Origin of the sequence: Chitinophaga sp. (assembly GCF_039596155.1) — a bacterium.
In the GTDB taxonomy this organism is placed as follows: Bacteria; Bacteroidota; Bacteroidia; order Chitinophagales; family Chitinophagaceae; genus Chitinophaga.
Genome location: NZ_JBCNKF010000046.1, coordinates 1 through 49,732, shown reverse-complemented (window position 1 = coordinate 49,732; position 49,732 = coordinate 1). Strand labels below are relative to the sequence as shown.

The 49,732-nt window shown below is 43.7% G+C and carries 33 protein-coding genes and 1 tRNA gene; 24 read left to right on the top strand and 10 right to left on the bottom strand.

All coding sequences use genetic code 11. The features are described from left to right. The first annotated feature begins 213 nt into the window (after nucleotides 1-213). From ABDW33_RS29450 to ABDW33_RS29405, 10 genes are all read left to right on the top strand, one after another. Nucleotides 214-399: a hypothetical protein gene (locus ABDW33_RS29450; RefSeq protein ID WP_343693681.1), complete on the top strand. Its 186-nt coding sequence runs from the start codon at nucleotides 214-216 to the stop codon at nucleotides 397-399. A 66-nt stretch (nucleotides 400-465) separates the two neighbouring features. Beyond that, on the top strand, nucleotides 466-1,029 hold the full coding sequence (locus ABDW33_RS29445; RefSeq protein ID WP_343693680.1) for a YeeE/YedE thiosulfate transporter family protein: 564 nt from the start codon (nucleotides 466-468) through the stop codon (nucleotides 1,027-1,029). Nucleotides 1,030-1,047: 18 nt separating this feature from the next. Next, a complete protein-coding gene (locus ABDW33_RS29440; RefSeq protein ID WP_343693679.1) occupies nucleotides 1,048-1,554 on the top strand; it encodes a DUF6691 family protein in 507 nt (168 codons plus the stop codon). 140 nt (nucleotides 1,555-1,694) lie between these two features. Beyond that, a complete protein-coding gene (locus tag ABDW33_RS29435; RefSeq protein ID WP_343693678.1) occupies nucleotides 1,695-2,420 on the top strand; it encodes a sulfite exporter TauE/SafE family protein in 726 nt (241 codons plus the stop codon). Nucleotides 2,421-2,679: 259 nt separating this feature from the next. Beyond that, nucleotides 2,680-3,066 (top strand): hypothetical protein, encoded by a 387-nt coding sequence (locus ABDW33_RS29430; RefSeq protein ID WP_343693677.1) that lies wholly within the window; start codon nucleotides 2,680-2,682, stop codon nucleotides 3,064-3,066. A gap of 92 nt (nucleotides 3,067-3,158) precedes the next feature. Next, nucleotides 3,159-7,523: a CusA/CzcA family heavy metal efflux RND transporter gene (locus ABDW33_RS29425; RefSeq protein ID WP_343693676.1), complete on the top strand. Its 4,365-nt coding sequence runs from the start codon at nucleotides 3,159-3,161 to the stop codon at nucleotides 7,521-7,523. 12 nt (nucleotides 7,524-7,535) lie between these two features. Beyond that, the gene (locus tag ABDW33_RS29420) at nucleotides 7,536-8,663 is read left to right on the top strand and encodes an efflux RND transporter periplasmic adaptor subunit (protein WP_343693675.1); all 1,128 of its coding nucleotides are present in this window, start codon (nucleotides 7,536-7,538) and stop codon (nucleotides 8,661-8,663) included. A gap of 291 nt (nucleotides 8,664-8,954) precedes the next feature. Beyond that, nucleotides 8,955-9,299 carry a hypothetical protein gene (locus ABDW33_RS29415; protein ID WP_343693674.1) on the top strand — a complete coding sequence of 115 codons (345 nt, stop codon included), beginning with the start codon at nucleotides 8,955-8,957 and terminating at the stop codon, nucleotides 9,297-9,299. A 322-nt stretch (nucleotides 9,300-9,621) separates the two neighbouring features. Next, nucleotides 9,622-12,681: a TonB-dependent receptor gene (locus tag ABDW33_RS29410; RefSeq protein ID WP_343693673.1), complete on the top strand. Its 3,060-nt coding sequence runs from the start codon at nucleotides 9,622-9,624 to the stop codon at nucleotides 12,679-12,681. Nucleotides 12,682-12,698: 17 nt separating this feature from the next. Beyond that, on the top strand, nucleotides 12,699-14,303 hold the full coding sequence (locus ABDW33_RS29405; RefSeq protein WP_343693672.1) for a RagB/SusD family nutrient uptake outer membrane protein: 1,605 nt from the start codon (nucleotides 12,699-12,701) through the stop codon (nucleotides 14,301-14,303). A 203-nt stretch (nucleotides 14,304-14,506) separates the two neighbouring features. On the opposite strand, the gene ABDW33_RS29400 is transcribed toward ABDW33_RS29405, so the two are convergent. The 5 genes from ABDW33_RS29400 to ABDW33_RS29380 all read right to left on the bottom strand — a co-directional run bounded on the left by ABDW33_RS29400 (nucleotide 14,507) and on the right by ABDW33_RS29380 (nucleotide 23,453). After that, a complete protein-coding gene (locus ABDW33_RS29400) occupies nucleotides 14,507-15,376 on the bottom strand; it encodes a helix-turn-helix domain-containing protein (RefSeq protein WP_343693671.1) in 870 nt (289 codons plus the stop codon). A 217-nt stretch (nucleotides 15,377-15,593) separates the two neighbouring features. Then, complete coding sequence (locus ABDW33_RS29395) at nucleotides 15,594-17,012, bottom strand: TlpA disulfide reductase family protein (protein WP_343693670.1); 1,419 nt, start codon at nucleotides 17,010-17,012, stop codon at nucleotides 15,594-15,596. 113 nt (nucleotides 17,013-17,125) lie between these two features. Beyond that, nucleotides 17,126-18,547, bottom strand: a complete 1,422-nt coding sequence (locus ABDW33_RS29390) for a RagB/SusD family nutrient uptake outer membrane protein (RefSeq protein WP_343693669.1) — start codon at nucleotides 18,545-18,547, stop codon at nucleotides 17,126-17,128. 10 nt (nucleotides 18,548-18,557) lie between these two features. Beyond that, nucleotides 18,558-22,121 carry a SusC/RagA family TonB-linked outer membrane protein gene (locus ABDW33_RS29385; protein ID WP_343693668.1) on the bottom strand — a complete coding sequence of 1,188 codons (3,564 nt, stop codon included), beginning with the start codon at nucleotides 22,119-22,121 and terminating at the stop codon, nucleotides 18,558-18,560. A 159-nt stretch (nucleotides 22,122-22,280) separates the two neighbouring features. Further along, nucleotides 22,281-23,453, bottom strand: a complete 1,173-nt coding sequence (locus ABDW33_RS29380; RefSeq protein WP_343693667.1) for a FecR family protein — start codon at nucleotides 23,451-23,453, stop codon at nucleotides 22,281-22,283. Between the two features lie 116 nt (nucleotides 23,454-23,569). Between ABDW33_RS29380 and ABDW33_RS29375 the strand changes: the two genes are divergently transcribed. After that, the gene (locus tag ABDW33_RS29375) at nucleotides 23,570-24,196 is read left to right on the top strand and encodes an RNA polymerase sigma-70 factor (RefSeq protein WP_343693666.1); all 627 of its coding nucleotides are present in this window, start codon (nucleotides 23,570-23,572) and stop codon (nucleotides 24,194-24,196) included. Nucleotides 24,197-24,335: 139 nt separating this feature from the next. Here the strand turns inward: ABDW33_RS29375 and ABDW33_RS29370 are convergent, their stop codons facing one another. Then, entirely contained in the window at nucleotides 24,336-24,902 is a 567-nt protein-coding gene (locus tag ABDW33_RS29370) for a hypothetical protein (protein ID WP_343693665.1), read from the bottom strand. A 1,204-nt stretch (nucleotides 24,903-26,106) separates the two neighbouring features. Between ABDW33_RS29370 and ABDW33_RS29365 the strand changes: the two genes are divergently transcribed. The 5 genes from ABDW33_RS29365 (at nucleotide 26,107) to ABDW33_RS29345 (ending at nucleotide 31,221) form a co-directional block, all read left to right on the top strand. Continuing rightward, nucleotides 26,107-26,646: a hypothetical protein gene (locus ABDW33_RS29365; protein ID WP_343693664.1), complete on the top strand. Its 540-nt coding sequence runs from the start codon at nucleotides 26,107-26,109 to the stop codon at nucleotides 26,644-26,646. A gap of 76 nt (nucleotides 26,647-26,722) precedes the next feature. Beyond that, complete coding sequence (locus ABDW33_RS29360; RefSeq protein WP_343693663.1) at nucleotides 26,723-26,947, top strand: hypothetical protein; 225 nt, start codon at nucleotides 26,723-26,725, stop codon at nucleotides 26,945-26,947. Nucleotides 26,948-27,293: 346 nt separating this feature from the next. Then, nucleotides 27,294-27,791: a CPCC family cysteine-rich protein gene (locus tag ABDW33_RS29355; RefSeq protein ID WP_343693662.1), complete on the top strand. Its 498-nt coding sequence runs from the start codon at nucleotides 27,294-27,296 to the stop codon at nucleotides 27,789-27,791. Nucleotides 27,792-27,846: 55 nt separating this feature from the next. Next, nucleotides 27,847-29,811, top strand: a complete 1,965-nt coding sequence (locus tag ABDW33_RS29350) for a beta-N-acetylglucosaminidase domain-containing protein (protein WP_343693661.1) — start codon at nucleotides 27,847-27,849, stop codon at nucleotides 29,809-29,811. Between the two features lie 264 nt (nucleotides 29,812-30,075). Further along, complete coding sequence (locus ABDW33_RS29345) at nucleotides 30,076-31,221, top strand: amidohydrolase (protein ID WP_343693660.1); 1,146 nt, start codon at nucleotides 30,076-30,078, stop codon at nucleotides 31,219-31,221. An 83-nt stretch (nucleotides 31,222-31,304) separates the two neighbouring features. Here ABDW33_RS29345 and ABDW33_RS29340 read toward each other — a convergent pair whose 3' ends face one another. Next, nucleotides 31,305-32,084 carry an alpha/beta hydrolase gene (locus ABDW33_RS29340; protein WP_343693659.1) on the bottom strand — a complete coding sequence of 260 codons (780 nt, stop codon included), beginning with the start codon at nucleotides 32,082-32,084 and terminating at the stop codon, nucleotides 31,305-31,307. A 109-nt stretch (nucleotides 32,085-32,193) separates the two neighbouring features. On the opposite strand from ABDW33_RS29340, the gene ABDW33_RS29335 reads away from it, so the two are divergent. Continuing rightward, nucleotides 32,194-32,266: transfer RNA gene (locus ABDW33_RS29335), tRNA-Lys, on the top strand. A gap of 273 nt (nucleotides 32,267-32,539) precedes the next feature. On the opposite strand, the gene ABDW33_RS29330 is transcribed toward ABDW33_RS29335, so the two are convergent. Then, entirely contained in the window at nucleotides 32,540-32,917 is a 378-nt protein-coding gene (locus tag ABDW33_RS29330) for a hypothetical protein (protein ID WP_343693658.1), read from the bottom strand. Between the two features lie 129 nt (nucleotides 32,918-33,046). After that, nucleotides 33,047-33,193, bottom strand: coding sequence for a hypothetical protein (locus ABDW33_RS29325; protein WP_343693657.1), 147 nt, complete (start codon nucleotides 33,191-33,193; stop codon nucleotides 33,047-33,049). A 239-nt stretch (nucleotides 33,194-33,432) separates the two neighbouring features. Here ABDW33_RS29325 and ABDW33_RS29320 point away from each other — a divergent pair, with 239 nt between their 5' ends. The 7 genes from ABDW33_RS29320 to ABDW33_RS29290 all read left to right on the top strand — a co-directional run bounded on the left by ABDW33_RS29320 (nucleotide 33,433) and on the right by ABDW33_RS29290 (nucleotide 45,163). Continuing rightward, a complete protein-coding gene (locus ABDW33_RS29320) occupies nucleotides 33,433-33,600 on the top strand; it encodes a helix-turn-helix transcriptional regulator (RefSeq protein WP_343693656.1) in 168 nt (55 codons plus the stop codon). 848 nt (nucleotides 33,601-34,448) lie between these two features. Further along, nucleotides 34,449-36,140 (top strand): S8/S53 family peptidase, encoded by a 1,692-nt coding sequence (locus ABDW33_RS29315; protein ID WP_343693655.1) that lies wholly within the window; start codon nucleotides 34,449-34,451, stop codon nucleotides 36,138-36,140. A gap of 14 nt (nucleotides 36,141-36,154) precedes the next feature. After that, the gene (locus ABDW33_RS29310; protein WP_343693654.1) at nucleotides 36,155-37,795 is read left to right on the top strand and encodes a caspase family protein; all 1,641 of its coding nucleotides are present in this window, start codon (nucleotides 36,155-36,157) and stop codon (nucleotides 37,793-37,795) included. Nucleotides 37,796-37,802: 7 nt separating this feature from the next. After that, nucleotides 37,803-38,786, top strand: coding sequence for a MoxR family ATPase (locus ABDW33_RS29305; protein WP_343693653.1), 984 nt, complete (start codon nucleotides 37,803-37,805; stop codon nucleotides 38,784-38,786). A gap of 8 nt (nucleotides 38,787-38,794) precedes the next feature. Continuing rightward, the gene (locus tag ABDW33_RS29300) at nucleotides 38,795-40,036 is read left to right on the top strand and encodes a hypothetical protein (protein WP_343693652.1); all 1,242 of its coding nucleotides are present in this window, start codon (nucleotides 38,795-38,797) and stop codon (nucleotides 40,034-40,036) included. Beyond that, nucleotides 40,023-42,476 (top strand): hypothetical protein, encoded by a 2,454-nt coding sequence (locus ABDW33_RS29295; protein ID WP_343693651.1) that lies wholly within the window; start codon nucleotides 40,023-40,025, stop codon nucleotides 42,474-42,476. The genes ABDW33_RS29300 and ABDW33_RS29295 overlap by 14 nt, the downstream gene beginning before the upstream one ends. Before the next feature lie 11 nt (nucleotides 42,477-42,487). Beyond that, entirely contained in the window at nucleotides 42,488-45,163 is a 2,676-nt protein-coding gene (locus tag ABDW33_RS29290; RefSeq protein WP_343693650.1) for a pYEATS domain-containing protein, read from the top strand. A 47-nt stretch (nucleotides 45,164-45,210) separates the two neighbouring features. Here the strand turns inward: ABDW33_RS29290 and ABDW33_RS29285 are convergent, their stop codons facing one another. After that, nucleotides 45,211-48,591 (bottom strand): caspase family protein, encoded by a 3,381-nt coding sequence (locus ABDW33_RS29285; RefSeq protein ID WP_343693649.1) that lies wholly within the window; start codon nucleotides 48,589-48,591, stop codon nucleotides 45,211-45,213. Nucleotides 48,592-49,732: the final 1,141 nt, after the last annotated feature.

Genomic DNA, 49,732 nt, shown 5'->3' with positions numbered 1-49,732 from the left:
CCTATCCCTGACGGACTGCTACCTGAATGCTCGAAAATTAAATTAAGGAACCGCCGTATACCGAACGGTACGTACGGTGGTGTGAGAGGACAGTGAGGGAACTAATCCCTCACTTCCTACTCGATTGCCGGTATTACCAATCTGCATCCTTGTGTGACTTGTGTCATACATAGGCTGTAAAAGCAATGGTAATCTGCCCTTAACAAATATGGCATGCCTTCTTACGACCATATCAAAATCGGCATAGATTATACTGGCAAAAAGGTCCTGGATGGAATGAGGGTATCGGCATTGTATATCTATAAGGATAAGAAAGGGAATGATTTTAATAACCTGAAGTATGATTTTAATAAAGTCAACGTATCCCACTTCGCGCTGGTACTTAATTACTCCTTCTGACACTGTGATATAAGTCACCGTACAGCCATTCACCTGCAGATATATTTGTAAACAAATTCAGGAATAATGATTCAGGTATTGCAACATCCCTGGCCATGGTATGTGGCGGGACCGATTATTGGACTTATTGTACCGGCCCTTTTATTATTGGGCAATAAGCACTTTGGCATTTCAGCGAACCTCCGGCACGCCTGCGCGGCATGCTTCCCGGCGGGAATTCAATTTTTCCAGTACGACTGGAAGAAAGAAATATGGAACTTTTTCTTTGTGGCAGGCATTATTGCAGGGGCCTTCATAGCGGGCACATTACTGGTAAATCCCGACCCGGTCCTGGTAAATCCTTCGTTGGTAAAAGAACTGGCCGGGTATGGTATGACGGATCACGCTGCTTTAGTTCCCCACGAACTGTTTTCACTGACCAGCCTCTTCACACTTCGCGGCGCCATCATGCTGATAGGAGGAGGATTCCTGGTAGGATTCGGTACCAGGTATGCGGGCGGCTGTACCTCCGGTCATTCCATCATGGGGTTAAGTGACCTGCAATGGCCATCACTGGTAGCCACCGTAATGTTTATGGCCGGCGGTTTCCTGATGGCGAACCTTATTCTGCCCTATATTCTTCATTTATAATTCCTCTAATTTTTTGTCATGGACACACTGGAGAAAAAGATAACTAATACTGATTTTGAAGTACGTTCCCTGGATACGATTTGTGTGAATGAATCCACCCGTTCACATCCCTGGTGGTACAATTTTAAATACCTGGCGGTGGGCGTCATCTTTGGAATTGTATTTGTCAAGGCCGAAATCGTCAGCTGGTTCAGGATACAGGAAATGTTCCGCCTGCAAAGCTTTCATATGTTTGGCGTGATTGGTTCTGCTGTCCTGACCGGTATGCTCTCGGTATGGTTGATAAAGCGATTCAACATTAAAACAATTCATGGTGAAAAGGTCGAATTTCATCCCAAGAAGTTTAACAAAGGACAGGTAATAGGCGGTTTTATTTTTGGATTAGGATGGGCACTCACCGGCGCATGTCCGGGACCATTATTTGCACAAATCGGTCTCGGATCCCTGGTGGTTTTAGTGGTGATCGCCAGTGCAGTAGCAGGAACCTGGACCTACGGTTACTTCAGGGATCAACTGCCACACTAAAGGTGGCATATCAGGACAGATATTGTGTGCCTGTGCCTATAGCTGCTGGCTTTTGTTCAGCGGGTACAACATTTTGTATCGGACACTGTTTAATATTACCTTAACGTAGAACCGATTGCAGTTATAAAGCACAGGCACACATGGACAACTATCTGGCATTTATCCTACTCGCGTTACTTTCTGAGGTAATTGGAACAATCTCTGGATTTGGGTCTTCCATTCTTTTTGTTCCTATAGCATCGCTTTTTTTTGATTTTAAATCAGTACTTGGAATTACCGCTGTATTTCATGTATTCAGCAACTTGTCTAAAATATACCTATTCCGGCAAGGTATAGATAAGAACGTGGCTGTTAAATTGGGCATACCTGCCATCGTATTTGTTATCCTTGGTGCCTGGCTTACTACTTACATCCCGGCAAAACCACTTGAGTTGCTGATGAGTTGCGCATTAATAGGACTATCTGTTTATTTGCTGGTCAATTTTAATCACTCCATCCGTCAAAGTAATAGTAATTTATTTTCCGGCGGTGCAGCATCGGGGTTCCTGGCAGGTATTGCAGGTACCGGCGGCGCCATAAGAGGGATTACCCTGGCCGCGTTCCACCTTCCTAAAATGGTATTTATTGCGACATCGGCCCTTATTGACCTCGGGGTTGACAGCAGCCGGGCGTTCATCTATATTCACAATGGCTATTTTAGCCGTAAATATATTGTACTCATACCCTTTCTTATTGTTATCAGTATCGTAGGAAGCTATCTGGGAAAGATTATTTTAAGATATACATCGGAAATCGTATTCAGGTATCTGGTTCTATTAGTCGTAATGACCGTTTCAATTTACCAGATTTTTAAATTATTCAGGTAGGTTTGATAATGGATGTTGTTCCTTCCGTTCTCATTATTTTTAGAAGCTAGCGGGAAAATTTTCCCGCTGCCTGATACAACAGTTAATTTTTTCGCTCCCTCACAACCTTTAATCTCTTCCTGCTGTTATAATTACTAAATGTATGTTGTTGATTATAAGTGGTGTATGTCCATGTATTCCATCCTGTTGGTGCTGATTTCGCACTGTGGTTGCATAAATTGTGAAATTTAAAATTCAAACTATTACTACTTTTATACCCGTGAAAAGGCTAATTTCTATAGGATTACTCACCGTAATTTTACTTTCATCGACTGAAGGTATCCAGCTATTGAAGCTGCCCTATATTTTTAAGCATTTTGCACAACATCACCGTCAGGATAGCCATCTTTCTTTCCTGGGGTTTCTGGCCATGCATTATCTTCATGGAAGTCCGCATGATAGTGATTACGAGGAAGACATGAAGCTGCCATTCAAGCGTACGGACAACTGTCAGCTGAGTCAATCTGCTGCCTATGCACTGCCCGATCAGCATATTATATTAACTATTCCGCAGGGGCTTCCCAGGCGCGTATATACATTTTATCATACTCCATTCATCCCGGCAGGCTATCTTTCCTGCATCTGGCAGCCGCCCAAATCCTGTTAAGTTATTTATTTAAACGTGTTACAGCAGGCCTATCACCTGCTCAGGCCTTCTATGCCCGGCATAGACATTAATTTCATAAAAACGTTTTATTTATGCTTAACAGAATCATCTCATTTTCTGTTAGAAATAAGCTCATTGTTGGTCTTTTCCTGATCGCCCTTATTGCATATGGCTCTTTCGAGCTAACCCGGTTACCGATCGATGCCGTACCGGATATTACGAACAACCAGGTGCAGGTAATTACTATTGCCCCTTCCTTTGGGGCCACTGATATCGAACGCCTCGTCACTTACCCGATTGAGCAGGCAAATGCGAATATACCGGGTATGAAAGAGATCCGCAGCTTCTCGCGTTTCGGACTCTCCCTCGTTACCATCGTATTTGATGATGCCACGGATATTTATTGGGCACGCCAACAGGTAAGTGAGCGGCTGCAGAAGGTACAAACTGAAATACCGACGGGTGTAGGTGTACCTGAATTAGGCCCCGTAAGCACCGGGTTAGGCGAAATCTATCAATATGTGGTCAGGCCGCTGCCAGGTTACGAAAATAAATACGATGCCACACAATTACGGACCATCCAGGACTGGATCGTGCGCAGACAGCTGCTGGGAGTAAAGGGTGTCGCAGAGGTGAGCAGCTTTGGCGGAAAACTTAAACAATATAGCATTGAAGTCAACCCTAACCGCTTACAGGCACATGGCCTGACTATCACAGATGTTTTCAATGCTGTTGAACGGAATAATAATAATACAGGGGGGGCCTACATAGAGAAAGGACCTGCCGTGGTTTATATAAGAACACAAGGGCTATTCAGTAATGAAGATGATATCAGGAATACCATTATCAAGCCGCTGGCAGATGGACAACCTTTATTTATCCGGGATGTGGCGGACGTGAAAACCGGCTTTGCTACACGATACGGTGCCATGTGTTACAACGACCAGGGAGAGGTAGCCGGTGCGGTCGTGATGATGCTGAAGGGCGCCAATAGCAGCGTCGTGATCAAAAACGTGAAGGAACGAGTTGCGCAGATCCAGAAAACACTCCCCCAGGGTGTAGTGATCGAATCTTTCCTGGACCGGACTAAAATGGTCAACAATGCCATCGGTACTGTTGAACATAACCTGCTCGAAGGCGCACTGATCGTCATCTTTGTGCTGGTCATTTTTCTGGGCAACTTACGCGCTGGCCTGTTAGTCGCATCGGTTATTCCACTGGCCATGTTGTTCGCCGTGATCATGATGAACCTGTTTGGTGTGAGTGGTAACCTCATGAGCCTGGGTGCACTTGACTTCGGGTTGATTGTAGACGGTGCCGTGATCATTGTAGAAGCCGTGATGCACAAACTGAGTCATAGCAAACACTTCACAAACATCAATAAACTGAACCAGCCGCAAATGGACCTGGAAGTAAACGAATCTGCCAGTAGAATGATGAATAGTGCTGTCTTTGGACAAATCATCATACTGGTTGTTTATCTCCCCATTTTTACGTTGGAGGGTATCGAGGGTAAGATGTTTAAACCGATGGCACAGACGGTCGCATTTGCCCTGTTAGGCGCATTTTTACTCTCGCTGACCTATATACCCATGATGAGTGCTGTCTTCCTCAGTAAAAAAGTGAAGCATACGTCCAATCTCGCCGATCGTTTGATGGAGAGGATAGGGGGGGCCTATTACCGTACTTTAAAGCGGGCGCTGGAGATCCCGAAGATTATTATAGCAGCGGTGCTGGTCATGTTTGCGATCGCGCTGTATGTGTTAACAACCCTGGGCGGAGAATTCATCCCAGCCCTGGAAGAAGGCGACTTTGCCGTTGATACCCGCGTACTCACCGGTAGCAGCCTGAATACGACGATCGCCAATACCCAGCAGGCTGCGCATATTCTTAAGACCAGCTTCCCTGAAGTGGAAAAGGTGGTCACCAAGATAGGAAGTGGAGAAGTACCAACAGACCCTATGCCGATGGATGCAAGTGATATGATGGTGATCCTGAAACCTAAATCTGAATGGACATCCGCCACAAACTTCAATGACCTGGCGCAGAAAATGGGCAATGCCCTGGAGGCTGTTCCCGGTATTACCGCCGGTTTTCAGTACCCGGTCCAGATGCGTTTCAACGAATTGATGACAGGCGCCCGCCAGGATGTGGTCTGTAAGATCTTCGGCGAAGATATGGACACACTTGCCCGCTATGCAGCCCGTTTAGGCAGAATAATCAGTAAGGTGAAGGGTGCGCAGAATCTGTATGTGGAAGCAGTAGGAGGGGTGCCCCAGGTATTGATCAACTACAACCGGAATGCCATTGCACAATACGGATTGAATATCGATGATGTCAATAAAGTGGTCAATACTGCCCTGGCAGGACAAAGCGCAGGCATGCTGTTCGAAGGTGAAAAGCGGTTCGACGTAGTTGTACGCCTGAGCGGCGAACAGAAAAAGGACCTTAAAGATATTCAGAACCTGCTGGTAGCTACACCCGGTGGTGTACAGGTACCACTCTACCAGCTGGCAGCTGTAAATATCGTCAACGGTCCTAACCAGATTCAAAGGGAAGATGCAAAAAGACGCATCGTTGTCGGATTCAACGTCCGTGGCCGCGATGTGCAGAGCATTGTGCAGGAACTACAGCTCAGGGCTGACAGCGAATTACGACTTCCCACAGGTTATTACGTTACTTACGGCGGGGCCTTTGAAAACCTGAATGCTGCCAGGCAGCGATTGATGATAGCAGTCCCCGTATCGCTGCTGCTGATCTTCCTGCTGCTTTACTTTGCCTTTAATTCTGTTAAACAGGGATTATTGATTTATTCTGCCATTCCACTCTCTGCCATTGGAGGAATATTATTCCTGGGGCTGAGAGGCATGCCATTCAGCATCAGCGCAGGCGTTGGCTTCATCGCGCTTTTTGGCGTGGCCGTATTGAATGGAATTGTACTGATCGCAGAATTTAACCAGCTTAAAAAAGGAGGAATGACCGATCTGAAAGAAATTGTATTGAAAGGTACGCTGGTGAGATTACGCCCCGTGATGATGACAGCCTTTGTAGCATCACTTGGCTTTCTCCCGATGGCCGTGAGCAATGGCGCCGGCGCAGAAGTACAGCGTCCTTTGGCGACCGTTGTGATTGGTGGCTTGCTGATTGCCACATTTTTGACACTGTTCGTATTACCTGTGTTGTATATCATTTTTGAAAAAGGAGTGAAGATCGGGCTATCCAAAACAGCTATCGTGATCGCCTGTATCCTCTTCCCCGCACTTAACTTTATGAGCGGAACTGCGATTGCCCAAACTCCTATTAGTTTACATGCGGCAATAGATACTGCCCTTAAAAACAACCGGCAGGTAAAAAACGAGCGCCTGAAAACGACCTACCAGCAGTTGCTGATCAGGAGTGGTCGCACACTGCCACAGACGAGTGTAGCCGGTGATGCGGGCCAGATTAACAGTGCTTATACGGATACCCGCTTCTCCATCAGCCAGTCATTTAGCTTCCCCACCGTATACACCCGTCAGAAAGAACTCTTACGTGAAGAATGGAAAGCCGGGGTCCTGAACGTAGCTGTCAGGGAAGCTGTATTGAAAAAACAGGTCAGTCAGACCTTCGCCACCTTAATCTATCTCGCCAGCAAACAACAATTACTTCATCATACAGATAGTCTTTACAGGGCCTTTTACAACCTGGCCAGGTTAAGGCTTGACAAAGGAGAGAGTAACGTGCTGGAAGTAAGCAGTGCAGAAGCCCTCCTGGCCCAGATACAACTGCAACAGAACCAGTTGAAGCAGGATAGTGTCATCGCACAACTGCAATTCCAGCTGCTCCTGAATACCGAAACCCTTTTCCAGCCGGAACAAACGGAGTTAAACACCGTGATGGCTGAACCGGCAGGTATGGACTCCGCTATATGGCAGGTACATCCCATGCTGCAGGTATTATTACAACAGCGTAAAACGGCAACCGCCGCATGGAGACTTGAGAAAAGCCGCCTGCTTCCTGAGCTTTCACTGGGCTATGCGAACTCCAGCATTAAAGGACTAGGCGCAGACGACAGGTATTACAATGGTGCGCATCGTTTCAATTCTGTGCAGGTAGGCGTGGGCATTCCAATTTTCTCCGGCGGCCAGCACGCTCGTATAAAGAGTGCTTACATCAATCAGCAGATAGCGGCTAATTCCTATACCACCGAATCAGAAAACCTTCGGACTGAATTTGGCATTGCACAGGAACGCTATCGCACAGCAAAGAATAACATCGCCGCATTTGAAACACAGTACCTTAAAAATGCAACGCTGATTAACCAGACTGCCAACAAGCAACTGGCTGCCGGTACTATCAACTTCCTGGAATGGGTGCAGGTCACTAACCAGGCGATCCTGATAAGAAACGGGTATGCTGACGCAGTCAGAGATCTGTACGAATCCGTGATCCAGCTCAACTATTTAGCTAACAAATAAGGACGATCCAACATGAAGACTAATATATATATCATCGCGCTGGCGCTTATATTCGGTGCCTGCAGCGGGAAGAAAAATAATCCTGAAGAACAGGGAACAGCGGCGGCCAACGAAAACGCCGTTAAATTGACCGACGCACAATTTCGTAATGCCGGTATCGTGACGGGCACTGTTACTGAAAGGGAAGTTTCCGGCACGCTTAAATTAAATGGTAAAATAGACGTGCCACCGCAAAATATGGTGTCCATTAGTATTCCACTGGGCGGTTATCTCAAATCAACAGGTCTGCTGCCGGGCATGCAGGTGAGAAAAGGAGCGGTCATTGCCGTGATTGAAGATCAGCAGTACATACAATTGCAACAGGACTACCTGACGGCTGTTGCTAAATTGAATGTACTGGAAAAAGACTACCAGCGTCAGAAGGATCTGAATGAAAGTAAAGCAGCCAGCGATAAGGTGGCACAGCAGGCAGAAGCCGATTACCGCACCAATCGTATTTTAGTAACCACCCTGGGAGAAAAACTGCGGCTCGCGGGTATTGATCCGGCCCGGATCAGTGAAACCCATATAGAAAAGAACATCAGTATCCACTCGCCCATAGAAGGGTTCGTATCAAAAGTCAATGTCAATATTGGCAGGTACGTGTCGCCAACAGAGGTGCTGTTTGAACTGGTGAATCCAACAGACATACACCTGGCACTGAAAGTCTTTGAAAAGGATCTCGACAAATTGTACATCGGACAAAAAGTGACGGCTTACACCAACAATCAACCGGATAAACAATACGAATGCAAAATATTACTGATCAGTCATGACCTGTCGCCGGAAAGAACAGCAGATGTACATTGCCATTTTGTAACCTACGATAAGTCGTTGGTGCCGGGTACCTATATGAATGCAGAGGTACAGGTGAAAAATGTGAAAGCCGCTACACTGCCGGCTGAAGCCGTAGTAAATTATGAGGGGAAAGATTATGTTTTCAAAGTAACAGGCGATAAAACCTATGAAATGATGGAAGTAAATAGCGGTGAGGCACAGAATGGTTATGTACCGGTGGAGATAGCGACTGATAGTCAATCACAGTTTGTCACAAAAGGTGCCTATTCTTTACTGATGATGCTGAAGAATAAGGCGGACTAGCATTCACAGGTCGGATTTGTTCATTGAATAGCCGGTTTTGTTCACAGCTGAAATGTGTTTAATCAGCTACCTTGCATGTAAGATATCTACTGCATGAGTCATTTATATAAGTCCTGCAAATGTTCGGGAAAAGAATGTACGCCCTGGCATATCGCCAGGGCTTTTTTTTTACCATTGCCTTTAAATAAATGTTGCCTGCGCAAATCTATAATCCCCCAACTTACGTAACTTGTAATTGAAAGCAATCGATTGCAACACCAAAACTATCGCTGATCCATTAATTCTTTAATTATGAATGTCCAACTTGAAATGTTCGAATCTCTCCATGCTGATTTTAAAATCTATGCTGATAATGAAATGGATGTTCTCCAATTTAAATCTAAGATCATCGAGATCTGTTCAGTACTGGCTTCCTATTCTTTCTATTGTGAGCGGAAATTTATCATCACACAATTGAAGAAAACATTGAATGAAATTTCCCTGATAAGTAAAAAGGCCTGTAAGTGCGCAATGGTAACTACCGGCTATCTACTGGATGTAGTGGGGTGCCTGGAGATGATCATTATGCTCGTGAAGGAAAATGAAGCGATCATTACTACGGATGGTGCTACCTCGTATTCCGGCATACTATTATAATGCTTTATACGCCGGTCGCTTAACGCCGCACTAATTCCCGGCTTTAAGATTGTATCCTCATGTGAAATAGCATCACGCAGATATTTTACGAATTTGAAAACCCGCCCCAATGAAAATAAGCCATGCTTTTGTATGGTGCGTGTACTTGTGCTTCCGGATGTCGGAAAAGTTAAAAACAAAACTAGTTTTGTACAATATCAGATAAAAAAGAAAATCTCAAATTTGATTCAGCGTCGATATATAATGATTGTTATGAAATACTGAAGCTTATTCCTTCATCACAAAGGAAATATTATCACCTGTATTAAATGAATTTTCCGTTATGAAAAAAACACTGATGTGTGGAGTCACCTCCACCACATGGCTAGCCATTTTTTTTATATTTCTAACCTGCTTCAAACCGGGGGCCTATGCGCAAAAACTACCCATCATTACCGGCAAAGTTTTATCCGCTGATAATCAGCCCATACCCGGTGCCACGATTAAAGAGAAAGGTACCAGCAACGGCGTTGTAGCAGACAACGATGGGAATTTTAAAATTACGCCAACCAAAGAAAACGCTGTCCTGGAAATCTCTGCAATCGGATTTGAAAAATCTGAGACGGTCGTGCAGGCCGGTACGCCCAAAAACATTACCCTGGTGCGGACGTCCAGTAGTCTCAATGACGTAGTGGTCGTAGGCTATGGCACGCAAAAGAAAGTAAACCTTACCGGTGCTGTTGTCAGCATCTCTGCTGTACAGGTGGAAGATCGTCCTATTACCCAGGCATCCCAGGCACTCGCAGGTCTTGCGCCAGGCGTGACTGTTTCACAGAATAGCGGGCGCCCTGGCAACGATGGCGCCGGTATCACCGTGCGTGGATTAGGCACCTTCTCCGGCGCCGGCAACAGTCCACTGGTACTGATTGATGGTCTGGCATCCTCCATTGACCAGGTAGATCCTTATAATATTAAAAGCATCTCTGTCCTGAAAGATGCCGCCTCTGCCGCCATCTACGGTACAAGGGCTGCCAACGGTGTGATCCTGATTGAAACCAAGCGCGGACAAACCGGTAAAATGCAGGTAAGCTATAATAGCTATGTGGGTAAGCAGCACGTCACCGCTTTGCCGCAGTTCCTGGATTCCTGGGAATACGCAACACTGTTAAATGAAGCCAACGTCAATGGCGGTGGGTCTGCGGTCTATACAGACCAGGAAATCCAAAAATTCAGGGATGGATCAGATCCTGATAACTATCCGAATGTACCGCATTTGAAGAACCTGCTGAACAGCGGTTCAGGCTTTCAAACTTACCACAATGTGAGTGTGAACGGGGGAGATAGCAGGAACGCATACCTGTTCTCCGGGGGCTACCTGCAGCAGGATGGACTGGTGGCTAAGAACGGCTATAAAAAGTATAACTTCCTGTTTAATTTTGATAGCCACATAAAAGACAACCTGACACTTAATGTAAACCTGAGCGGCAATACATCCAATACAACCGAGCCGCGCCAGTCAGGTGGAGATATGGCCAGCATCATTGGTTATGCCGTGCGCGAAGGACCGATATATGCAGGTCGTAAATCAGATGGCACCTATGGCTATATGGATAATTATGGTCCTGAAGCATGGATGTCCAGTAATTCTTTCTATAAGAGTAACCAGAAATATTTCCTCGGCGGGGCTGAGTTGACCTGGGAAATTTTCAAAGGCTTTTCTTTAAGTGGTAAAGGGGGATATAATTATACGAACAATAATAGCACCAGCTTTGCATCGGATTTCCAGTTTAATCCGACTAAATACGTAGGGCCTAATAATCTCACTGTTTTCACCTCTGAAAACAGCCTGCTCACCCTGCAATCCCTGGCAAGATACAATCGTCAGTTCGGGTTGCATGATCTGAATATCATGGCGGGTTATTCGCAGGAACAGAATAAGTACGCATGGCAACAGGGATACCGGCAAAATTTTCCCAACAACCTGCTGTATACCCTGAATGCAGGATCCGCGACAGGGATGTCTGCTACCGGTTCTGCAGATGAATGGGCACTCAGGTCCTGGTTCGGAAGAATCAATTACGCATTTGACAATAAATACCTGCTGGAATTAAATGCCAGGTACGACGGTACGTCCAGATTCCCTGCCAGTGGAAGATGGGGATTTTTCCCTTCCATATCAGCCGGATGGAAGATCTCTGAAGAGCGCTTCCTGAAAGAAAACGCACAATGGATAGATCTGCTCAAGATCAGGGCATCGTGGGGTAAACTGGGTAACCAGAATATAGGCAACTACCCTTACCAGAATATTATCTCCTTAGGACAAAACTATTCTTTCGGGGGTACACTGGCATCTGGCGCAGCTGTGACTACACTGGCCAACCACGCTATTACATGGGAAACGACCCGGATTACGGACGTCGGGTTTGATCTGTCTGTACTGAACGGTGAACTGAGTATGTCTGTAGATTATTTTGATAAATATACATCCGGTATTCTATATGCTATTTCAGTATCCAGTGTATTAGGACTGACACCATCTGCTGTCAACGCTGGTGCAGTTAAAAATACAGGTGTAGATGTCCTGTTAAACTACCGTAAAACGCTCGGAAAGGTACATTTGGGTTTCTCCCCGAATTTTTCATTTGTCAACAACCGGGTGATGCAGCTTGCCAGTGGACTGAAGCAGGACATAGGTCAGAACCTGTTTGTAGGAAAATCACTTAATTCCATCTATGGCTATGTAGCGGATGGTTTGTTCACCGACGCCAATGACGTGGCTAACAGCCCTGCACAACCTTATGCTGCGCAGCCTGGCTTTATTAAATACAAAGACCTGAGTGGCCCTGATGGAAAGCCGGATGGTAAAACCGATGCGACTTACGACCGTACTGTCATTGGTAATACCATGCCTAAATACGCCTACGGCGCCACTATTACGGCTGATTACAAAGGATTCGACCTCTCTATCCTCTTACAGGGACTGGCCGGATTTGAAAAACAAATGGGATCTTACATGGCCTTCGCATTTTACAACGGCGGTCAGATACAACGCTGGCAGGCAGATAATCGCTGGACGACCAGCAATCCCAATCCGCACGCCAGTTATCCCAAACTAACGACTTTAAATATGGGGAGTGGCACTATCGCCTCTTCTACCTACTGGAACAGAAATGCAAGTTTTCTACGTATGAAAAATCTTCAGCTGGGATACTCTTTTTCCAGCAGTATGCTCGAAAGGATAAAGATCAACAGACTGAGACTCTATGTAAGTGGACAAAATCTCTTTACCATCAACAAATTCTACAAAGGATGGGATCCGGAGATGTACCAGGCCACAGGGGATGGGCCCAGCTTTTATCCAATTACCCGTGTCTACACTTTCGGTGTAAATGTGAAATTCTGATCTAAAATCCATTAGAAATGAAAAAGCTTATCAACATATTTATCTTTTCTCTTTTAGCGGCCGGTTGTAATAAAAGTTTTTTTGATAAACAACCATTGGACGCTGTTTCAGATGCCACATTCTGGAAAACAGCGTCGGACGCAAACCTGGCGCTGGTGGGCTGTTACAATACAGGCGCTGGCTGGAAAGGCGAGGATTTCTGGACGCCCCGTTCCATGGTTTACCTGGACCTCATGGCCGGAAACGGATCAGAAAAAGAACTAATCCCGGACCATATGACAGATGGTACCCTGAACTCAGCCTATTGGGTGCCGGCTAATTACTGGTCTAATTCTTATCGCAAAATAGCCGTCTGCAATAACTTCCTGGATCACGTGGGGACAATCAATATGGATACAACCCTGCGTGCGGTGATGATGGCAGAAGTGAGAACACTGAGAGCATATGAGTATTTTAACCTGGCACTTTATTTCGGTGGTGTACCGTTAGTACAACATGTATTGACGATTCCGGAAGCAAACAGTGTAGTCAGAGCTACCCGCGATGAAGTATGGGCTTTTGTGGAGGCTGAGTTAAAAGCCGCCTACCCATTACTGCCATCCACCCGCCCGGCTACTGAAAATGGGAGAATGACAGCTGGCGCCGCACTTGCCATTCTTGGCCGCCTGCAAATGGCAGAAAAAAAATGGAGCGAAGCAGCCAGTACTTATAAAATCATTATTGATAGTAAAGCATACAGCATCGATCCAAGGTTCAAAGAACTTTTCTGGCAGGCAGGTGAACTGAGTAATGAAATTGTGATGTCTTCCCAATACCTGGTAGATACCTATTCACATGTGTTACTGCAATACCTGTACCCTGAAACTTACAGCGGATGGCATCAGTTCTCTCCATACAATGAACTGGTAAAGGAATATGAATGCAAAGATGGTAAGCCGATTGAAACGTCTCCATTGTACGATAAGAACAATCCTTATAACAACCGTGATCCAAGACTGGATTACACCATAATGATTGATGGGCGTTTCTCCTTAAATGGTGTCGCCTACGTGGCAACACCAGGTAGTACTTCACCGGACAGATTTGGTAAGTACGCAAACTGGAGCGGGTATTGTATCAGCAAATTTGTAGACCCCGGTTTTAGCGGCAGTCTCACAAATTATGGCGGTAACTGGTGCCTGGTACGTTACGCAGAGGTGTTACTCAGTTACCTCGAAAGCACCCTGGAAGCTGGTGGTGCCATCGATCAGGGCTTACTGGATCAGACAATCAACCTGGTACGTGGCAGGGCAGCAGTGAATATGCCCGCCGTCACAACGACAAATGCAAGTGATCTCAGAACCATCATTCGCCGGGAGAGAAGAGTGGAATTCGCCTTTGAGGGCCTTCATTATTATGATATCCTTCGCTGGGGAACCGCTGGCACAGAATTGAACCGCACTTTCACCGGAATGAAACTGACAAACACACCCGCCACTTACACCGCCTATCCTGTGGACCAGGATGGCTATTATATCATGGTCAATAAACGGAACTTCAAAACAGGAGTGAATGAGCTTTGGCCGGTTCCTCAGTCAGAACGGGATATCAACCCCAACCTGACGCAGAACACGGGCTATTAAACAGCAATACACATGTAAGACGTGTGTAAGTGAGCCTGTATCAAAAAGAAAGATACAGGCTCACTTTATTGGGATGAGCAGAGGTATCGTTTTATATATTTTTTCAGGTAGTTTTTAGTGTGATGCAACCATAAAGCGTAAAGCTGAATCCGCTTAGACTCAAGCCAATCCTGCTAAGTTCTGTCCAGAACTGACAGTTTTTTTTATACATTATATGCGTGACTTTCCCGGTATGCCCCCGGCGTTTGCCCTGTATTGCACTTAAAAACCCGGGCAAAGTAGCTCAGGCTTTCAAACCCGGTTTGTTCTGCTATAGCTGCAAATGAATAATTAGAAGTCAGGATGAGAAATTGCGCGCGTTCAATGCGTTTTTGCTGGATGAATTGAAGTGGCCGCTGGCCGGTATGCTGATAAAAGGACCTGGAAAAATGATCTGTACTCAGGTTGGCCCGCATAGCCAGCTCTTCCACGGATAAGTTGCCCGATAAATTCGTTTGTATATGATTGATCGCCTCCATGATCCTGGAAGGGATCAGTTTTTGCTGCTCATTCGCAAAGTCAATGCAGTTGATAAACCTGGATAGTAAGATTTGAATCAGCCCCTGTGTTTCCAGGACCGTAGAGAGGTTCAACCTGGCGTTCGCTTCCTGGAAACCCTTTAGGATATTACTTTTTTCATACACTTTAGGATTATCAGATTTCCTGAGATCTCTGCCGGGATTGATGTCAATCAGTCGTTTGAAGAGCTCAATGTCTGTAGGAGAGGCGGTGATTTGTAATAATCTCCTGCTGCCGGAGAATAGTGAACTTCCGTCAGACGATTCTTCGACAAAATGAATATAATATTGGCTGAGACTGGAAGGACAGGTTTGATTGAACATGGTAAAGCTCGGTATGAGGTATAGCTGACCTTTTTCCAGGGCAATATGCTGGTCTGGCGTGGAAAGGTGACCAATGCCGTCGTCTATCAGGTAAAGCCTGTAAAAAGGACTAATGACATTGAGGTAATTCCAGGTCTCACTTAATTGTACATAATCAGCATTTAGCAATGAGAATGTAAATCGGTTCCTCATAAGTGGCAATTATCGGCAGGTTTAAAAATTGAAAGCTACATAAAAATACCGTCAATTTTCATGCGGGAAGGTGGTTTTGGGTTCAAAGGATATATTTACGTTTTAATGGATGGCGCTGTTATCCTGCCTTTTTGTGAATGAGGGGGTAAAAAGAAACGGCTTATACTGAAATGAATCAATATAAGCCGCGTATCATTCCGGGTTAAGTAATCAGTTATTATTTAACTTTTCTCACCTCGTCGATCATCGCTGATAATCTTTCTACAGCGGCATCAATTCCATCTTCATACCCTACCATCCTGAAACGGATCACCCCGTTTTTATCGATGATGATTTTATTAGGAATACCTTTCACACCATAATGATCGGCCACAATTGATTCGCTGTCCAGCAGTACGGTAAAAGGATACTCATTCTTTGAGAGAAAGCTCCTGATCATACCTGTCGGGTCTTTTACCCGTTCCATGCAATCAATAAATAGAAATACGATATTCGAATCAGCCGCATACTTTTCAAGGGTAGTCTTCATAGCCGGGAAAGAGGCCTTACATGGGCCACACCAGGTAGCCCAGAAGTCAAGAATAACCGTTTTACCTCTCAGCTTTTCCAAAGAAAGCATATTCCCGTCCAATACACGTAATGAGAACGAAGGCGCTTTTTCATCCAGCATGTTCAGGTCAAGCCCTTCTCTGACCTTCACTTTCATGGTGTCAATCAGCGGCTGAAGATAAGCATCATACCCTGTTAGACTTCCATTCACCTGTTGATAGGCATTTTTCAGATCATGCAGCAACTTTTCATCTCCCTTTCCTTTTTTCAGTAAACCGGATAATACAACCATGGCTTCTTTGCTCTTGTTATTTGCCACTAATATATTAGCATATAACCGCTCCAGTTCAGGGGATTTATCATCTGTATGGTTATAAACGTCGGTAATCACTTTGAGCGACTGATCATAACGCTTCAGACGATATAAATAATATGCATACTTCGCGGTATAGCTAGCCCGGTAGTTGTAGTACATACTATCGGTTAATAAGCTGAGCTGTTTCATCCCTGCCTCTATTGACTTTATGACCTGCATGGTGTCATTGGCGCTCAGCGCGAGATCGGCGATGGTTTCATCTGTGTTGAGTATCAACATGGTATCCTTCACGGTAGACAGCCATTTCTGTGCTTGTGTATAGTTACGCTCCTTTGCATAGATGGTAGCGATGTGTGCCCGGGCGTTTTCGTATAAATCCTTATTATCTCCTTTATCGGGAAATTCCTTTAGCCATTTATAGTAGGCAGCTTCCACCTTACTGCTGTTTTCTTCCATTTTCACAATCTTACCAAATGCTACGGTTCGGGCGGCGTTACCCTTTGGGTATTTTTTTGCAGCAACCATATAAACAGAATCGCTCGCAACAGGCATGCCCATATAAAAAAGTGCGGTGGCTGCGGTTAAAAGACCTGGCTCATCGCCATTTTTTGTATAAGTACGAACTTCATTGAGGATGGCTATTTCCCTTTGTGGGGGCGCGAGCGTCAACAGTGACGTACACTTCGCAATGAACAGGCTATCTCTTGGATTAGATTGGGCATGCAACGTCACAGAAAGAAAACAAAGCAATATAAATTGTAAATATTTCATGATTTAATTATTGTAAATGTAAGGAGGAACTTACTTCCGGTCTGTTTTACACAAGACCGGAAGCAGTATTCCATTGGGTTGGTTCCTGAAGCATAGGTGATGATAGAAAAATATTATGGATTATTGACAAGACCGGTACTTTGTTCTACAATTTTTTGTGGGAACCGCAGCACCAGCCGTTCGGGTCTGAGTGAAACTTGTGTGGAAGAACCATCTTCATTATAAATAGTATGTACATATGATTTACTGCTAAAGAGAGGATCTGTTGAAAGTCGTCTCATATCAAACCAACGGGTTCCTGTTACCGCAAATTCCCTGGTTCTTTCGTCCAGGATAAAATTCAGCAGTTTTATTTTATTGCCTGATACGCTATCAGGAACACCGGCATCAGCCATCGGCAGCCGTTTTTGCCGTAATGTCTCTACGTCTGTTTTTGCACCGGCCAGGTCATCGAGCCGGCATGCACATTCAGCACGTAACAGGTATAGATCAGGTACCACCACCCCGAAATCGAACGCGGAGAAACGGTTTTTCCTCAGGACGCCGCTGACAGGGTAGGAGGAGCCACCATAGGTTTTATCTGTGTAAAATTTCAGCCGGAAGTCCGACGCGTCAAACAGGGCTGCTGCAGCCGGCGTTAATACCAATTCGTTATTGATATATGACCAGTAACTGGTAGACTGCTTCACCAGCAGTTCTTCGATATTCGCTGTCATAGCAGGCACTGATGTACCACCATACACACCATCATCCGCTGTAGCAGTTTGCAGATCATAGAGTCCTACCTGAATTTTAGAATTGCCCATGTCGTTGATCGCGGCATTGAGCCAGGTCAGGCCCTCCTGGTAGTTTCCCATAAAGACGTATACCTTACCCAGAATACCTTCTGCTGCTGCCTTAGACATTCTTAATCTCGAAGTAGTTTGTGCAGGAAGGTTCGGTATGGCAGCAGTCAGGTCATTGATGATAAAATCATATACTTCTTTGACCGTGGCTCTCTTGAATACTGTCTGGGTGATATCTGAGTTGGTGATAATAGGAAAGCCTAAATCGGTTGCTGAATTAGCACCATAGGGCAATCCGAAGTAATTGATCATTAAAAAGTAGGTCCATGCCCTTCCGGCCTGTGCCTCTGCTTTTAAAGATGCCTTCTGGATAGTAGTACCATCCGTTGCATTATCTACCTCGTTGATGATCTTATTGAATTCATACACATTCTGCATGGTATTCGTGAATTCAGGCGCATCGTCGTTACGCTCGTAGATCACATCATCCCACCTGAATAACCTTTGTGTGCGATAATTGGCCTGTGTAAAGTAGGGCTCCATAGCAGCTACTTCATCACCCATGGGTACCTGCGCATTACTATTGATGTAGACTACATAGAGGTTGTTCAGTAAAAGATCGTAGTCACTCAGCGACTGCGCGATCAATGATCCTTTTGGCTCCACTTCCAGGAAACGGTTGGAACAGGAAGTAATAACCAGCACTGAAATAATTAAAGCTATAATCTTTTTATTTATAATATAGTTCATGAGATCTCTTTTAGAATTTGGCATTTATTCCTACAGTGAAAGACTTTTGTCCGACCGGCATTGTCAGTACACCATTATTGGCATCCTGGAATTCCGGGTCAATACCATATTTATTCGCTTTCCAGAGCATGATATTGGAAACCTGCCCACGCAGCGCGATCTGTTCTGCGCGCAGTTTTTTGAGTATAAATGACGGAAGCGTATAACTTAAAGAAATATCTCTGAGTTTTACATATGCTGCACTTACCACGTTGATATCGCCATAAGTATAGTAACTCACATCACGGCGACTATAGCTGGTATAGCTGTCGGCTACATAAGAAGGAATATTTGTCCGCTTTTCATCTCCCGGCGTCTTCCAGCGATTCGCAAACTCACTGTGGAAATTGCCGCTGAACGAGCTATGTGTCGGATCGCCGGTATATAACAGGTTCCCTTCTCTTCTCATCACATGGCCCAGGTTGAAAACGGCGTTTGCGCTCAGCATCCAGTTGCCGTAATTGAAGATATTGGTTAGACCTCCATTCACAACAGGTTGTGTAGTGCCTTTGTATTGAACATCTGCCGTAGAGGATATGTACGGTGATTTCGTCAATGTACCATCCTTGAGCTTGATCTGTGGATCTCCCTCGTTGTCCAGCCCCATATACTGATAAGCAAAAACACTATAGGCAGGATATCCCTTCACATAGCTCTGATAAATTCTCAGGTAACCTTCAGTGGTATTGTAAGCAGAGGTGACATTTATGAGCTTGTTCTTATTATAGGACATATTCAGCATAGTGCTCCATCTGAAAGATCCTCTTTTGATATTGATGGAGGTCAGGCTGAGTTCAACGCCTTTGTTATTGAGGTCACCCACGTTGCCGGTAACGGAGGTGTATCCCGTGAGCGCATTGGTAGGCATGTATCCCAGCAGGTTGGAGGTCGCTTTGTTATAAAGATCCAGTGAACCGGTTATCACGTTATTCAGCATAGAAAAATCTACACCCAGGTTGATTGTTTTGGTGCTTTCCCAGCTCAGCTTTCTATTTGCCGGAGAAGATATATACAACCCTGCGCCATTAGGCAGGTAGGCACTGGGATAGGTCGTTAAAATATCAAAGGAAGCAGAGGTACCCGGACTCGGTGCATTGCCTGACAATCCATAGGTGGCGCGGAAGGCCAGGTTGTTTAACCAGGAAGACCTGGAAAGGAACGGTTCCTCTGATAAAATCCATTTCGCACCTACGCTCCAAACCGGTTTATTCTGTGCTGACTGATCCAGGCCAAACAGGTTGCTTTTGTCAATACGGAAACTTCCATTGATTGAATATTTTCGATTGTAGGTATAAGCACCATTCGCAAAGTAGGACCTGAACCTTGAAATGGATTCTGTCTGCGTAAAGTAGTTATCACTCAGCAGGCTGACGACGCCGTAGTTAGGAACAATGGTGCCGGCCACCCCGATTGTACTGAGTGTCTGGTAATCCAGCATGGAATATGTTTGTAACTGCCGGTTATAACCACGTACCTTGGTGGTGTTCGCCAGACTTTGTTGTTCCTGTAATTCCTGTCCGGCCAGTAAGGTCAGCTGGTGTAGCGCATTATCCCAGCTATTGTTGTAATTCAACTGGTTTCTAACCGTCCAGGTACGGCTGGTAGAATTGTTGGTGGCAAAGGAACCGCCGGTAGTGGGCAGGTAATAAACAGGGGTAGCGCCTACGGTAGGAGCTACGGTAAACTGAAGCAGCTCATATCGCATATTATAGCTCTTGATATCATCATAAGCTTCCCCCCTGGTAGTACCATTGATAAATCCATACGTACCGGAGAAGCTGAGCCCTTTTGTTAGCGAGATATTGACATTCAGTATATTCCTGGCATTCAGCTGGTTTGATTTTGTATACCCATAGTTCAATTCATCCAGTGGTATATAATCCAGGTTGATACCGCTTCTGTCCTGGTAGTCCTGCCTGATAGAGTCGCTCAGCGTACCCATATAAGGCATAGACAGGTTATGGCCACCTGCATCTCTGAAGAGCTGGTAAGGATAGAACCGGGAATCAGCGGTAACAGGTCGCTTTGCGTTTGAGAGCGTATTGGTCAGGTCTGTGACCAGGTCGAAATGAACATGAGGCCCGGCGGCAAACTCCTGCCTGAGATTCAATTTGTATGTATTGGTATTGTTACCCGGCTGGTAACCGGTATTCCGGGTATAGGCAAAGGAGCCATAAAAGGAATAGAGCTTGTTGCCGCCTGTTACCGAAATCGTTTGATTGGACAATAAGGCATTGGCATAAAGGAGATCTTTGATCTGTTTCCGGTTGTCAATGGCCGATAAGCTATCAAGACTTTTGGTCGCCTGGTCATTACTGATGATTCCTCTGTAGCGGTTGTAGAGGATCACCTCATGCGGCGGCATGCCGGAGAGAGGTGAACTGGTCAGGGATTCCCAGGGATAGGTCTCCGGATCAAAGATCTCCTCTGCATTCTTAATGAAATCCCGGCTGTTCATACCGGGGTAATAGTTGGTATTTGGTTTTCCCTGGTAGTTCAGGAAAGCATCATATTGTACGCGTAGTCTTCCGCCGGTACTTCCTTTTTTCGTGTTAATAACGATCACGCCGTTGGCTGCTCTGGCACCCCATATAGAGGCAGCGGTTGCATCTTTCAAAACGGTCACGTCGGCTACGTCCTGTGGGTTGATGGTATTAATATCGTTAATAGGAATACCATCCACAACATAGAGCGGGTTCCTGTTAGTACCATTGCCATATATGCCAAGCCCGGGTAGTACCTCCGTACCCACAGTGGTAAGACCTCTTACCAGGATGGGATTTTGTGAGGCACTCGGGCTATTGTTAATGACTAATCCCGGCACCAGTCCATCTAGCCGTTGCAGGATATTCATGCTGAAAGATCTTTCATATACCAGGGACATGTCTGGCTTTCCGAAGGCGCCGGCGCTTCTCTCTTTTGGAAGTGTCTGGTAGCCATTGGAAACAACAGCAATTTCGGTAAGCTTGTTAATTTCAGCTTTCAGGACGATGTTTAGATAATTCGTCGATTCGCCAGTCACGGTAATTTCCCGGGTCTGATACCCCACAAAGCTGATGACGATGACGTCTCCTGATTTTAAACCCGATAGTGTAAATTCCCCGTTACTATCCGTCCCGATCACGTTGGGCGTTTTCCTGAGACGCACAGTAGCCCCTTTGAGCGGGGTACCGGTAGAATCCGTAATACGGCCCTTTAGAGTAATGGGCGGAATTGAATAATCGACAGGTGAGGTGATCTCCTCTTTCTTCCGGAACAATACGACGTTGTTCTTAATTTCATAGGTAATGGGTAAACCTGACAGACAACTATCCAATACTTTTTCGATGGCGACATTTTTGCAGGAAAGACTGATCATCTTTGCATCTTTCAGTAGGTCTTTGCTGTAGAAAAAGTCATAGCCTGTCTGATGCCTGATTTCCTTCAGGACACTACTGACAGGAGCGTTTTTCACATTGACACTTACAGTCTGACCCATCGAACTGGCGCTGACCTGCATGACAACCACCAAAAGCAGCATTGCGCTGAAATTCATAATTAGCAGGGATTTTTTGGCATGATGACCCCATCTGCCCGATTTCTTGGCAAAATTTAAATACATTTGTTTGGCTGGTTTGGTTGATTATAGTCGTTTAATTCAAACTATTACTGGCTCTTAGCCGATTTGTGTTCCACCACAATCGGCTTTTCAGTATTAGTCTTCTACTGTTATGGTTCTTCCATTAATAATAAAATGTACGCTACCTGATTTTTCTATAATATTTAATACATCTTCCAGATTTCGGCTTCTTAAGATTTCCCCCACAAAAATTTCATCAGACCTGGTATTCTTATAGACGATTTTAACATCGTACCATCTGGCGATATCGTTCATTATTTCGGGGAGGGTACCATTAAATTTAAAGTACCCATCTTTCCAGGACACGGCTTCCTCGGTATCTACTCCGTGCTTTACCTGGATCAGGTTGTCCTTGTTGCTGGACTGATCTCCCGGTGCCAGTTGTATCCGCTGTTGTCCGCTTGCTACGACGACTGCGCCCTTCACCAGTGTAGTTGTTATAGCCGGTGCATCGGGGTAAGCCATAATATTGAAGGCAGTACCCAGTACCATTACTTCCTGGTGCCGGCAGGTGATCTTTAAAGGATGTTCACTATTCCTGCTCACTTCAAAATAAGCTTCGCCGGAGAGTTCAATATGCCTGTCATTGCCATCGAAAGGCAGGTAGTAACTAATAGAGGAGGAGGCATTTAACCATACATGTGTCTGGTCGGGTAGTACGACCTGCCATTGTCCGCCGGCAGGTGTTCTGACCGTATTGCGCTCTCTGCTGCTGTTGCCATGGGCATTTCCCGGAAGATTATATATTATTTGTCCGTTTGACAGTTTTTTTATCCGGCCCCCGCCTTGCAGCGGAACGTCCAGCTGTTTGATATTGTTCAATACGATCGTCTGTCCGTTCCCAGTAGTGAGGGTCGCCTGGTCAGTTCCGGGTACTATCTGCGCGATTGATCCTTGTTGTTGCATGGGCAGGCTTTCCTTCCGGGTCATCCAGAATGCGCCTGCGGCTATCATCACCAGGACGGCGGCAGCTACTTTTAACGGCCACGATTTATAATACCGGAGTCCGGGCCTGTTTTCGTTTTTAATAAAAAGTTCCAGGTGCTGATACACCTTTTGCAGGCGGGCGTCCGTATCCTGCGGTTGGTAAGAAGGTGTATCCTCTTGCTGTAATTCTTTTATAATCAATTCCTTAAGAAGTATTTCCTCCGCCGGAATATTGAAGTGGTCCAATAAGATGCCTATCTCTTCTTCTGTGCAATCATCATTGACATATCTTCTGAAAATTTCATGTAATGAAGATTCCATGGAATGTTTTTTTATTAATAAACAGCAGATTCAAAAAACAATGAATGGTTTAGAAAAAAAATATTGGGCTACAGTAGCGGGAGTGAAAGACAGATTTTGGTAAAATATAAAATAATATGTTTTATGTTTGTCCATTCTCCATAAATACTTTGGAATTTATAGATATAAAATATCAGGAAGAGTTACTCATTCAGCTCAGAAATGGTGCAGAAACGGCTTTTAATGCACTGTATCATGCTTATAGTAAGCCCATCTGGCTGAGAATTTTGCGGTTGGTAAAAGACAAAGATATCGCAGATGAGTTACTACAGGAGGTATTTATTAATATCTGGAAGAACAGGCAGCAGATAGATCCGGAGAAATCTTTCAAGGCCTTCATTTATACGGTCGCCCAGAACCTGGTATATAATTATTTCCGGAAAAATGCGTCGGATTCCAATCTTTTGCAAAACCTGCTTTTACAAAGCCCCCAGCATTATCTGAATGTGGAGCAGCTCATGGAGGAGCGGGAGCTCAGGCGATTTCTGGATGAGGCGATAGACCAGTTGTCTCCACAACGAAAGCGGGCTTTTATATTATGTAAGGTAGAAGGACGTAGTTACGAGGAGGCCGGTAAAATAATGGGTGTTTCCACAGCCACTATCAATAGCCATATTACGCAGTCCCTGCAATTCTTAAAAGAGTATACACTTAAGCATCTTAAGTTGATTATCCTGATCCTGTTCACAGGGTTGGACCGATAGTTTTATTATTGATGCGGCGCAAGGTAACGGGTATGTTGCCCGCATCTTCTCAGCCCCCGCATGTATCGGTGCGATCTCCCGGTTTACAATAGTGATAGAAAGAGGAGGAAAGATTTCCCCCTCGTAGGATAATTGCAGACTAGAAAAAAAATATCAACCAGGATATCAGCGAAGTCCAGGCCTTTCTTATAAATGTGAAAGCTGTGAGCGGGTTGGTATCAACTGGTTGGCTACTGCAGTAGTAATCATTCATTTCTTCAGAAAATGCATCATCTGTATTACTTGTATAAGTGATCAATACGCTGTTTGGCATTTTAGCCATGTTTTCCATCGCCGGTATCAGGCTTTTGTGAAGTTTTGAGATAGGTTGTCTTTCGTTCCTTTCATTTTTCGTCCAGATAAAGTCATCCACGAGACCTGTGGTTAACCCGATATTAAACTCGCAGATGTCTAATGGATATCGCTGGTGGCTTGCTTTGCAGAACTTATCGATCGCACTTAAATCCTGGATCATCTGTAGCGGGAGATGAGAAAGATATCTCGGGATAATGTTTCTGGCGGTCACCCGCCAGTTGATTTCATTATTTTCGATGGTCACGATTTTACTGACCGGAAATCGGGGGCTTTCTTCCCCGGGCGGGTAGTATTCCAGCAGCAGGTAGTTAATAATTTGCCCGAACAATCTGGAGGCATCAGTCTTGGTCATATCAGGAATGGATTATAATAGTAAAGGTTGGTTTCGGATGGTTGTTAAAAAGGTCTGCTATTGCCCCGGGGGGAATATGATTTTATCGTTCACATGATGATAAATCAGCAGAATAGATAGTTGTTTTTAATCTTTTCAGCAGTGACAGGTACAACTGTACAACACCCTTAAACATGGATGAAGGACATGGATTCATGCGTAAGAGAATTCCCTGCCATGCCCGGCCGCATTTAAAGAAAACGTAAATCGGTTTGTTGAATGAATAAAGTGTCCTGGTTCGCCTTGCGTTTGCAGGTTAATCCGTCAAACTGTTTTTTATATATGAAATAGCAGGATTGGTTTCGGTAATTGCATAGTTAAAAATCGCAAACGAGACCTTGATGAATGCGTTTTTAGGATTGGTTATCTTTTTAGTCATGGTATCACTGTTGACGATTGTAAAATAAAAAGTATTTTTTGATTATAATAGTATCGGGTATTGATTTTTATGAGATTTAATCAGGAGGGAGTAACCGTACTGCTTGATAAATGGGCGATAAACAACTGAATGTACTTTCGTGTATACATATACGTATTATTAATTAAAATAAACTTATCGGATACGGAGAGATGGTATATCGATTTTTATGACCTCAATCAGTCAATTAAGCTATCACTATAGAGTTGCTGGTGTGCTATTAATCACCTTTCGGAAGACAATAAAGCATTCATCCGGATAGGCTGTATATCATTTTTTAAATATACATATCCGGATGGAATGCTGTAAGCATGGTGATAGGTATAGGGAATAGGATAGAATTGTTCCTACTAATACACGCGACCGTGCAAAAGCAATGAATGGGAGGGGAAAAATATTTCTTGTGGTATTGGCACCCGGAGGCAGCTTACGTTAGCATTGATAATAGCGCGTGTGTTAGTCATGCGGGGGGATCAATAACGATTCTTGATAAGCCTGTATCGTTCCTGATACAGGCTTTTTTATTGGGGTACCTGAAGGGGGTAGCTCTACCTGCTCCGTTTACCTGGCTGTATATCCAATAGTATATTATAAGGGCACTATAAGTACATGATAAGGGCACCTCAATATCCATTTGATATTGAAGTGCCTTTATAGTGAAGTAGTAGTACTCATTTAGTATACTGAAAGTAGTATCGATGACTCATATTACCGGGCTATGCTGTATATTTGGTAAAATTGTTTGTTATGGCACTTGTCAGGGATAACATCCTTCTCCAACTCGTCCGGGGTACGCTGGGCGGTCAGCTTACGATATACGAACGCAACGGGCAGATCATCATGGCGAAAAAACGCGGCCCCTCGCAGAAGAAACCAACAGATAAACAACTGGAAGCCCGCTACAGGATGAAGGTAGCGGCGGCGTATGCAAAGGCGATCTTAACCGATCCCGACCTGAAGGCTTACTATCAATCCAAAGCCGGGCCGGGACAGAATGCATACAACATGGCCGTAAAAGATGCTTACAGATCGCCGGAGGTGCAGGATATTCGATTTGAAGACACCAGTGTGATTGTGACAGCGAAAGACGAATTCAGGGTCGCGGAAGTGGAGGTAAAGGTATTTGATGCAGCGGGTAAGATGCTGGAAAGGGGAAAGGCGATGTTGGGAAGGAATGGGGTGGATTGGTATTATACAACGGATCGTTTGCCTGTTGGTGGTAGCGTGGTGATACTGGCAGTGGATCTGCCGGGGAATGAAACGGTCAAAGAGGTGAGGTTGGAATAGTTAATTGTTTACAGCTATTATTTTCATCGCCTTACTGGTGAAGGCTGCTTCCTGCTTGTTTGTAAATGCTATCTCCATGGATATCAACAGGGGTTGGTTGTTCCTGCTTGTTTGTAAATGCTATCTCCATGGATATCAACAGGGGTTGGTTGTTCCTTTTTTTTTAAATGCTGTCTCCATGGATATCAACAGGGGTTGGTTGTTCCTGTTTTTTGTAAATGCTATCTCCATGGATATCAACAGGGGTTGGTTGTTCCTGTTTTTTGTAAATGCCATCCCCATGGATATCAACAGGGGTTAGTTGTTCCTGTTTTTTGTATAAACGATACCGTTAGCGTACCACGGCACATGCAATGCCGGTACTAAAATTAATACCATATGCAGGTGTTAAAATTGATACCCGGGACGCATGAAAATTTTGATACCCATACAGGTATCAAAAGTAATATCATTCAGGTATCAAAAATATATCCGTCAGGGTATCAAAATTGAGACACAATATTAATAATAAACAATAAACAATATAAACTAGAGAGAAACAGGCACCCACAAAAAAAAATAGTTTTAAAAAAAAAAGTAAATGCCGGCTATACGCAGTAGCTGTAAGTAAATTTGCAGAAAACCGGAATAACCATTAAATTTCATAGATGGACGAAAGGGAAATATTAGCTGAATTTTATAACAGGAGGGAACACTACAACACCTACCTGCAGGCGAATGATATTGCCCGGCATACATGCCCCGGCTGTGGATTCCCATCGCTTGCAGCAAGGGGCGGGTTCGATATCTGTGACATCTGCAACTGGGAAGATGATGGGCAGGACGACCAGGCCAGTAGTATCTTAGCCGGATTACAGGTGGACGGAATTTTGATGGCAGGGCCCAATGGCAGGCTATCGCTGAAGGATAACAGGATCAATATCGGTCGTATGCTGGAAAGCAACATGGCGTTGACAGACGGAGAAGTGGATTTTGATACCGCACGCGTATTGAAAACGATTGAATACTACCAGCAACGCAAACACGAAATAGACGAAAGGATGACTGGCGACGAACTCCCGCAGGACCACATCTGGATGGAATGGAAAGAGGTCAGCAAAGACCTGCTGGCAGCGCTTGTTGTACCTAAATCGGGGGAATTATAAAAAGATGGGACTGTTTGCTATATTTACGGCTTGCATATGCGATAAATGACAGATCATGAGAATGTTTTTTACTAGTTTAATAGCGGTTATGTTGGGAGGAATGCCAGTGTTTGCTCAAACGGCGGCTGGTACACAGTTGACCGGCAATGTACAGGTTTCCCGATCGGCAGTTCTGCCCGCGATTTTCCCGGCGCCTGTGTCAATGACACTTGGCAAGGGTTCAATACTGTTGGGCAAATCAGTTGTACTGGTGGTAGCCCCGGGGGCAGATACAGCAGCAACAGCATTGGTACGCGCGGCTCTTACAGCAGCAGGTGTGGAGACGATTACTACCGGCAAACAATTACCGCCTGTGCCGGACAAAACCTATATCGTCATTGGTAATGACGACGCTGCAGTGGTACGTTCCGCTCTTTCAAAGAGTGATGCCGTTGCAGACAGTCATGCAGAAGGATATACGCTGGCCAGTGTTACGATGGGTAACGGAGCACTCATTACGCTTGCCGGCCATGATGCAAATGGCTTGTATTATGCTGCGCAGACTTTCCGGCAGCTCGCACAGCGTTCTTCCATACCTGCACTGTTGATCCAGGATCATCCTGCCATGTCAGTGCGAGGTACGATCGAGGGCTTCTATGGTGCCCCCTGGTCAATGACTGACCGGGAGAAGCACCTGCACTTCCTCGCAACTGTGAAGGCCAATACCTACGTGTATACCCCCAAAGATGATCCATATGCCAGGGATCGCTGGCGTGAACCTTACCCTGCAGCGACCCTGAAAGAGTTGAGCACCCTGGTGGCTATAGCTCGTCAAAATCATATCAACTTCGTTTACGCAATTTCTCCGGGACCCACCATGTGTTTTTCAGATCCGGCTGATCTGAAGGCATTGGAAGCCAAGTTCAGTGCACTGCGTACTATCGGCGTGCAAAGCTTCTACGTAGCGCTTGACGACATTGAATACAAGAAATGGAATTGTGCCCTGGATTCGACCACATTTGGTCCATCCGGTGCGGAGGCGGCAGGTATTGCACAGGCGAAATTGCTGAATGCTGTGCAGGCGAATCTCTCTGCTGCAGATCCCACTGCGCCGCCGCTGATTATGGTGCCGACGGAATACTATGATGCCAAAGAAAGCCCGTATAAAGCAGCGCTGCGCAAATATCTTGATCCGAAGGTCGTCGTTCAGTGGACAGGTACCGATGTGGTACCACCCGCCATCTCCGTGCCGGATGCCAAAGCCGCCACAAAGGCATTTGGCCGTAAGACCTTACTGTGGGATAATTACCCGGTAAACGACTACGGGCAAACGACGGGAAGATTACTGATGGCACCTTATGTAAAGCGGGAGGCTGGCTTGTCATCTGAACTGACCGGTATCCTGTCTAATCCCATGAACCAGGAAGCGCCCAGCCGTGTAGCTGTAACTGGGGTAGTGGCATTTGCCTGGAATGATAAGGGCTATGATGCGGAGCGTACCTGGTATGCCGCTGCCCGTGAACTGGCTGGTGGTGATGAAAGGACTACGACAGCATTGCTTACATTCTTTGATACCCAGCATATGGCACCGACTTTTGGCAGTCAGCCATGGCAGGAACAGGCACCCAAACTGAAAGCATTGCTGGATGGTGTGCGTGCAGCCATTGCATATGGGGATGAAGTAACAAGACGACAGGCCATTGCGCACCTGGTGCAACAGGCAGATCAGTTTGCCGGTGTGCCCGATATTATCAGGTCGGGTGTAGTGGATACATCTTTCGCGCAACAGGCACGTCCATGGCTGGATGCAATGCAACTGTGGGGAAGGGCGTTGCAATTGACCGCGGCAGGATTAGACGCAGCGGATAAAGGGAGTCCGGCAGCAGCGCGCCACTTTGCACATGCGAAGCAACTGGCTGCAGCGGCGGCGGCTATACAAAGTATAAAGGATGCGACCCGTTTTGAAGGGGCGATTAAGATAGCGGATGGTGTGCTGGATGAGTTTGTGGCAGCGGCACCCACGCTGATTGCATTGGAGTAGAACAGCGATTGAAAAGTTAAATTATTTACAAAGTGACCCACTGTGAAATGCCCCCAAAAAATTAGACACTTTTGGGGGCATTTTTATGAATAAGAGAATAAAGTACAGCTTTAAACAAAAGCAATCTGCAGCCCGATCTATTCTTTCGGGTCGGCTATCAGTAAAAGGGCTGCCACGGAGTTGTGTCAGGAATGTTTATCCCTCATCAGTACCAGTTAATCACATTTAGCACTGCGATGGAATGCTATAGGCTACATTTAGCACATGAAAACACTCCTGCTATTATTAGCGCTGGCCGGCTGGCGGCAGCATGATGTGATCAGCATTGAAACCGACAGTATTTATAACAAACTGGTAGGCATCAGGAGAGCATTGCATGCCTGGCCGGAACTGGCAGGTAATGAAAAACATACCCAGGCATTCATCCGCCAACATCTGGAGGACCTGGGACTTGAAGTAGAAAGCGGCACCTATGGTCATAGTGTGATTGGTATACTCAAAGGAGCCAGGCCTGGCAGGAACATTGCGTGGCGGGCGGAAATGGATGCATTGCCCGGTGATTCCCCTGAAGCGGTAGATTTTGCATCTACAGTGAAAGGTGTATGGCATGGTTGTGGGCACGATGTGCATATGGCTGTTGCACTAGGAATAGCGGAGGTGTTAGCCAGGCATAAGGCATCATTGGCAGGTACGGTTTACTTTATTTTCCAACCTGAAGAAGAAACGTTCAAAGGAGCGAAAGGGATGATCGGCCATGGACTACCTGACATAGATGAAATCTATGCTTTGCATGTGACGGCGTTGCCGGTAGGAACGATACTGGTGAAGCCCGGTGAGATGTTTGCTTACCAGCGGAGGGTCAGCATAAAACTGAAAGCCGATGTGTCCAGGAATATCTACAATGCATTACTACGTGTTCATCCCGGTAGTAAGCCATGGGAGATCCAGCATATAAATGATCCTGTTACCGGGTTAATGAATCCCCAAACCATCTATAAGGACTACCTGTTCATGGACAGGGGATTTAATACATATACAGTGAAGGACACGTTGATAATGGAGGCGTATCTGTATGAAACGAATAAATCCAATCTTCCCGGGATTGCATCGCAGATTAAAGCGGTAGCGGGGGATAATTTATATTCAGTGTCGTTTATACAGGAGAATCCTACGGTGGTAAATGATGACAGTTTAGTGCGTGGCGTAAAGGGTGTTCAATGCGATTACGGGCAGGTACCTTATTTCAATGATGACTTCGCGTATTTTCAGCAGCAGATACGGGGTGTATATTTTTTCTTAGGAGGGTCGGATAAAGCCCTGAATCATGCGCCGGGATTTAAGGTGGATGAGGAGTGTATTAGGGTAGGTGTACGGCGGTTTGCATCAATGATGATTGACAGGCTGAAATAAGGTGTGACTTGATTGGTCTGTTTAGTCCTTTCCCTCGCGGCGAACAAAAAAACAGCTAGTTTTACAGGAGGTACTAATGACGGCTATAAAGCGTATAAAAACGACCTGATAATAGCTGTAAAACGTGCCGGTTGATCCATATGCAAGCTATGCCCGGCATCCGGGATCTGCGCTGCCTGCATATTGGGTAGTTCCTCAGCAATAGCTTTCGTCACTACGCCTTTATCTCCAAATACAAGCAAACAGGGAATATTGATTTTACCGGCTAATAGCTTATAATCGGGGTAGGGGGGAGTCAATACATCAAAAGCGGCCATACTGGTCTGTAACCTGGCTTGTGCAAATATCTCAATGTTTTCTGCCGACCGGTGGGGATGTCTTTTCTTTGCATCGGCGATTACGGCTGTCAGCGATTGTCCCAACAATTTCCGATGTTGATCTGCCACATCGCTATCCCTCACTTCGCGCTGCACTTTGAAACTGATAAAAGGCGGATCTGCGAGTACGATACCTTTTAACAGGTCCGGCTGATTTGCCGCCAGTACAGCGGTGGTCATGCCTCCCATAGAATGCCCTATTACTGCAGGTTTATGGAGTTGCAGGGAGGCAATCAAACCGGCTATATCATCCGCATGATCATTATAAGTATATCCGAAATCCGGTACACCAGACAGGCCGTGTCCCCTGGCATCGGGCATGATGACGTCGAACTCATTCTCTAATATATGTGCAAGATCAGTCCAGCACAAACCATTTGTCATGAGGCCATGGAGGAGAATGACAGGAGGTTTGTTGCCACCGGTTCGGGTATAGTGAATGGAGGTATTATTGGTATGGCAGATGGCGGAAATCCAGTTTTTCATTGGGTCAATGTATGTTGAACAGGAGGGTTGCTGAAATAAAGTTAAAACTAATTTGGTATAAATAAATATTTTACTATCTTCGCGCTCCGTTTGAGAGAAAACGTGGAAAGATTCCGTAGCTCAGTTGGTAGAGCAATACACTTTTAATGTATGGGTCTTGGGTTCGAGTCCCAACGGGATCACCTGATTGGACAGGCTTCCTATTGTGGAAAACTGTCCTTTTTTTGTTCCTTCGTAAGTCGCGCCCAGCGCGCGTATGGTGGCCACCACTTCATTGACGTCGGGAGTTCGACATTTGTTTCCATCAAAAATAATTTCGCTGGGGGATATCGAACCCACTATTTTTTGTTTGACAGGTAAACTGGCCTTGTCATAGTATACTGGCAGGTTGCGGAGAAGGTCACCAGCAGCCGTTACCTATGCCATCAGGTTTGTATCCACCTGGGACAGAGCAATTAATTCTCTCTCCATTTTTGTATAACTGCCTCATACCTGTTTTTAATTTTCCTGTAATCCGCAGCAGGTAATTCACCATCTACCATTAACTGCTGTGCGTTGGCAATCCGTTGCTTGTTCATGTTTATTTCTGTTCTTAACTCTCCCTTGGCTTTATTACGATCCTTGCAAGACTTTTGGTAATTTAAAAGAGCTTCCTCTATTTCTCGTAATTTCCCGTAAATAGCTTTCGATTCATGCTGATCGTAGTGTTGAAATAATTCCAGCACTTGCAGTAGGTGTTCGGCTAATTCCAGTTGCTGAGGTAGCGCGTATTGTTTAACGACATCTTCATAATCCCCGACAAAATGTTGGGTCAATAATGGAACTACCTGCAAGGGGGCGGAGTGTTATAGGGTTCTTTTTTTGGCATATTACAAATCTAATAAGAAACGTGGATCGTCTGGATTTATTTGTTCCAACTTTTCATGATGCATAGATGTCGGATCAGGTAACCCTGTCCGCTATCATTCCTTCGGCGACATCTGGTAAACGCGTAGCTCTTTGAAGAAGTATTGAAAAATCGTCTTCTGATATGTGGAATTGATCTTCATAGCGGGTGTTAAGTCATGCTGCAAGGGCATCATGATTTTGTTTTCGGTAGTTTTTTGCATAAGTATTTGAGATTTTCATTTGTATAATTGTGCCAAACAATTAACCTTTTAGGCTGGAGGTGATACCCGGATATTTCCCTCGTTGGTAGGCTAGTAGCTTACTCAGACTTATTGTTTTTTACATGATTTGAATAGTAAATTACCGTGTGTTTTTGCCGTACCAAACCAATTTAGCCTGTGTGTTATCACGAATTTAATGTATATTGGTATGATACCAATCCTTTGGTTTTTATATATTTGTGAATATAACAACTACTTTTATACCTCAGAAAGCACACCATGGAAGAGCCGTAAAACGCATTCGGGAAATATTGCATATAAAGCAAGATGTATTGGCAGATGCATTAGGTATCAGCCAGCAAAGTATTTCCCTGCTGGAAACAAAGGAGACAATTGAACCAGAGTAGTTAGAGCAGATCGCTAAAACATTTAAAGTTTCAGTTGAGGCTATTAAGAATTTTAATGAAGAAGCAGCAGTTAATTATATTAATACCTTTCATAACAATAGTATTAGTCATGTTATAGGGAATTATGGTACTTACAACTTTAACCCTATAGATAAATGGCTTGAATTATTAGAGGAAAACAAAAAAATGCATGCTGCTTTACTGAAAGAGAAAGATGAAAAGATTGCGCTGCTGGAAAGGATGTTAGGAGAGAAAAGAAGTAGCGGAAATTATAATGATGTTATGGAAGCCTCCTAACGGTGGCTTTTTGCTGCGCATACATCCCTATTCACATTTACCATAAAATTATATCCCCATTTTGTTACTATATTTTTCATACAGTTAATGATTATTTTATAGATCAAACGGAAAGGATTTCAAGGTTAATCAGATTAGGCCCTAGCTATGTACAACCGCTGGTTTAGAGTTCCGTGCAGAACAACTGACGTCTCGCTTGCCGTTACTCAAATTTGGGATGAGATAAGCACTATTGTTTCAGAGTCGATGACTTCTCCTTATGAATTAAATACCACTAAGCATTTGATGGATAAAGGTATAGTAACGCCTTTCAAGGTTAATCCCGATTGGCGTTTAATCGAGAAATTAACTGAGGATACTATCAATTATTTGAATACTGATGAAGGTAAGCAAGTCCTCTTACAAAATGGGGACTCACGTGAGTTTGTACACAGGGATAAATTACCGAGGGATGTCCATCGACTATTAAGAGTGCATCTGATCTGTTTGGTCGGATGGCGATAAATATTTAAATTTATTTGCTGCCAGGTAAAATAGAAACCTGGGGTGCTATGTTAAATGTAGCTAAATTTAATTTTATGCCCGATACCGCCTCAAAACTTATGGTCCGTCCTATCGCCATTTCAAGGGATGTGGATAATCAAAATGATGCTGCTATCACGTTAGAAAACGCAGCCCCAATCCAGTTTGTGGAAATAAGTAAAGCAGCCACAAGCCATTGGGATAATGCCTATGAAATTATTAATGCAGAAAGTAATTATTCATTTGCGGAGCCTGAAATAGATTCCTCTGCAATGTTTTATGCTGATGAAATGTTGGAAGATAAAGGAGAGTTGCCTAAGGACAGTTACTACCAGTTTTTGGAAGATTGGACACACCCTCCATTGCCTGGTATTTGGCACCTTAACATGGAGTTTTCACAGTTACGACCAGCCAGGGCGGCAGTGAAAGATTCTGGCAAGGCAAAAAAAATCAGGATCGCACACCTTGATACGGGGTACCATTCTGCACATATATCTTTTCCTGGGAAATTTATAAGGAAGGATCTGGAAAGGAATTTTGTTGAAGGAGAAGAAGATCGATGGCCTTCAGCTGAGGATCAATTGGTAGATGGCCTGCTGAAAATGCCAGGACATGGTACAGGCACATTGAGTATTCTTGCCGGTGCCCATGTGAATATTCCTGAATTGACGTTTGATGATTCTATTGGTCTGGCACATGAAATTGAGATTGTTCCTATAAGAATTGCCAAATCTGTGGTTTTGTTCAAAACCGGTGCTTTTGTGAAAGCAATGGGTTATATTCTGAATGAACTTTCTCAGGCTGAATCGACTCAGATCCATGTGATCACAATGAGCATGGGAGGCCTTGCCAGTGGCGCCTGGGCCGATGTAGTGAATCAGGCATATGAACAGGGAATTTTCATGGTATCGGCAGCAGGAAATAATTTCAAGAAATTGCCTACTCGTACAATGGTTTATCCTGCAAGATTTAATCGGGTAGTAGCTGCATGTGGAGTGGCGTATGATCGTTCACCATATGCAAAGCCATGGGGAGAAGGTAGCAGATACATCATGGAGGGGAATTATGGTCCGCAATCATTAATGGGAACGGCTGTTGCAGCATTTACGCCCAATGTGCCGTGGGCTACTTACCGGTTCAATGACGTTATTGGTATACGAGGAGATGGAACTTCCTCAGCCACTCCTCAGATAGCAGCAGCAGCAGCTCTTTATTACAGCCTGCACCATGATAAACTGTTGACTCTCCCAGAGCCATGGATGCGGGTAGAAGCGATTCGTAACGCTCTTTTTAAATCTGCTGAAAAAATCATAAATCATCAGAATAACCGGTATGAAGATGATTACACCGTCTATTATGGCAATGGTATACTTCAGGCAATGGATATGCTGAAGGTGCCGGTATCATCACCAGGTCAATTGACTAAGCAACAGATAGATACTGTCAGGTTTCCATTTTTCAAATTAATATTCGGGTTGAAAACTACGGAAGAAACATTGGATCCTGAAGAAGAGATGATGGAGACGGAGCTGATGCAACTGGTATTATCTGATGAGCGTTTACAGGTATTGTTGCATAATGAAGAAAAAAGGCTTGATGAGCTATCTTCTGCGGAGAAGATAAAACTAGCAGACATTATATTGGATACTCCGCGTGCTTCAACCATACTAAAGCAGCAAATGCGGTTATTCCGAAATCAACAGTTGGAGAATACCCTTTAACCATAGCAGTAAACATGGAGAATGAATGTAAAGGCCCCGGGGTTGATACTACATTAAATCCCAAAGACACCATCCGCCCTGAGTACCAGGAAGGAACTACCTATATCATTGCAATAGGGATTGATGAGTATGACGGAAAGTTGTTCCGTCCGCTTAAGTCCTGTAAGAATGACTGCGAAGCCTTTATTGCGGTGATGCAGAACGCATATAAGAATGTAGAAGTTTACAATAACGGAAGGATATATAATGAGCAGGCTACCAAAGAAAAGATAAAGGACGCCCTCATACTATTTAAGAAAAGTGGCTTCAATAAATTCAGCAATAATCTTATTATTTTTTTTTCCGGACATGGTGATCGGCACATAATTGAAGAGGCTAATGCAGAGTATAACTGTATCGTACCTTACCCAGGCACGACAGATATGGAAAGTCAACTTTCATTTCATGAGCTGAAACCAACACTGCAAAGTATTAAAACGAGACATCTCCTTCTGGTTCTGGATTGCTGTTACGCAGGAGCAGCCTTTCAAGATTTAATGGGTACTGAACAGATGAATAATGAGGCCAATAGAAGTATCATGGAAATTGGTATGGAGAGGTCACGTTTTGCAATCACTGCATGTCGAAGTTACCAGGTGGCCGAAGCAGGCAAAGAGAATGAATGTAGCCCTTTTACTAAGGAACTCGTTAAAAAATTAATGGAGAATAAAGAACCTAGAATATATTTCCAGGATATTGCGGAGCAAGTAGTACAAACTTTTGGCAATGACCTGACTAGAAAACAAAGGGCACAAAGTGGTCTGCTTATGATCACGAATCATAATCAGGGAAGATTTCAATTGTGGGCAAATGAAGCGGTATTCCATACCGGACGAATGAAAGAACTTTTCGCTTCGGAATTGAGAAGATTTGACTATGAAAAGCAGCGAAAGCAATGGGGAGTTATTGGCACAGATAAGTGGCCGTATTTCACGTTGATGTCTGATATTCGTGATGCAGGATTATTCCATCTTGTTAAGATGATTAAACAACGGGTACCTGTTTTGGAGCAAGCTCAAATCAGCCGTTTGTCATTACAAATGCTGGATGTAGACCCGGAAAATGCCCTGTTGGGAATTTTTAACCATACCCTAAGGAGCCGGTCTCAGTTTTCATCGCTTCAGGAGGTTCATCAACATATACAAAGTGTCCTTCTCCAAACATCAATAGTGGTCGAAGTTCATATCGAAGATACAACATCAGCTTCCAGTGCTGCCCAGGTTATCCGTCAAAAAATTATAGAAAAATTAGCCGCGTTTGTTGACAAGATCAACTCACAGGAATCGGCTCACGCATTTTACATTATCATCATTGACTTTGATAACACTGATTATAGCGCCATAATAAATAAAGAGGCTGTTGGTAATGTACCCTCTGCAATTATAGAGAAAGTTGAAGCTATGAAGAAAACTGCATTCAAATCATGGCTTAGTGAATTAATAATAGACTTAAAAAACAAGGATGATAAAGTATCCATCGGCATTCTTGAAAAAAGAATTGGCGAGAAACTCGATGATATATTTATTGACACAGAGGAGCTTCATCCAGGTACTATTATTGAAAGAATTTGTCACGAAATACATTGCCCTGACTTAGCTAATGAATTACTCAATTAACAATACTATGTCTGAAAATTATTATAAGGGAGAGAAACTCAAAACGCTTGAAGAAAGCAAACAATATAATGTAGATCCCTATCTCCCATCTGATAAACTGGTGCAATCTGTTAAGCTGGCGCAGATACTTCAACGTCCATTGCTGGTTAAAGGTGAGCCGGGATGTGGAAAAAGCCGGCTGGCGGAAGCTGTAGCTATTGAATTATTTGGAAAAGAATATAGGAATAACTTTTTCAAATGGAATGTGAAATCTACCAGTAAGGCTCAGGATGGATTATATAGCATCAATAACCTTCAACGTTTAAGTGATGCCAATATCCGGAGTAATGGTCAGAGAGGGGAAATTAATCTGGAAATTAACCTTCCGCCTGATGAACATGGCCACTATAAAGCAGTTGGGAACTATATAAAACTTGGTGTTTTGGGGCAGGCTTTTGTGCATAGCTGGAAGAAAGATATTGCTATACCGCCCGTAGTACTGATTGATGAAGTTGATAAAGCTGACATAGATTTTCCTAATGATCTTTTAATGGAATTGGATAACCTGGCTTTCCAGATACCTGAGATTATTGGGGAAAGCGGAAGTCCTATTGAAATAACAGCCAATCCGAATAATAAGCCCCTGATCATTATTACAAGTAATGATGAGAAGCCGCTGCCAGCTGCGTTCCTGCGCCGCTGTCTTTTTCACTATATTGACTTTAAAGAGATTAATCTGAATGCGATAATCTCTGCCAGGTTTCCAAAATTTGTGCAACATGATAAAGTTTCCCGGATTATCGAGTTATTTGCAGGCTGGCGGAAAAAGATCAAAGAGGAAAGTACCAGTAGAAAAAATATTACCACCGGTGAGTTGCTTGATTGGTTGCGTATAGTGCAACATGATTGGGTAGAGGGGAGCCAACCAGTTTTTGAGGATAGTAACAGACCCGTTCATATGGATACGCTGTTAAAAGATGAAGAAAGTCTGAGAGCCTTTATGAATAATTGATTTAGAATATGCCCGACAATTTTTTGCTATTTAATTTCTTTGAAGAGCTAAGGGAGCAACAGCCTGCCACCCTGGCCCTTGAGGAGTATTATCTATTGTATGAGCTTATTGAGCAGCCTGCGCTTAGACCTAAAGGATTCAGTGAGTTTGCAGCTGCATTAGAAACGATGTGGCTGAAGACAGAGGTACTGCGCCCTTGGTTCCAGCAGCGTATCCAGCAATACAGGGACAGCCTGATGACGCTGCTGGAGGATTGGATAAAGTACAATAGCGATGAAGATCAGCCATTGACAGCAGTATCAAATACAGCTGAAGGGACGCCCAGGATAGAATATGAAAAATTATCAGAGCACAAACAGGAGGAAAATAAGGAAAACACTCAGCAACTGGTAGGTGAAGAGCGGCAGAAAGGTATCGAACAAAACGAGTTTACTACTCCTGAAGAAGAGCATACCATACCATCTCAGTTTGGCGTAAAAAATGGAGATACAAATACAACTACAGGCCTTACCTTGCATCAGGATCAATTGTTGAATAGTGATGTGCCCACTCCTTTTCCCATTTTAAGTGATTATTTTCCTGTAAAGAGCCGCGAACTGCAACAGGTATGGAGAACCCTGAAAAGCAACAACGAGGGACAAGAAGGAGCAGCGATTGATATCATTGCTACGAGTAATTTAATAGCGAAACAAGGATATTTCAGTGGATTCAGGTATATAAGGAACAGGATTAACCAATTGCAGCTATTTGTGTTTGTTGATGAATCGGAAACAATGGCGGCAGTAGAGTCTTTTGGTGAGGAAATATGTGCTGCAGCAAGGGCGAGCGGAATATATCCCGAGCTGCGATCCATTTATTTTAATACTGTTCCTTTACATGATACCAAGAAAGATGACTACTGGTTTAATGATGCGAGTGGAATACCATCTATTTCATTAAACCATCTGTTCTCGCCTTATTTGAGGAAAAACATTGTGGTAATGATTTATAGTGATGGCGGATGTCTGAAAAATGGGATGACAAAAGCCGTAGCCACGAAAATGAAAGCGTTTGTAAAACATCTTCGTAAAAAAGTTGCTTATGTTTCCTGGGTCAACCCATCCCCCTTACCGAGGTGGAGTAATTGTGACCTTGATAATATCACGGGAAATATACCCATGTATGAAAGCACCCGGAATGGATTTGAAAGAGCCGTGGCAACGCTGAAGGGAAAATATATGATCAACAATAATCAATATGTTACCGGTTAAGATAGGAGATAAAAAACTGAGTGAGGATGTACTGTTAAAGCTGGAAAGCTTTTACCAGCAATTCTGTACTGGAGAAAACAGGAAGAGGTATGGCCTGGCGCATATTGTTTATGCCTGCCATGCGTCATTCCCGTTATTATTATCTCCTGCATTGGCTAATCTTATCAGGCTTAACTTTAACACCTACATCAGTGGAGGAGAGGTCCAACAGATAGATCCGGTAGTGGTCAGTGATTTTCTCCTTTCGTCGCTCGTACGGCCGGTGGGATACAGGCAATATGAAGTAATGCCTGAAATCCGGAGCTATTTTCTTTATCTACTCAAAGATGGTCGTTGGTTTGAACTCTTTGAAATCAAACTGGAAGGGGAGCGTAGGTTGCACTCATTGGCCAGGTTCCTGCTGGAATATGTAAAAGATGGTACATCATTCCCGGAAAATGATACTACTGGCTTCCGGCAACTTAATGCCTGGGCTGCCAAGGCCTACTTGCACCCAAATGAACTGGCTTTTGAACTGGCTAAATCGCTGAATGATTCGTTAGGAAGAGGTGATGAGAAAAGAGAGAATGAGTGGGGGCAGTTGCGAATCAATATGCTTACAGAGCGATTTAAACAACAATTGGATCTTGATATATATGATACGAACAGCACGGGAAAGCAGCTTTTCATAAATTTCAGCTTGTATAACCAGGTTAATATCCTGAAGTTAGCCGGCAAACCGGCGGATGAAGCATTCGAACATTTTAATCAGTTTGATACACACCTGATTACTGACGGTACCGACGATACTGGTATTACGCTGCCATTGCAGGAAGAAATAGTACAACAACTTTTTACCAGGAAGAAGGTAAAGACACGTGTGTATACGCTTGTGATAAAAGTTGATGAAGGTATAGAAGCTATAAATACTGCCCATGGCATGCTTATCCATCATATTCGGATTGCCCTTGGAGAGATTGGTAGATTCCATGACTACCAGGTAGTTGAAGTCACGCAAATGCACAGGGAGGTCCTTGAAGCCGAACCTCTGATTGAGGCAATAGGTAGCTTGTTTAGACAGACCAGAAATGAAGATATGGTTTTAATCTGCATACTGGGAGCTAGAGGAAGCATGGAAAGAGAGGAGGGAATAAAGATGAAAGACGGCAATATATTGTACAGTCATGAATTTCGTGAATTGTTTGTTAAGGCAAAAGGGAATAGTAATGCACAGGTAGTAATTATTATGGATACGCCTGATGTTGGAAAAGCGTTATGGGTGGGAGATTATGATATTCAGATTAGTTTTCCTGGCTTATCTGCCGTAAACAATCGGCCCTTAAATTGGATATTTAATTATCTGTTTCAAAATGGTGGCGCTATTACTTACAGGGATATATTAAGACTAGCAAGACATAAAACCGGTTTCAGAGGCGGAATAAATATGCATGTACCACCTGAATATTGGAATAACTATTTTCTTTCCAAAAGTACTTATGCATTTGCCAACGATGGGTACCTGGTTGTTGCCGGGAATGAAAATAGTTGGTCTGTATTGGACGATGATTTTAAGGTGCCTGTATTAAGTACTACTACAAAGGCGCATTATTATACATCTTTTGAAGAAATTCCCGGGGTATCTGGTGAATTATTTACGCGCTATGACGCTAACACTTTGCTATTTGCAGGAGATAGTAAGCGTCTGGATAAGAGCCGTATCTATAAAGTTGTTCCTGAGAAACGTGCGCTGAAAGTGGAATGCATTTTCGGGGAAGTTGCAGAGCGAAATGAGTTTTATCGTGCTTTAAAGTCCCGCAAGATTAATGCCTTTTCACGATGGGAACAATTTTTGTTCCCGGAAGATGACTTTCATAAGTATCCCAGCACTGACGCTACCGTTCAAATACACCGCATACATGCTCAAAGTTTAACATTTTCTTTCTTTGAAGGTGATAACCCTATTTATGGTTCAATAAATTATAGTATCCCAACGATAGATGAAGCATTACGCATTATCGATGTGCTGAACAGGTATCAGTATTTTACTTCATTAAACCACTCTTTTCTATCTGATTCATTAAAGTACGAACCGATCCGTATTGGTTATAACTGTTATTGGGAAGGTAGTACACCTTACGTTCATTTTAATTCAGATTTATTCCAATTGCAGGTGGACGAAAGAGCTATCATTACTGATAAAGGAAGCGTTAGCTTTAGGAAACTATTTCTGAGAATAGAATCAGTAGAGAAGGAGGTACTATATTTTAATATCTACTTACTTACATCGCTGATGGACATTGTTTTGTTGGAGAAAGGAAGTTTCCGGAATGAGCGGGATATTAGCTTGCCTATAGACAGATATCTGAATGATATCTGTAATAACAGGTATAGTGCGCAACTAAAGATATTAGTTAGCAAGGACCCTATTATTGTTGACTTTTCCCAAAGAGGAATCCAGTAAATCGTATCAGTATGGCAAGTGAAATTAATGAGAATTCACCGCTTAGGCAACTGTCCTGGGACGCGGTAAGTATCCCAGTAAGTGTTGGAAATATTAACTGGGAGCTTTCTAATGAACAAATGAACGCATTGCTAGAGGAGGTGGAACCAGCGGCTGTACCTGTTGATACCCTCTCATTTAATCAGCTATGCAATATTGTTTCCTACCTTTTCAACAATGGATATGACACCCGTGATCTCCGCGTGGCTGTTAATGAATGGTATGTGACCGAGCGGCTTCAAAAAAAACAGGAAAGCGTTGAAGTAGATCGTCAAATACAGGAAGCATTGGGAAAATTGGTGTCTCCACAGGATTCGGAACCGTATATCATCATTGATAAAGATGGCTTATGGGGACCGGCCTCGGAGAATGCGTTGCAATTTATCCAACGCGCCTATAACCTGGATGAAATAAAGAGAAACATAGATTTGGTAAAGGTTTTGAGGAATTTGGCAAGCAGAATTATCCGTATCAATTGTCCGGAAGATTATAAAATATTGGACATTCAGTATAATCCTTTCTGCATAATTGATAATAGTAGTGATGATTATGAAGTGAGAAGTACCGGAAAGAGTTATATTATTTATGATGCGGGTGCGGGTAATCGTATTGCTGTTTTTAGCCCGGAAACTGACCCTGGAGGTGTTTTCTATAAACGTTTTTCTGCGTGTTGGATGTTGTTGCGCATGGCAACTGATAAGCCCAGGAATAAGGTCTTCGTATTGATAGATGATCATGGTCGTCGGCAGAACTTTAACATGCAGCCGGATAAATCCGGATCTGCATATGGAAATGATCTGCATGTGGAACTTATGCTTGACCTGAATAATCTTAAAGAAGGAATAAAAGTGCAGTATGGTGATCTTAACAGTGATGCCATCTTATATACAGCATTTATCTCCAGGCATATGACCATGAGTATAATACCCGGAGAAATGAAAATAGATATTGATGGGTTTCCGACCTGGCATTTTCCTGTACCTGATTTTATGCAGGAAGAGGTTGCGCCTTTCGGGAATGGTAATTATGTTACAAATAGCGGCCAGATTAAGATTTTTGCAGTGAGAAAAGATTTTAAAGGAAATGCTGCCAATAAGAACTTTATCAGCCTGTCAGAAACAAACTTGCCTGCTGATTTTTATCGGTTGATCAGTGCTTATTCTGAAGATATCTTTGACCAGGTAAGTATTGTTTTAACAGAAAAACAGACACAGATACCTTACAATGGTAAAACCGTAGTGGTAGTTGGTACAGGGCACCATAACCAATTGTCTCAAAAGGAAAAGGATATGTCCATAGCGATGGGGACAGCGCTGGCACACAATGGCTATGGGCTTATTTCAGGCACATGGCCAGGTGTGGATGATATTGTCACAAACGCTTATATTGATCAATTCTCTCTATTCGAGGACTTGCATCTTCGCCTTACACATGTAACTGATGGCCAGCATGAGGCTTTCACTCAAAGAGGTACGATTGTGAATGCCCGAAACGATAAAGAATGGAATAGATATGTTCTGGACCGTGCTGCAGTAGTAATAATTATTGGGGGAAAACAAGGAACCAGGAATATTTTTGACGAGGCAGTTGAAAATAAGGTTCCAATTATCCCTATTGCTTCGACCGGAGGAGTGGCAGGTTATGCCTGGACTATATTGACGAGGAAAAATGTACCCTATTTGAAGGAATTTCTGCCGGCAACGATTAGCGCATTATTGAACCCGTTGGATATTGACGTCACAGCGGAACAAAAGGCAGCTTTTGTGATATCGACTCTCGACAGATTGACGACAAACAAAATGTCGAAGAAGGAATTTAAGAAAAAGGTTGAGCAGATTTACCGGGAAAGGGATATAAGTGTAGATATCGATATTCAGAAACACCGCTGGGGAGGTCGGGCTAGCAGCAATGGTAAAACCCTGATGGCGAATGTGACTAAATATGTTATTCCTGGTTTCTTTAGCGTGGAGCTGATGGTAAAGGCTGATAATCCTGATAAATATTCCGGCTATACTGCCTTTATGCTGCATCAGTCATTCGGCTCAGAAATTGAGATAGTAGAAGTGAAGGACGGTATTTGTAGTTATGAGGTAACGGCTTATGAGGCATTTACGGCGGCAGCCTATACCGAAGATGGTACCATGCTGGAATTGGATATGGACGAAGAAATTGGCTATCCCGAAGGGTTCTATTCTCAAATCATACCAGAGTCGTTTAAAACAGAAGCCGCGAAACTTGATAAATCCAGAAAGGTAAGTGTAGAGGATGATCCGGAAAAAAACAGATGGGGAGGTCAAACTATCAGCAGTAATAAAGAGGCGAAAGCCACTGTTAGTGGATCAATTGTGCCAGGATATTTCCGGGTGAAAGTAAGCGTATCTTCTACTGATCCGGCTATGCCATTTGTTGGGGAAGTCGCATTTTTTCTGCATGACTCTTTTGAGGATAGAATTGTTTACGCCAGGGCTGTGTCCGGAATTGCAAAGATAAGCTTTCTGGCTTATGAGGCTTTTACTGTTGGTATTTATACCAGCGATAAAACGATGCTGGAGTTGGATCTTCAGCAACAAACCGGGTATCCAAAAAATTTTTATTATAAGGAGGTAACAACAAAAACATCTGCGCCTAAAATTCGTAAGAAGAAATAATCTGAGAAAGCCCTGGATGAGTATAACCTTTCCAGGGCATTTTTATATTAAGCCTGCGCTGCAATGAATTCCAGCGCTGCCGGCGTCAGGAAATAATTCAAATGATGGCAGATTACTTCTTCGGTAAGCGGTTGAATGTTCCATGTTTGGCTTCCAGGTATATTGATGATGCTTTCATCAGTTACTGCTATATCGTTGGCCTTTTTAAACAGGATTGTATCAAGTGCGATGTATATACCTCTTTTTTTCAGGACAGCGAAGAGTCTTTCCAGTAGGTTGGCATTGGCGTCATATGTTGCCAGAATTTTTTGCGTATTGCCTGCGAGGATCACGTAGGGTATATTGGGGTCTTTACCATCATTCAGGTTGTTATAAATACCCGTTTCTGCGTCCATCTGTTTTAGTGTTACCTGTACTCCTTTTACAGCTTTTCCTACGACAGACAAGACGTACATCCATGGATAAAGCATTGTACCACCATTAATAGAGAATGTGAATAAGGTGTCTGCGAGGTCCCTGACATCTGCCCAGGGTGATCCATTATTTGGTGTTCCGAGCATTACGAGTTTAGACACAATAGTGTTATCTTTTTCTTTCTCAATAAACCAGCGGCTCACAAGCCCCCCCATAGAGTGAGCTGCTATTACGAGTTTCTTTGAATGGCCATTTTTTAGTCCGACTGCCTCAAGCGCCTTCTTCAACATTGTCGCTGTTTCCTCTATTGGGGTATTTAAGTTCTCATAGTCAAAAGTTAAAATGAGGTCGTATTTATCTTTTAAAGGAATATTATCTCCCAGTGGCATATAACTTGATTTTGCCATGCCTTCGGTATCACCGATGATACCATGGATAAAAAGTAAAATGGTGTTCGCAACCGCTACCTTGTCGATTATTTTTTTTAGCGTTGTCTCATATTCTACATTATTGCCTGTCACCGTTGGTATGGCCAATCGGGGCCAGGAGTAGGAACGTCCGATCTTCTGGCCTATTATTTTCTGAAAATAAATCCTGATGGACCCAATAAAACTGCGTTTGGTGATAGCACCATCTGATGGGGTTTCAGCAGGTAAACTTTCTATTCTAATATTGCCATCTGCATCAACATATCCCAATGGATAATACATGTCTGTTTCAGCATCATATCCTATTGGTACTATTGAAAAATCTTCGATTGCCGCTTTTGATAATGGCAGTTGAATTGTCAGCGGATTATCCCTGCTTATTAGGGTACGGTCATTTATCTCGAAAAGCTCAAGTACATCTGCCTGTGAATTTCCCAATTGTCCGCCAACTAGATCGAATGGTTCCAGGTTACTGTTGTTTTTTGCGCTGGATGGAGGTGTTATATTATTAGCAGATTTTGGAGTGAAGGCCGAGGAAGAAGTGATGCTTATTTTACCTGTCAGCTCTATTGGGGATTGTATTACAATGCCACCAGGCAATGAAGTATTTCCGCCTGCAATAGTTATTTCCTCCTGTGGTCTCACAATTTTAAAGCCAATCGTTTCTGCAGACCAGGCGAATAAGCCTGCTACTCCATCTTTCCCGGGACCTCGCACCACAAATTTTTCAGCCCTTTTTTTTGCGTATGCAGCTACTTCCAGTCCATCCTGTGCTAAATTGTAGGTAACTATCTTCTCAGTAGAAATAAATAGCTTAAGGTATTCGAATGCAGTATCGTAGCCTTTAGCTTTATATGTCTCCTCCAATCTCATTGGTATAATACTTTTTTGGAAGCCTTTGTCTAAAAAGGTTAAATTCGTTGACTCTCCTGTATGTAATTCTATTTCTTTAAAAAAATTAGTTGTGATGCTATAGTCGAACCCCAGGTATAAATTAGTAATATATAAGGTAAGACTACAGGTGTTGGTTATTGTAAGCCTAAACTGAGGCTGTTGCCATTCTCCTTTGGAGTCTTTTTTATAGTAAAGCTCCACCATGCCTTTTGCCAAATCGACAGCCTCAAAAGTGCTAGTGTTTGGATCTGCCGATCTTTCCAGCTTCAGCCGATAATGCTGATGTGTGAGCGGGTCCTGAGGGCTGCGAAATTCGTATATATGGGTCCACTGAGCCACTTTTGATATTGCCTTCAGGAATTCCCAGGCCGAAGTGGTATTATTCACTTCCTGTGCTTGAAACAACGGTTGCTCAGTGCCGGGTAAACAAAGTGCCAGGTGTCTGGACTTAAGTTGCCGGATGAAATACTGTGCTGTCCCATTTATAGTTAATGTAACAAAAGGAACTGATTCCTCTTCTGCAGTTTTTTGTAGCAATGATTGCAGATGCTGAGGAACACCAACACCAAAAGTTACACTTATGTCATGATTGGGTTGACGGGTTATAGTACCACTATATTGCACTGTTGGGTTGGTCATTTCAGGCAACGATTGGATAGTAGAGAGGTTGGGCCCTGCACTGCTGGTAACAATAGTTTCTCCCTGATCCTTTATATTAACTGTATCGCCTTTTGATACAGCCTGCAGTGTACCGGCGTGAATACACCAACCTAATTGGTTATCGTGTGTTACATTATAACTTTGATTGCGTTGTATGATTTCATTAGACAGAAATTGTTTATAACGTTCATTGTCAGCTAGTTCTCCATTGATATTAATACCAGGGGTTTGATCAGGAACAAGATTTTTTACCAACGCTGTAGCCTGCTCTATAAGGCTGTTGTAACTGAGTTCTCCGCCACTATTATTTAGGGCCTTCAGCAATGAATGGGTGAATGCACCTCTTTTCTCATTGTCAATTATTAATTCTTTGGATGTCTGATTATTTCCAGAGGCAGCAAGATGAATGTGACTGGATTCCTGCACAACATATTTTTTACTGGTAGCATTCATTTGCCATGCTGTATGCCCATTAACCGTTTCACCAAATCCGAGAAATTTCTCTACGGATTCAGGAATAAATTCGGCGCCTCCAGACGTCATCCTATCCATTATTTCACTATTATCCAGGAAGTTTTTTGTAATAGTGCCTGAAAAACAGCAATCGGTAATAGCGATAAATTTGAGGCCAGTTTTTTTTTGGAGCGTTTTCCATATAAGAAAGGCCATTTCTTTATCAGCGAGATCTTTTCCATTGGGAGATCTGCTATCTATACATACATAAGATTGTATTTGCCCCTTACCATACGTTTCCAGTCCTGCCGGAGCTTCAGCATACGAACCATGGCCACTGTAGTAAAAAAGACAAGTATCACCACTGGAGGCACTATCAAAAAAATCAAATGAATTTATCAGGTTTTCTCTTGTAGGGGAGATGTCGCTGTTGTCCGTAAGTTCCTTTATGTGCAATTTTTCAGCTGGAACACTTTTTTGCAGATATGAACTTACTGCTTTTACGTCATTGATGCAACCTTTTAAAGGTTTAGAGGGATAATTATTAATACCAACCAGGAGGGCATAAATAGACGACATAATTCATGGAGTTTTAGTTACAGTTAGGAATTGGGGATTTTTTTATTGAAGATACATGGAAAAATGTTCCGGATATGTTTTATCGCTTATTTTAAAAAATTATTAAGTATAATCACTATAAGAGATGGTATATTGATTGGGCTTGTCAGTGTTGGGGTACTATCCTGGCCGGAAAATTCCAGAGTTGGATAATGGCATGCCTCAAAGGTTTGATATAAACCCTAAATTTAACTATTTGAGTAAAAAAGATAAAGTATTGGTATAAGAATTTTTTTCTAGGCGACCACTAATTTTGATTATTTTGAATGAAATGTTATAGACTTAAAGTCTAAAGAAAATATCAACGAAGATTGTTACGAATCGTTCACAAATTCACTGTCATTTCCTCTCTAAACCCGCGTAGTATCTGGCGAAATAACCTCCCTGGGCCCTTTTTTTATCGGGAAATAACTTCTTTCTATTCTTATGAATCCAGCAATAGGAATACTATTAAGTATCCTTGCACTCTTCAGCGGTAGTACTACTATCAGCAGAGAAATATCCGTACCGAAGCGGTTTTGAGATTGGCTGATCGACGCGTAGAACTAAGCGGGTTCAAAGGTCTCACTCCGTCGTCAGTCGGCAAAAAGGGCGCCATGACTCGTCCGGTGAAACAGTGATTATAATCGGGATATATTCTCCGGTTGATACATACACCCCCGAAAAAGAAACTGTAATAGGAAAACGGAACAGTCCCAATGATAGATGTATTGGCCTATTCTCAATGGCTGGCAAAGTCATTAGCAATGTTATTACCATTCTGAAAGGCAAAATAGGCTACTTGAGGGTTCGTTGGTATTAATATTTTGAAAGTTATCTTGATTTTATCTTATTGAGTTGATGATCAGTAATTTAATGTCATAAAGGGTCGTTAAATGTTCATGAAATGAGTTCGAGAATTGTCCGACCGGGATCACAAATACAACCGCAGGTTGCGCTTAGGCCGCCTACATCGCAGGATGTAAGCGGCTTTTCTCATGTGCGCCATGCATGGCGATAAACTTGACGGTGGAAGTCCGTTATGGGGGTTTGTAATCGCCAACCATTAGCCAAGAGCAAGGGTGTCCACTGCGAAGTGGAATCTGAAGGAAGCTTACGGCAA

Excerpts from the sequence above, each read along its gene's own strand:
- ABDW33_RS29450 (WP_343693681.1), top strand. The coding sequence starts at position 214 with ATGCCTTCTTACGACCATATCAAAATCGGCATAGATTATACTGGCAAA.
- ABDW33_RS29445 (WP_343693680.1), top strand. The coding sequence starts at position 466 with ATGATTCAGGTATTGCAACATCCCTGGCCATGGTATGTGGCGGGACCG.
- ABDW33_RS29440 (WP_343693679.1), top strand. The coding sequence starts at position 1,048 with ATGGACACACTGGAGAAAAAGATAACTAATACTGATTTTGAAGTACGT.
- ABDW33_RS29435 (WP_343693678.1), top strand. The coding sequence starts at position 1,695 with ATGGACAACTATCTGGCATTTATCCTACTCGCGTTACTTTCTGAGGTA.
- ABDW33_RS29425 (WP_343693676.1), top strand. The coding sequence starts at position 3,159 with ATGCTTAACAGAATCATCTCATTTTCTGTTAGAAATAAGCTCATTGTT.
- ABDW33_RS29420 (WP_343693675.1), top strand. The coding sequence starts at position 7,536 with ATGAAGACTAATATATATATCATCGCGCTGGCGCTTATATTCGGTGCC.
- ABDW33_RS29415 (WP_343693674.1), top strand. The coding sequence starts at position 8,955 with ATGAATGTCCAACTTGAAATGTTCGAATCTCTCCATGCTGATTTTAAA.
- ABDW33_RS29410 (WP_343693673.1), top strand. The coding sequence starts at position 9,622 with ATGAAAAAAACACTGATGTGTGGAGTCACCTCCACCACATGGCTAGCC.
- ABDW33_RS29405 (WP_343693672.1), top strand. The coding sequence starts at position 12,699 with ATGAAAAAGCTTATCAACATATTTATCTTTTCTCTTTTAGCGGCCGGT.
- ABDW33_RS29400 (WP_343693671.1), bottom strand. The coding sequence starts at position 15,376 with ATGAGGAACCGATTTACATTCTCATTGCTAAATGCTGATTATGTACAA.
- ABDW33_RS29395 (WP_343693670.1), bottom strand. The coding sequence starts at position 17,012 with ATGAAATATTTACAATTTATATTGCTTTGTTTTCTTTCTGTGACGTTG.
- ABDW33_RS29390 (WP_343693669.1), bottom strand. The coding sequence starts at position 18,547 with ATGAACTATATTATAAATAAAAAGATTATAGCTTTAATTATTTCAGTG.
- ABDW33_RS29385 (WP_343693668.1), bottom strand. The coding sequence starts at position 22,121 with ATGAATTTCAGCGCAATGCTGCTTTTGGTGGTTGTCATGCAGGTCAGC.
- ABDW33_RS29380 (WP_343693667.1), bottom strand. The coding sequence starts at position 23,453 with ATGGAATCTTCATTACATGAAATTTTCAGAAGATATGTCAATGATGAT.
- ABDW33_RS29375 (WP_343693666.1), top strand. The coding sequence starts at position 23,570 with ATGTTTTATGTTTGTCCATTCTCCATAAATACTTTGGAATTTATAGAT.
- ABDW33_RS29370 (WP_343693665.1), bottom strand. The coding sequence starts at position 24,902 with ATGACCAAGACTGATGCCTCCAGATTGTTCGGGCAAATTATTAACTAC.
- ABDW33_RS29365 (WP_343693664.1), top strand. The coding sequence starts at position 26,107 with ATGGCACTTGTCAGGGATAACATCCTTCTCCAACTCGTCCGGGGTACG.
- ABDW33_RS29360 (WP_343693663.1), top strand. The coding sequence starts at position 26,723 with ATGGATATCAACAGGGGTTGGTTGTTCCTGCTTGTTTGTAAATGCTAT.
- ABDW33_RS29355 (WP_343693662.1), top strand. The coding sequence starts at position 27,294 with ATGGACGAAAGGGAAATATTAGCTGAATTTTATAACAGGAGGGAACAC.
- ABDW33_RS29350 (WP_343693661.1), top strand. The coding sequence starts at position 27,847 with ATGAGAATGTTTTTTACTAGTTTAATAGCGGTTATGTTGGGAGGAATG.
- ABDW33_RS29345 (WP_343693660.1), top strand. The coding sequence starts at position 30,076 with ATGAAAACACTCCTGCTATTATTAGCGCTGGCCGGCTGGCGGCAGCAT.
- ABDW33_RS29340 (WP_343693659.1), bottom strand. The coding sequence starts at position 32,084 with ATGAAAAACTGGATTTCCGCCATCTGCCATACCAATAATACCTCCATT.
- ABDW33_RS29325 (WP_343693657.1), bottom strand. The coding sequence starts at position 33,193 with ATGCAAAAAACTACCGAAAACAAAATCATGATGCCCTTGCAGCATGAC.
- ABDW33_RS29315 (WP_343693655.1), top strand. The coding sequence starts at position 34,449 with ATGTTAAATGTAGCTAAATTTAATTTTATGCCCGATACCGCCTCAAAA.
- ABDW33_RS29310 (WP_343693654.1), top strand. The coding sequence starts at position 36,155 with ATGGAGAATGAATGTAAAGGCCCCGGGGTTGATACTACATTAAATCCC.
- ABDW33_RS29305 (WP_343693653.1), top strand. The coding sequence starts at position 37,803 with ATGTCTGAAAATTATTATAAGGGAGAGAAACTCAAAACGCTTGAAGAA.
- ABDW33_RS29300 (WP_343693652.1), top strand. The coding sequence starts at position 38,795 with ATGCCCGACAATTTTTTGCTATTTAATTTCTTTGAAGAGCTAAGGGAG.
- ABDW33_RS29295 (WP_343693651.1), top strand. The coding sequence starts at position 40,023 with ATGTTACCGGTTAAGATAGGAGATAAAAAACTGAGTGAGGATGTACTG.
- ABDW33_RS29290 (WP_343693650.1), top strand. The coding sequence starts at position 42,488 with ATGGCAAGTGAAATTAATGAGAATTCACCGCTTAGGCAACTGTCCTGG.
- ABDW33_RS29285 (WP_343693649.1), bottom strand. The coding sequence starts at position 48,591 with ATGTCGTCTATTTATGCCCTCCTGGTTGGTATTAATAATTATCCCTCT.